47 protein-coding genes and 5 tRNA genes (1 of these 52 running past the window's edge) are annotated in these 57,671 nt (G+C 45.1%); 17 read left to right on the top strand and 35 right to left on the bottom strand.

From position 1 onward, the window contains the following. Positions 1-1,524 carry the 3' portion of an EAL domain-containing protein gene (locus FTW16_RS17300; protein ID WP_146491966.1) on the top strand. Its footprint begins 1,047 nt before the window's first position, so only the last 1,524 of its 2,571 coding nucleotides appear in the window; its start codon lies beyond the left edge, outside the window; its stop codon occupies positions 1,522-1,524. A gap of 83 nt (positions 1,525-1,607) precedes the next feature. Here FTW16_RS17300 and hemN read toward each other — a convergent pair whose 3' ends face one another. The 5 genes from hemN to FTW16_RS17275 form a co-directional block, all read right to left on the bottom strand. Next, the gene (gene hemN / locus FTW16_RS17295) at positions 1,608-2,999 is read right to left on the bottom strand and encodes an oxygen-independent coproporphyrinogen III oxidase (protein WP_060983239.1); all 1,392 of its coding nucleotides are present in this window, start codon (positions 2,997-2,999) and stop codon (positions 1,608-1,610) included. 347 nt (positions 3,000-3,346) lie between these two features. After that, complete coding sequence (locus FTW16_RS17290; RefSeq protein WP_060983240.1) at positions 3,347-3,835, bottom strand: DUF2489 domain-containing protein; 489 nt, start codon at positions 3,833-3,835, stop codon at positions 3,347-3,349. A gap of 6 nt (positions 3,836-3,841) precedes the next feature. After that, a complete protein-coding gene (gene yihI, locus FTW16_RS17285; protein ID WP_060983241.1) occupies positions 3,842-4,399 on the bottom strand; it encodes a Der GTPase-activating protein YihI in 558 nt (185 codons plus the stop codon). Beyond that, positions 4,399-5,037 (bottom strand): class I SAM-dependent methyltransferase, encoded by a 639-nt coding sequence (locus FTW16_RS17280; RefSeq protein WP_048612436.1) that lies wholly within the window; start codon positions 5,035-5,037, stop codon positions 4,399-4,401. The genes yihI and FTW16_RS17280 overlap by 1 nt, the downstream gene beginning before the upstream one ends. Positions 5,038-5,594: 557 nt before the next feature. After that, positions 5,595-6,212, bottom strand: coding sequence for a c-type cytochrome (locus FTW16_RS17275; protein ID WP_060983242.1), 618 nt, complete (start codon positions 6,210-6,212; stop codon positions 5,595-5,597). A gap of 148 nt (positions 6,213-6,360) precedes the next feature. Here FTW16_RS17275 and yihA point away from each other — a divergent pair, with 148 nt between their 5' ends. Both yihA and FTW16_RS17265 read left to right on the top strand, forming a co-directional pair. Then, positions 6,361-7,020 (top strand): ribosome biogenesis GTP-binding protein YihA/YsxC, encoded by a 660-nt coding sequence (yihA, locus tag FTW16_RS17270; RefSeq protein ID WP_017631972.1) that lies wholly within the window; start codon positions 6,361-6,363, stop codon positions 7,018-7,020. A 228-nt stretch (positions 7,021-7,248) separates the two neighbouring features. Next, positions 7,249-7,854, top strand: a complete 606-nt coding sequence (locus FTW16_RS17265) for a GTP-binding protein (protein WP_146491965.1) — start codon at positions 7,249-7,251, stop codon at positions 7,852-7,854. 506 nt (positions 7,855-8,360) lie between these two features. Here the strand turns inward: FTW16_RS17265 and polA are convergent. From polA to hemB, 3 genes are all read right to left on the bottom strand, one after another. Continuing rightward, positions 8,361-11,174 (bottom strand): DNA polymerase I, encoded by a 2,814-nt coding sequence (gene polA / locus FTW16_RS17260; RefSeq protein ID WP_146491964.1) that lies wholly within the window; start codon positions 11,172-11,174, stop codon positions 8,361-8,363. Between the two features lie 679 nt (positions 11,175-11,853). Then, complete coding sequence (locus FTW16_RS17255) at positions 11,854-12,288, bottom strand: GNAT family N-acetyltransferase (RefSeq protein ID WP_146491963.1); 435 nt, start codon at positions 12,286-12,288, stop codon at positions 11,854-11,856. Between the two features lie 76 nt (positions 12,289-12,364). Next, a complete protein-coding gene (gene hemB, locus FTW16_RS17250) occupies positions 12,365-13,408 on the bottom strand; it encodes a porphobilinogen synthase (RefSeq protein WP_146491962.1) in 1,044 nt (347 codons plus the stop codon). 208 nt (positions 13,409-13,616) lie between these two features. On the opposite strand from hemB, the gene FTW16_RS17245 reads away from it, so the two are divergent. After that, positions 13,617-14,378, top strand: coding sequence for a TatD family hydrolase (locus FTW16_RS17245; RefSeq protein ID WP_146491961.1), 762 nt, complete (start codon positions 13,617-13,619; stop codon positions 14,376-14,378). A 288-nt stretch (positions 14,379-14,666) separates the two neighbouring features. On the opposite strand, the gene tatC is transcribed toward FTW16_RS17245, so the two are convergent. From tatC to rmuC, 7 genes are all read right to left on the bottom strand, one after another. Continuing rightward, positions 14,667-15,422 (bottom strand): twin-arginine translocase subunit TatC, encoded by a 756-nt coding sequence (tatC, locus tag FTW16_RS17240; RefSeq protein ID WP_017060156.1) that lies wholly within the window; start codon positions 15,420-15,422, stop codon positions 14,667-14,669. Positions 15,423-15,586: 164 nt separating this feature from the next. Further along, complete coding sequence (tatB, locus tag FTW16_RS17235) at positions 15,587-15,994, bottom strand: Sec-independent protein translocase protein TatB (protein WP_146491960.1); 408 nt, start codon at positions 15,992-15,994, stop codon at positions 15,587-15,589. A gap of 3 nt (positions 15,995-15,997) precedes the next feature. Further along, entirely contained in the window at positions 15,998-16,252 is a 255-nt protein-coding gene (tatA, locus tag FTW16_RS17230; protein ID WP_017060154.1) for a Sec-independent protein translocase subunit TatA, read from the bottom strand. A 53-nt stretch (positions 16,253-16,305) separates the two neighbouring features. Beyond that, entirely contained in the window at positions 16,306-17,940 is a 1,635-nt protein-coding gene (gene ubiB / locus FTW16_RS17225) for a ubiquinone biosynthesis regulatory protein kinase UbiB (RefSeq protein ID WP_146491959.1), read from the bottom strand. Further along, positions 17,937-18,542 (bottom strand): SCP2 domain-containing protein, encoded by a 606-nt coding sequence (locus tag FTW16_RS17220; protein ID WP_146491958.1) that lies wholly within the window; start codon positions 18,540-18,542, stop codon positions 17,937-17,939. The genes ubiB and FTW16_RS17220 overlap by 4 nt, the downstream gene beginning before the upstream one ends. 98 nt (positions 18,543-18,640) lie before the next feature. After that, complete coding sequence (gene ubiE / locus FTW16_RS17215) at positions 18,641-19,420, bottom strand: bifunctional demethylmenaquinone methyltransferase/2-methoxy-6-polyprenyl-1,4-benzoquinol methylase UbiE (protein WP_026012235.1); 780 nt, start codon at positions 19,418-19,420, stop codon at positions 18,641-18,643. 65 nt (positions 19,421-19,485) lie between these two features. Then, the gene (gene rmuC / locus FTW16_RS17210) at positions 19,486-21,018 is read right to left on the bottom strand and encodes a DNA recombination protein RmuC (RefSeq protein WP_146491957.1); all 1,533 of its coding nucleotides are present in this window, start codon (positions 21,016-21,018) and stop codon (positions 19,486-19,488) included. A gap of 138 nt (positions 21,019-21,156) precedes the next feature. Between rmuC and FTW16_RS17205 the strand changes: the two genes are divergently transcribed. Next, entirely contained in the window at positions 21,157-22,050 is an 894-nt protein-coding gene (locus tag FTW16_RS17205) for a DMT family transporter (protein ID WP_048607574.1), read from the top strand. Between the two features lie 128 nt (positions 22,051-22,178). Here the strand turns inward: FTW16_RS17205 and FTW16_RS17200 are convergent, their stop codons facing one another. The 3 genes from FTW16_RS17200 to ftnA all read right to left on the bottom strand — a co-directional run bounded on the left by FTW16_RS17200 (position 22,179) and on the right by ftnA (position 24,542). Then, a complete protein-coding gene (locus FTW16_RS17200) occupies positions 22,179-23,372 on the bottom strand; it encodes an NAD(P)/FAD-dependent oxidoreductase (RefSeq protein ID WP_146491956.1) in 1,194 nt (397 codons plus the stop codon). A gap of 250 nt (positions 23,373-23,622) precedes the next feature. Next, positions 23,623-23,946: a universal stress protein UspB gene (uspB, locus tag FTW16_RS17195; RefSeq protein WP_146491955.1), complete on the bottom strand. Its 324-nt coding sequence runs from the start codon at positions 23,944-23,946 to the stop codon at positions 23,623-23,625. A gap of 68 nt (positions 23,947-24,014) precedes the next feature. Continuing rightward, a complete protein-coding gene (ftnA, locus tag FTW16_RS17190) occupies positions 24,015-24,542 on the bottom strand; it encodes a non-heme ferritin (protein WP_017066029.1) in 528 nt (175 codons plus the stop codon). A gap of 189 nt (positions 24,543-24,731) precedes the next feature. On the opposite strand from ftnA, the gene uspA reads away from it, so the two are divergent. Then, entirely contained in the window at positions 24,732-25,166 is a 435-nt protein-coding gene (gene uspA, locus FTW16_RS17185) for a universal stress protein UspA (protein ID WP_017060149.1), read from the top strand. A 52-nt stretch (positions 25,167-25,218) separates the two neighbouring features. Then, positions 25,219-26,097: a carboxylate/amino acid/amine transporter gene (locus FTW16_RS17180; protein ID WP_146491954.1), complete on the top strand. Its 879-nt coding sequence runs from the start codon at positions 25,219-25,221 to the stop codon at positions 26,095-26,097. Between the two features lie 112 nt (positions 26,098-26,209). Here FTW16_RS17180 and FTW16_RS17175 read toward each other — a convergent pair whose 3' ends face one another. The 3 genes from FTW16_RS17175 to FTW16_RS17165 all read right to left on the bottom strand — a co-directional run bounded on the left by FTW16_RS17175 (position 26,210) and on the right by FTW16_RS17165 (position 30,956). Beyond that, entirely contained in the window at positions 26,210-26,800 is a 591-nt protein-coding gene (locus FTW16_RS17175; RefSeq protein WP_146491953.1) for a hypothetical protein, read from the bottom strand. A gap of 141 nt (positions 26,801-26,941) precedes the next feature. Next, positions 26,942-27,721, bottom strand: a complete 780-nt coding sequence (locus FTW16_RS17170; RefSeq protein ID WP_146491952.1) for a class I SAM-dependent methyltransferase — start codon at positions 27,719-27,721, stop codon at positions 26,942-26,944. Between the two features lie 112 nt (positions 27,722-27,833). Beyond that, a complete protein-coding gene (locus FTW16_RS17165) occupies positions 27,834-30,956 on the bottom strand; it encodes an EAL domain-containing protein (protein WP_146492012.1) in 3,123 nt (1,040 codons plus the stop codon). A gap of 125 nt (positions 30,957-31,081) precedes the next feature. On the opposite strand from FTW16_RS17165, the gene asnC reads away from it, so the two are divergent. Next, on the top strand, positions 31,082-31,546 hold the full coding sequence (gene asnC, locus FTW16_RS17160; RefSeq protein ID WP_008218581.1) for a transcriptional regulator AsnC: 465 nt from the start codon (positions 31,082-31,084) through the stop codon (positions 31,544-31,546). Between the two features lie 68 nt (positions 31,547-31,614). Here the strand turns inward: asnC and prlC are convergent, their stop codons facing one another. Then, a complete protein-coding gene (gene prlC / locus FTW16_RS17155; RefSeq protein ID WP_146491951.1) occupies positions 31,615-33,657 on the bottom strand; it encodes an oligopeptidase A in 2,043 nt (680 codons plus the stop codon). Positions 33,658-33,936: 279 nt separating this feature from the next. Between prlC and FTW16_RS17150 the strand changes: the two genes are divergently transcribed. The 3 genes from FTW16_RS17150 (at position 33,937) to FTW16_RS17140 (ending at position 36,701) form a co-directional block, all read left to right on the top strand. Further along, positions 33,937-34,776: a 23S rRNA (adenine(2030)-N(6))-methyltransferase RlmJ gene (locus tag FTW16_RS17150; protein WP_102479127.1), complete on the top strand. Its 840-nt coding sequence runs from the start codon at positions 33,937-33,939 to the stop codon at positions 34,774-34,776. A gap of 187 nt (positions 34,777-34,963) precedes the next feature. Next, complete coding sequence (gorA, locus tag FTW16_RS17145; RefSeq protein ID WP_017071474.1) at positions 34,964-36,319, top strand: glutathione-disulfide reductase; 1,356 nt, start codon at positions 34,964-34,966, stop codon at positions 36,317-36,319. 130 nt (positions 36,320-36,449) lie between these two features. Further along, complete coding sequence (locus FTW16_RS17140; protein ID WP_065207383.1) at positions 36,450-36,701, top strand: DUF6482 family protein; 252 nt, start codon at positions 36,450-36,452, stop codon at positions 36,699-36,701. 76 nt (positions 36,702-36,777) lie between these two features. Here the strand turns inward: FTW16_RS17140 and FTW16_RS17135 are convergent, their stop codons facing one another. The 11 genes from FTW16_RS17135 to FTW16_RS17085 all read right to left on the bottom strand — a co-directional run bounded on the left by FTW16_RS17135 (position 36,778) and on the right by FTW16_RS17085 (position 46,531). Then, positions 36,778-38,019 (bottom strand): NADH:ubiquinone reductase (Na(+)-transporting) subunit B, encoded by a 1,242-nt coding sequence (locus tag FTW16_RS17135; protein ID WP_146491950.1) that lies wholly within the window; start codon positions 38,017-38,019, stop codon positions 36,778-36,780. Between the two features lie 198 nt (positions 38,020-38,217). Next, a complete protein-coding gene (locus tag FTW16_RS17130) occupies positions 38,218-39,180 on the bottom strand; it encodes an SPOR domain-containing protein (protein ID WP_146491949.1) in 963 nt (320 codons plus the stop codon). 187 nt (positions 39,181-39,367) lie between these two features. After that, positions 39,368-40,306 (bottom strand): ABC transporter permease, encoded by a 939-nt coding sequence (locus FTW16_RS17125; protein ID WP_017060135.1) that lies wholly within the window; start codon positions 40,304-40,306, stop codon positions 39,368-39,370. Positions 40,307-40,308: 2 nt separating this feature from the next. Beyond that, the gene (locus FTW16_RS17120; RefSeq protein ID WP_008218600.1) at positions 40,309-41,286 is read right to left on the bottom strand and encodes an ABC transporter permease; all 978 of its coding nucleotides are present in this window, start codon (positions 41,284-41,286) and stop codon (positions 40,309-40,311) included. A 178-nt stretch (positions 41,287-41,464) separates the two neighbouring features. Next, positions 41,465-43,018 (bottom strand): ABC transporter substrate-binding protein, encoded by a 1,554-nt coding sequence (locus FTW16_RS17115; protein ID WP_146491948.1) that lies wholly within the window; start codon positions 43,016-43,018, stop codon positions 41,465-41,467. 94 nt (positions 43,019-43,112) lie between these two features. Then, positions 43,113-44,840 carry a dipeptide ABC transporter ATP-binding protein gene (locus tag FTW16_RS17110; protein WP_017060132.1) on the bottom strand — a complete coding sequence of 576 codons (1,728 nt, stop codon included), beginning with the start codon at positions 44,838-44,840 and terminating at the stop codon, positions 43,113-43,115. A 1,083-nt stretch (positions 44,841-45,923) separates the two neighbouring features. After that, positions 45,924-46,000: transfer RNA gene (locus FTW16_RS17105), tRNA-Pro, on the bottom strand. 55 nt (positions 46,001-46,055) lie between these two features. Continuing rightward, positions 46,056-46,131 (bottom strand) — tRNA-His (locus tag FTW16_RS17100). A gap of 44 nt (positions 46,132-46,175) precedes the next feature. Next, positions 46,176-46,252 (bottom strand) — tRNA-Pro (locus FTW16_RS17095). Between the two features lie 77 nt (positions 46,253-46,329). Then, positions 46,330-46,405: transfer RNA gene (locus FTW16_RS17090), tRNA-His, on the bottom strand. Positions 46,406-46,454: 49 nt separating this feature from the next. Then, positions 46,455-46,531 (bottom strand) — tRNA-Arg (locus FTW16_RS17085). 298 nt (positions 46,532-46,829) lie between these two features. Here FTW16_RS17085 and FTW16_RS17080 point away from each other — a divergent pair. Then, positions 46,830-47,243 (top strand): c-type cytochrome, encoded by a 414-nt coding sequence (locus FTW16_RS17080; protein ID WP_146491947.1) that lies wholly within the window; start codon positions 46,830-46,832, stop codon positions 47,241-47,243. An 81-nt stretch (positions 47,244-47,324) separates the two neighbouring features. Here the strand turns inward: FTW16_RS17080 and rep are convergent, their stop codons facing one another. Further along, entirely contained in the window at positions 47,325-49,343 is a 2,019-nt protein-coding gene (gene rep, locus FTW16_RS17075; RefSeq protein ID WP_146491946.1) for a DNA helicase Rep, read from the bottom strand. Positions 49,344-49,523: 180 nt separating this feature from the next. On the opposite strand from rep, the gene FTW16_RS17070 reads away from it, so the two are divergent. The 4 genes from FTW16_RS17070 to ubiK all read left to right on the top strand — a co-directional run bounded on the left by FTW16_RS17070 (position 49,524) and on the right by ubiK (position 54,735). After that, a complete protein-coding gene (locus FTW16_RS17070) occupies positions 49,524-50,105 on the top strand; it encodes a TetR/AcrR family transcriptional regulator (RefSeq protein WP_010433399.1) in 582 nt (193 codons plus the stop codon). An 18-nt stretch (positions 50,106-50,123) separates the two neighbouring features. Then, positions 50,124-51,230: an efflux RND transporter periplasmic adaptor subunit gene (locus tag FTW16_RS17065; RefSeq protein ID WP_060983266.1), complete on the top strand. Its 1,107-nt coding sequence runs from the start codon at positions 50,124-50,126 to the stop codon at positions 51,228-51,230. An 11-nt stretch (positions 51,231-51,241) separates the two neighbouring features. Continuing rightward, complete coding sequence (locus tag FTW16_RS17060; protein WP_146491944.1) at positions 51,242-54,364, top strand: multidrug efflux RND transporter permease subunit; 3,123 nt, start codon at positions 51,242-51,244, stop codon at positions 54,362-54,364. Between the two features lie 119 nt (positions 54,365-54,483). After that, the gene (ubiK, locus tag FTW16_RS17055) at positions 54,484-54,735 is read left to right on the top strand and encodes a ubiquinone biosynthesis accessory factor UbiK (protein WP_146491943.1); all 252 of its coding nucleotides are present in this window, start codon (positions 54,484-54,486) and stop codon (positions 54,733-54,735) included. Between the two features lie 313 nt (positions 54,736-55,048). Here the strand turns inward: ubiK and ilvC are convergent, their stop codons facing one another. Next, entirely contained in the window at positions 55,049-56,533 is a 1,485-nt protein-coding gene (gene ilvC, locus FTW16_RS17050; protein ID WP_086711540.1) for a ketol-acid reductoisomerase, read from the bottom strand. 146 nt (positions 56,534-56,679) lie between these two features. Here ilvC and ilvY point away from each other — a divergent pair, with 146 nt between their 5' ends. Beyond that, the gene (gene ilvY / locus FTW16_RS17045; RefSeq protein WP_146491942.1) at positions 56,680-57,573 is read left to right on the top strand and encodes an HTH-type transcriptional activator IlvY; all 894 of its coding nucleotides are present in this window, start codon (positions 56,680-56,682) and stop codon (positions 57,571-57,573) included. Positions 57,574-57,671: the final 98 nt, after the last annotated feature.

Below are 57,671 nucleotides of genomic sequence, written 5' to 3'. Positions count from 1 at the left end.
CTCGGGCTAGCACTGAGTTGCATTGGGGTCATTGCAGGGTTAATTGCTTTTAATCGCGTAATCCAACCTATTACCTCGACAGCAGATGCGGCAAAGCATCTTGCTAAGGGCGATTGGGACACGAGCATGCCAAAGACGGGGCATATCTATGAAACCAGTATGCTGGTGGACTCATTCAATGAAATGGCTAGTAACTTAAAGGCCTCGTTTCACGCATTACAGTCTCAGCTTACCTATGACTCACTTACCAAACTTTACAGCCGTGAAGGCTTTATTGATGCAGCCAAGAAACACCCTGACAACGAAAAAGGCACGCTGTATTTGATTGGTATTGATCGCTTCCGAGACATCAATGACAGCCTAGGTCATTACAATGGTGACCAACTGCTTATCATTGCTGCCGCTCGTTTAAGGGGCACACTGCCATCCGAATACCTACTAGCTCGTACTGGTGGTGATGAGTTTGCCATCTACGCGCCAAACGTTACGCGAAGCGATGATGTTCAGCTACTGACTAATCGCTTACTTCAAACCTTCGCTTCCCCATTTTCAATGGAATCGGAAAGCGTGGTGATTAAGATATCGATGGGGATAGTGAGTGTCTCGAACCTCCACGATATTACACTACTGCTACGCAGTAGCAGCATTGCTCTGAGCAACGCGAAACAAGACAAAACCAGTGTTAGTATTTACAGCCCAGAGATGGGTAAAGCATCAAGGCATCGCACCAAGATGCTAGCGCGGATGAACCGAGCGATTGAGCTTCAACAATTCGAACCGTTTTATCAGCCTATTATTGATCTGGAGTCCGGCTCAACCATAGGGGCGGAAGCTTTAGCTCGCTGGATAACCGATGAAGGGGTGATCTCGCCACTCGAATTTATTCCTCTCGCGGAAGAGAGCGGGCTCATTTACGATATCGGAAAACAGATTCTGCATAAGTCCTGCCGAGATACAGCAATCGCGATTGAGTCAGGAAAGTGGAGCAAAGACTTCTCGATTCACGTCAATCTATCGGTCGATCAACTAAGCGAAAGTAGCTTTGTCGAACTAGTTAAAGGCACGCTACGTGACACCAAGCTTCTAGCAGGCAACCTGACACTAGAGATCACGGAGTCACGCATCGTCGACAATGACCCGACCATCATTGACAATATGCTAACGCTAAAAGCACTCGGTATCTCAATTGCGATTGATGACTTCGGCACTGGCTACTCATCCCTAGCCTATCTGCAGAAACTGCCATTTGACTGCTTAAAGATCGATCGCAGCTTTGTCAGCAAGCTAGAAAAAGAGAATCTAGACAGCTCCATCGTCGCGGCCATCGTTAACATCACTAAGGGTTTCAAAGTAAGCTTGGTGGCAGAAGGCGTTGAAACACAGCAACAGGCTGAACTCCTCAAGCAGCTGCAGTGCCCACTTGCTCAAGGATTCTTATACAGCCGTCCAGTTCCGTTTGACCAATGGCCTACCGACCTCAGCAACACCAAGGTCAAACAAAATACCAAACAGAGCCTCACCTAAGTCACGCAGAAATCGAATGAGTCAGATACAAAAATGCCAGCATGATGCTGGCATTTTTTATTGTTCTATTCTCTATCGCACTGTTAGATAACGCGAGAGAATTGCTGCTGGCGAGCCTTGGCACGTAGGTATTTATCAAAACACATACAGATGTTACGGATCAGCAAACGGCCACGCAGAGTAACGCGGATTTCTTTATCATCGACTTCAACCAAATCGTCGTTGATGAAGGTTTGTAGAAGCTCTAAATCTTCTTTGAAGTAGCGACTAAAGTTAACCGAGAACTCAGATTCAATCATGGTCTTATCAAGCTTAAAGTTACAGATAAGCTGCTTGATCACCTCACGACGTAGAAGGTCATCACTGTCTAGTGCCACGCCTTTCCAAAGTGCATGGCGCAGGTCATTCACCTGAGCGTAGTACTTCTTCAGCTCTTTTTGGTTTTGTGCGTAAGCATCGCCCACCATAGAGATAGCAGAAACACCGAAGCCAATTAGGTCAGCTTCACCTTGGGTAGTGTAGCCTTGGAAGTTACGATGCAGAATGCCTTCACGCTGAGCAACCGCTAGCTCATCTTCAGGTAGAGCAAAGTGGTCCATACCGATGAACTGGTAACCCGCTCCCGTTAGCGTCTCGATGGTATCTTGTAAGATAGCCATTTTCTCTTTCGCTTCCGGTAGGTCTTCGTCTTTAATCTTGCGCTGCGCAGCAAACAGCTGAGGCATGTGTGCGTAGTTAAATACCGATAAACGACCCGGTTTCATCTCCAGCACTTGCTTCAATGTTTCAGCGAACAAAGCTTGAGTCTGCTTTGGTAGGCCGTAAATCAAATCAAGGTTAGTTGAGCGGAAGCCTAGCTCTTTCGCTCGTTGAACCATCGCAATGATGAACTCTTCATCTTGCTCACGGTTAACCAGCTTCTGTACTTCTTTATTGAAGTCTTGCACACCAATACTCAGACGATTAAAGCCCTCGTTACGTAGGTGATCGAGAACATCCAGCTCAATCTCACGCGGGTCAACTTCAATACTGATCTCAGCGTCAGCGGTGAAGTTAAATTCCTCACGCAGAATCATCATCAAGCGAGTGATTTGTGTTTTGGTCAAAAACGTTGGCGTACCACCACCGAAGTGCAATTGAGTCACTTCACGACCATTCAATAAAGAGGCGCGTTGGCGGATTTCATGTTCAATAACATCAAGGTACTCATCCGCTTTATGCGAGTGACGAGTTATGACTTTATTACAACCACAGTAGTAACAAAGCTTGTGACAGAATGGAATATGCACGTAAAGAGAGAGTGGACGCTCAGGATATTGAGTACACGCCATGTCGTAATCAGCGACGGTAAACGCTTCATGAAACTCCAACGCAGTTGGGTATGAGGTGTAACGAGGTCCCGAATAGTTGTACTTGTTTAAGATCTCTTGATCCCAAACGATTTGCTGATTCGTTGTTACTGGCTTGCTCGACATAGCGGTATTTCCAATTTAGATCCGCGAGAACCTAAGGTCTCTCAAATCATTTTACATACATTAAAATATAGACGGGTTATTTTGCCACACGACCAGTAAGGCCGTTCTAAGACAAAATCAATTTTTCAGACAAAAACTCAGAACTGCTAGCTTGATCACTAACAAAGCGTCGGGATTAACGAGACGCAAAAGGTAAGAAGGCTCATTTAACACTATCTGTTAAAGACAAATCGCACTAAAGACAATGAGTCTTAAAAGCTGTATGTCTCAAAAGCAGCGCATCTTAAAAACTGCGCGTCTTGAAAACTAAATGTTAAACAAGCCTCTATATTAAATAGTCTTAGTGACTAGATCATCTGAATGTTGATTTGATTGTTGAGTGGTTTAACCTTCTCCTGCAATCTTTTCAAATCCTCGATGACCGCATCATTCAAGCGAGTCTCTGCCTTATGGCGTGTGAGATTCTGCTGCATGCGTTCTTTCTTGGTCAGCTCCTGCCTTTCATCTCCGCGAGCCATATCTTTTACGATGTGGTACAGCTCAGAAAGAGCAGGATACTCAGAATCAAAATCGACACGCTCATCACCCTGCACATTATCCATAATGATACACACTCGGATACTGATCTCAGGTAAGTCACATTGCCCTTGAATACCCGCTAAGCACAAAGTATTTACGTTTTCGTAAATCGTCGCGTTACGTTTTTCAATGGCTAGTGCTTGATGCTGCTTTTGCAACTCCGTCTGCTTCTTCACTTGAAGTAGAAGGTAACCTGCGTAAGAGCCCAAGCCGAGAATGATAATTCCACCAGCAATTGCTAATAAGGTTACGTTCATTGGCTATTAACCTTTAAAGCTGTCTAAATCGAAATCTTCGAATTGAGATAGCAAGTCTTCGTCAGAGCTCGCTTTCTTCTTAGATGCAACCGGTGCTTCTTCGAAGATCTCTTCTTCATCGTCTTCTGGCTCTAGTAGACCTAAGCGGCCCATTAGGTGTTCGATACGATCAAGTTTCTCATCAACAAACTTCTGTAGACCAGCACCTAGGTTTTCACCATTTTCGATACGATCGAGCAATGTGTTTAGTTGAGCATCATTCTCAAGCATCTCTAACTCTTGTTCGTTAGATAGCTTGCGCTCTTGTTTAGTCGGCTTCTTCACTGGTTCAACGATCAGCGGGATTTTTTTCTTGCTGCCTAAACGAGGGTCACGAGCTTGTGCAGCTTTACGCTGTTTTGCTTCGCTACCATCTGAGTGACGACTGCCAGACTTAAGGCCTTTACGTTTTTTAACACGCTTACGTTCACGACCTTCAACATCAGATTCACTACGGTTACGAGTAACCATAGGTTCCGGGGCGCCAAGTGCTCCCGGTTTTCTTGATTTCTTACTACGACCCATTACTGCACTTTCCTCAGTAAAATTACATCATTTCCAAAAAATTCTAGTTCGAGCTTATCCCGCTCTGCCAAAAACTGGAATGTTTGACGACTAAAGAAGACGACATGTGTCGGGTCATTCTTGTAGTGCCAACCAGCAAACGCATCTACGTCTATTACTAGTTTAGTCATAAGACCAATCCAGCCCTTGGGTTTAACTAAATTCAACCATTGCTGCCACACTTTGTCTGGGTGATAAAGATGCTCTATCACCTCCGTGGCAGTCATAAAGTCATACGTTTTTTCCAACACAGAGGTATCTGGGTGGTAATAGATATCGTACAACTCCATGGTGTGTCCGGCTTCTTCTAACATAATAGATAGCGTAGGGCCTGGGCCACAACCAAAATCTAACCCTTGTGAGTTAGATGAAATTTTGTCTGTTAGTGGATCCGCAATGCGAGATAAAAAGCGGCGATAGCCTGCATCACTAGGATCGTTCTCATGGAGATCATAGTGTGCTTTTTCTTCTTTTGCTTCTAACCTTTGTTCAGGTTTAACAAATACCAGTTCACATTGCTGACACTGCAGATAGGCTCTGCGTTTGTCTTCAAAATAGTGATTCACGCCTTGGTGATGGCATAAGGGACAAGTATACATAGCACATCCTTAAACAGGGATGCGAAACATACCAGAAACTGAGTTTATAGTGGAGTGGTATTGGGTGTTTTTTCATCAAATCAATAAAAAAAGCGATAGGAAAACCTATCGCTCTCTAAATCTGCCTATATCGGCCAAAATTTGCATACTCAACTTGGTACACAAATCTCCATTTGTTATTGGTGCTTTCCATGCCAAATTTGTTTGTTGTTCATCGTCCTGATGAGTTTTGGCTATCCTTTTCTAACACCTTGTTGCTGGGCTGTCCTAGCCTGATCCATTTCTGTCTATACCGTTAGACTAGATGATCATCCATATCTAAGTCAGCTCCTAGCTGATGGCCGTTACTTTACCCGGTTACAAAAAGACTACAAGAGTGCGACTTCACACTTTTGTACACAAATCGATCACACATTGATAAATCAGACATAAGTGTATAATTCATTAATAAAACCAATGCAAAAGAAAACGCCCCGATCATTACTGACCGGGGCGTCTCTTCAATCTCGCTCGAGCGTACATTCCTTGACTCTGGCTAAGAGCAAGAAACCGACAAATTAGTGTAAACCACCAACGTACTTCGATAAGGTATCAATTTCTGCGTCTGTTAACTTTTTAGCTACATCACGCATCATCGCATTCATGTCGTTATTACGGCTACCATCGCGAAATTTCTCAAGTTGAGCCTTGATGTAATCTGCGTGTTGGCCTGAAATCTTAGGGAAACCAGAAAGTTCGGTACCATTACCACGAGGGCCGTGACAAGCAATACATGCCGTTACGCCGCGTTCTGCGTTACCCGCTGTGTAAAGAACCTTACCTTCATCTACTACATTTTCAGGAGTAGAGTTACTAGAGATAGGTAGCGATGCGTAGTATGCCGCTAGGTCAGCCATATCTTCTTCAGATAAAGGCATCGCCATTGCACCCATTACAGGTTCATAACGACCTTGCTTACCACCACTCGTCATACCTAGCTTAAGCTCTTTTAACTGCTTATCTAGGTACTTCTCGTGTTGACCAGCCAGCTTAGGGTACTGAGTGATCAGACTGTTGCCGTCAGCACCGTGGCAGGCAACACATGTTTGTGATTTGGCTTTACCAGCTTCAATACTACCTTGAGCCCATACTGAGCAGCTGGCTAAAAGACTCAAAATTAGCGCTAATTTCTTCATGACATTCCATTATAATTATCAAGCTTCCAGTACCACTCTATGTTGCCACTCATGGTACAATAGGCGACCTTATGCCGAGCACGGTTATTTTACACAAATTCACAAAAAAGTAATCAATCGACTACACAAAGTCGAGATGGAGTTAACAGTGAGCGTAAAAATTCATTATCAAAACACGCATTTCATTACCAGTGCACCTGATATTCGTCATTTACCAGAAGACGAAGGGATCGAAATTGCGTTTGCAGGACGCTCCAATGCTGGTAAATCTAGCGCGCTAAATCGCGTTACAAACCAAAAAAGCTTGGCGAAAACCAGTAAAACACCCGGTCGAACTCAGCTAATTAACCTATTTAAGGTAACGGACGGTTGTCATATCGTCGATTTACCTGGATATGGCTTTGCTCAAGTACCACTTGAGATGAAGAAAAAATGGCAGAAGTCGCTAGGTGAATACCTACAACGACGTGAAAGCTTGAAAGGTTTAGTGGTATTGATGGATATCCGTCACCCAATGAAAGACCTTGACCAACAAATGATCTACTGGGCTATCGATAGCCGTATCCCAGTACAAGTTTTGTTAACAAAAGCAGACAAACTGAAAAGTGGCGCGCGTAAAGCACAGCTACTGAAAATTCGTAACGATGCGAAATCTTTCGGTGGTGATGTGGCGGTTGATGTCTTCTCTTCAATGAAGGGCATCGGCGTAGACCAGCTGCGTGCCAAGATGGATGAGTGGTTCGCACCAGCGCTTGCAGACCAACTGATCGATGAGTTAGCAGACGAAGAACACAACGATTCAGAGTAGTCTCTATATAGAGCTTTATCTATAATTAGAGGCTAAAGCACTGACAACCAGTGATTTAGCCTTATCAATACCCTGCCTTTTATAGGTGGGGTATTTTTTTACCCGAAAATGAGTCAGTTAAACCTAGATCTTGAGAGTTAAAGACAAGATTAATCAGTTAGAAGCGAGAGAAGTGAACCATACTAAAAGACAACCTTTAACAAACTGAACAGTGAGAAAGGAATACTCATGTGGAAAAAACCCTTGGCGACCATCGCACTTATATTGATCTCATTTTCTGGTGCAACGTCTGAATCGGAACAGCCCAAAACCGAGGCCGCTCTAGTCAATGTTGATATGACCTTAGATCTCGATGGCATGGAGAAGTACGCTCAAGAGGCAAGTGAATCTCTCGAGGTGATATCACAATCGTTGCAAGCCATCGTCAACAACCCCAACCTCAGCGATGACCAGCAGCAAGCATTGAATCAAACTGTTGAGAGCATTAATAAGCTTGCCAGTTCAACCAAAACATCCCTCAACCAACTACCGCAAGCCTTAGACAATTCTCGAATCGCCTTTAAGAAAACCAGTCAATTACTGCTAGATGACATCCAAACTAAAATCATTATTGCGCTGGCGGCGGTGATCGCGGTCATTGTTATCGCGTTAACGGCTATCTATCTACTGATCCTTAAACCCATGCAGCAAACATTAGTGAAAGCGGCCCATAACATCTCTTCCATGGCGCACTCAATACAGATCACAGCCGAAGCACTGAAATTCAGTACCGAAAAACAACAAGAAATCATGGATTACATTGAGCATTCACCCACTCAATGCACTGATAAATAAGACGTAAATGGTCAATGAATTATGAGCAATTTGTAAAATAAAAGTTATTTCCAAGAATAAAACAATCCACCTAGAGACGGATTTAAATTACCAATTGCTGATCAAATTCCAGATTTAAGACAAATCAAGTGATAGAGAGAAAGTTTCGACAAGAAGAGAGAAGGTACTAAAAAGAAGCCGATTAACGCGGGAATTATAGGTTGGAAATATTTTTCTTTCGCACAAGAAAAAACGCCCCAGTCAAATACTGACTGGGGCGGCTGAATCAGCCTAATCCAATAACGTGAAACAAAAGGTCTGAAAGATAGAACATCTTACCTCTGTACCCTACGAGATTTAATGTACAACAATTGCTCAGAAATGAAAACAATTTTTGTAGTTTTTTTTCATGAATGTTTTATTAAAACATCCAAATGCTTCTTACGACTCAACTTTATTTGAGACAAAAAAAAGCCAGTGTTTGTGCACTGGCTCATACTAATTTGCTCAATAAGGTCAAAAACTGATTAGTGGGCTTGATCCCAGTTGTCACCGTGGCCAGCTTCCGCAACTAGCGGAACTTCTAGCTCTGCAGCTGATTCCATCAATTGTTGTACTTTACTTTCAATTTCGGCTAAAGATGACTCTTCTACTTCAAATACCAATTCATCGTGTACTTGCATCAATAACTTAACTCGACCATCGCCTTCCGCTTGGATCCACTCATCAACCAATAGCATCGCTTTCTTGATGATGTCTGCCGCTGTACCTTGCATTGGCGCGTTGATCGCCGCACGCTCAGCAGCTTTACGACGCATGCCATTACGAGAGTGAATTTCAGGAAGGTGCAAACGACGACCGTAGATAGTTTCAACGAAGCCCTGCTCTGAAGCAGCACTGCGTGTGTCTTCCATGTACTGCATTACACCAGGGTAGCGCTCGAAGTAAGTATCCATGTAGTGCTGTGCTTCGCCACGAGGAATCCCTAGCTGCTTAGCCAAACCAAAGGCACTCATACCGTAGATAAGACCGAAGTTAACGGCCTTAGCACGACGACGTTGTTCCGTCGTTACATCCTCAATATTAACGCCGATGATCTCAGCCGCAGTTGCTGCGTGAATATCTTTGCCTTGTTGGAACGCTTCCAGAAGCGCTTTATCACCCGATAAGTGGGCCATGATACGCAATTCAATTTGAGAGTAATCGACCGCTAGAATCTTCCAACCATGTTGTGCAACGAATGCTTGGCGGATACGACGACCTTCTTCATTACGAATTGGGATGTTCTGTAAGTTTGGATCCGTCGAAGACAAACGACCCGTTGCTGTCACCGCTTGGTGATAAGACGTATGAACACGGCCCGTTTCAGCATTGATCATCTTCGGCAGCTTATCTGTGTAGGTAGACTTCAGTTTCGCAAGGCCACGATACTCAATGATCAGCTTAGGTAGCGGGTAATCAAGTGCGAGTTCTTGTAGCACTTCTTCATTGGTTGAAGGTGCACCTGATGGCGTTTTCTTAATAACAGGTAGACCCATTTTTTCAAAAAGAATCGCTTGCAGCTGTTTTGGTGAGTTCATGTTGAACTCTTGCTCTGCAATCTCGTAAGCTTTCTGTTCTAGCTCATCAAGACGAACCGCAATCTCTTGCGATTGAGCGCCTAGCAACATGTCATCGATGAATACACCTGTGCGTTCAATACGAGACATCACTGGAATCAGCGGTACTTCGATCTCTTCATAAATCGCTTTTAGTTTTTCATCTTGCTCGATGTTTTCCATTAAGCGGTTATGAAGATGCAGTGTTACGTCCGCATCTTCTGCTGCGTATGGAGACGCCTCACCCAGCTCAATCTGGTTGAAAGTAAGCTGCTTCTTACCTTTACCTGCGATCTGCTCAAACGAGATGCAGCTGTGTTGTAGGAAACGTAGCGCTAGGCTATCCATATCATGCTTGCCGCCAACACTATTGAAAACGTAAGACGCCAACATAGTGTCGTGTTTTATGCCTTTCATCTCGATACCGTAGCGCGCTAGCACACTCATATCGTATTTCAGGTTCTGACCTACTTTCGCTTGTGCGTCATCTTCGAGAATAGGCTTAAGCTGTTCAAGTACCCAGTCACGATCCAGCTGCTGAGGTGCATCTAGGTAATCATGGGCAACCGGTACGTAAGCGGCAACGCCTTCTTCGGTTGCGAATGATAGACCAACAAGGTTAGCGACCATGTAATCTAGGCTGTCTGTTTCAGTATCAAAGGCAAACACCTCTGACGCTTTCAGTTTCTCTAGCCACGCATTAAAAGAGGCTTCATCTAAGATGGTTTCGTAGTTGCTGCGATCAATCGTCACGGCAGACGTATTCATCTCTACAGTAGACGTTGTTGCAGAAGCGCTGCTGCGTACTGATCCAGCTCCCGCTGCGGCAGATTTCTCATCCGCTTCAACCACACCACTGCCGCCTTCAAGTAGCTCGTTTAGCCAAGATTTGAAGACCAGTTGACCGTATAGCTTAATCAGCTCATCCGTGTTTGGTTGTGCTTTTACAAGCGACTCAGGCGTCTCTTCTAGCTCGACGTCGAGTTTGATTGTTGCAAGCTCGTAAGACATCTCAGCGTTGTCTTTATTATCAATCAGCTTCTTAGCCATCGTTTTTGAACCACGGAAGCCAAGAGCGGCAATATCATCAAGGTTTTGATACAGCTTTTCGATGCTACCAATACCTTGTAGAAGGGCTGTTGCTGTTTTATCACCGACACCCGGAACACCAGGAATGTTATCGACTTTATCGCCCATCAGCGCCAGGTAATCGATAATAAGCTCTGGCGGGATACCAAACTTCTCAATCACGCCTTCACGATCCATTACCACGTTGGTCATGGTGTTGATCAGAGTAACGTTGTCATCGACAAGCTGCGCCATATCTTTATCGCCAGTACTAATGAGCACAGGCATACCCATCGCAGAAGCTTGAGAAGCAAGCGTACCGATCACATCATCCGCTTCAACGCCGGGAATAGAGATAAGTGGCAAACCCATTGCACGAATCACATTGTGCAAAGGCTCAATCTGGCAACGAAGATCATCAGGCATAGGTGGACGATTTGCCTTGTACTCTGGGTACATGTCATCACGGAACGTCTTTCCTTTCGCATCAAAAATTACCGCAATACGATCAGAAGCAAATTGACGCATCATGCTGCGCAGCATGTTAACTACACCATAAACAGCGTTAGTTGGGATATCACCATTGCTCATTGTGCCAGGGTAAGCATGGAACGCGCGATATAGGTAAGAAGAGCCATCGATCAGAATCAATGGATTATCAGGAATACGAGCCATAATGTTTGTGTATCCAGTAAGTACAGAAATTATCTGTTAAGAATGCCACGTCTGTTGGTTGGATTCCACGTTGTCGATCTGTATCCGTTCACTCGGTTGTGTTCGTTATAATCGATTTGTTGTTATTTTTTGTTCTTAGACGCAAGCGTTCTGTGGATAACTCTGTTTATATTATTTATCCACCCTGTTGAGAACTAAGGTAAACAACTCAAAAAATACCAATAAACAATTGAAAATAAAGAATAATTTTACAGATCGAACATATGATCAACGATCTTTTCTCGATCTTGCGTTGTGGAAAAGAATGCTGGTGGCGTTTTATTCATAAAAATACGTGCCACTAAATATGCATATTGTTGAATTGGTAGGTATAAAAAAAGCGACACCCGAAGATGTCGCCTAGCAAAAACCGGTAAAGCTATTCAAATTGAATATCACAGCTTTACCTAAAAGCTATAAATTACACTGGAAGCAATGTGAGCAATGTCGTGTCAAAAAGAACTTAGTACAAGTTCGCGAGAATTCTGTTGGGTAACCAAGTAGATACTTGAGTACTTAACATCCTTGTGAACATTTCCTCATTCCCTAAGACGAAGTTAATAATAATGATTCTCATTTAATAGTCAACACTTAAGTGAGAATAAATCTCATTTAATTTATAGACTGTTAACGCCAGTGCTCAAATTTGCTTAAAAAAATGGATTCTATGGTCATTAATGTCTTCTTTTTCTTCAAATTTTTCGATTAAGTAACCGTTTCTTAATAACAGGCGCAACATTGCAGGGAACTGGTTACGGGACTTAACCTTTAACTGCCTATAGCCCTGCTCTTGCGCCCACTGTTCCTGAGCATCTAATTGCGCCTGTGCTACGCCTTTGTTCCTCGCGAGCGGTGACACGCCACCAAACCAGCTGTAAAAAGTATGCTGATCCAATTCATAGCCGATCTTAAAACCGAGCAACACGCCAGATTCTTCAGCCACTAAGATAAGGTTCTTTTTCCCTGTCAGTCGCTCTGAAAGGGAAGCGATACTTTCTTTTTTAGCGAACTCAGAGATCTGTTCGACAACAGACACCACCTCTTCTAACGAGCCTTCACGTACAACAACTGACATCTTATCCATCCTTATAAACGAAAGGGCTGGCACACTGGCCAACCCTTAACTGATCACTTAAGTGAACTCTACACGATTACTTTTCTTTTAAGTGCTCTGCAGCTTGTGCATTGTCTTCTGCAAGCCACTCAGCAACATCTTTAGCAAAGTAAGTAAGAATGCCGTCGGCACCAGCACGCTTAAAGCACAGCAGTGATTCCATAACGGTGTCGCGCTCTTTTAGCCAACCGTTTTGAATTGCTGCTTTGTGCATCGCGTATTCACCAGACACTTGGTAAGCAAATGTCGGCGCTTGCAGTTCATGCTTAACACGGCGCACGATGTCTAGATAAGGCATACCAGGCTTAACCATCACCATGTCGGCACCTTCATTAAGATCCATCGCGACTTCGTGAATCGCTTCATCGCTGTTTGCAGGATCCATCTGGTAGTTCTTCTTGTTACCACCTTTCAGATTCGAAGCACTGCCGACTGCGTCGCGGAATGGGCCGTAATAGCACGATGCGTATTTCGCAGAGTACGCCATAATCTGAGTATGAATATAGCCCGCTTCTTCTAACGCTTCACGGATCTTACCAATACGACCATCCATCATGTCCGATGGTGCAACCACGTCAGCACCCGCTTCAGCGTGTGATAGTGCTTGCTTGATCAAGACTTCAGTCGTCTCATCATTCATCACGTAACCATCTTCGTCGATGATGCCGTCTTGGCCGTGTGTGGTGAATGGGTCTAACGCGACATCAGTAATAACGCCAATATTTGGCACGTGCTCTTTAAGTGAACGTACAGCACGTTGAACCAAACCTTCAGAGTTATGGGCTTCAGCCGCGCATAAGCTTTTAGCATCTTGGTTCACGACTGGGAATAGAGCAATCGCAGGAACACCCAATTTAGAAAGGTAATCCGCTTCCTCAAGCATAAGATCGATCGACAGACGTTCAACACCCGGCATGGACTCGACAGGCTCGCGGCGGTCTTTACCCATCAGGATAAACATTGGGTAGATTAGATCATCCACAGACAATTGATTTTCTGCCATTAGGCGACGGCTAAAGTCGTGCTTACGCATGCGGCGCATACGGCGACCTGGGAATTGACCTTGAATTGAAACAGACACTAGATTCTCCTTGCCTAGTCTAAGCACCGAAATACTTAGATATGAAAAGTGCTAAATACAGGCAAAAGCATATCACTGATGGCTCAGGACGCTAGCAGTAAAATATAAAACCCACTCAAAAACAGGGATAAATGGCAAAAAATGACCTTCTCCTCACACTGCCGTATACTCATGACAACTCAGTAAAGACCGCTTTCAGGACAAAACAATGATCGACACTCATGCTCATATTTACGCGAGCGAATTTGATGAAGACCGCGAGCAAGTTGTAGAGCGCGCACTGGCTCAAGGGATTGATACCATTCTATTGCCGAACATCGATTTAGAATCTATCGAACCAATGCTAGCGACGGAAGCTCAGTTTCCTGATGTGTGCCGTTCAATGATGGGCTTACACCCTTGTTATGTGGATGCGAATATCGAGCAAACCCTCAAAACCATTCGAGCTTGGTTTGATAAGCATGATTTTATCGCTGTGGGTGAGATTGGCATCGACTTGTACTGGGATAAAACTTTCAAGGTTGAACAAGAGATGGCGTTTGTGACTCAACTGCAATGGGCCAAAGAGCTCGATCTACCTGTGGTGATCCACACTCGTGATTCTATTGAAGAGACACTTGCCCTACTTCGTAAAGAACAAGATGGCAGCTTACGTGGCGTATTCCACTGTTTTGGCAGCAGCTTAAAAGAGGCTCAAGCGATCAACGCGCTCGGCTTTCACCTCGGATTAGGTGGTGTTTCGACCTTTAAGAATTCAGGAATGGATAAGGTGATCCCACATCTGGATATGAATTACGTCATCCTAGAAACAGATTGCCCCTACTTGGCACCTACACCAAATCGCGGCAAACGCAATGAACCGGCCTACACAGAATTGGTGGCAAAACGCATCGCCGAATTACGCGGAATTACTCTTAAAGAAGTCGAAAACATAACCACTATCAATGCTAAATCATTGTTTAATTTATAACAAATCTATTAATAAGTAATTATTACGGATTTTTCCTGAATTTATTTGAGAAAGCTAAGTGACATGTATAGTATCAACCACCTGCATATGGAGGTAGTTGATTATGTGTGACCATTCACAGCACTTACAACGTCAACATCGAACTCTATGGCATAAAATTTGGGGCATCAAAGAGCTCTATATATGTCAGAACTGTGGCTATCAGTTAAAGATTCGATAAACAGACATAATAAAAAAGCGGCCCTAGGCCGCTTTTTTATTATGTAATTTTTACTGAAGCATTCCAAATCAAGATTCAGCTTCTTCCTCTTCATCCGCATCTGGCTTACGCGTATAAAAACGTGCGAAGAACAGACCAATCTCAAACAAAATACACATTGGAATCGCCAACAGTGTTTGCGAGATCATATCTGGTGGTGTCAGCATCATACCGATGATGAAAGCACCCACAACAATGTAAGGACGCTTTTCAGACAAAGATTGAGGCGTTGTTGCACCCGTCCAACACAACAAGATAATCGCAACTGGCACTTCAAAGGCAATACCAAAAGCAAAGAACAGCGCGAGTACAAAATCAAGATAGCTTGAGATGTCGGTTGCGAACTCTACTCCCCCTAATGATATGGCCGTAAAAAAGCCAAATACCAACGGGAATACAATAAAGTAAGCGAACGCCACACCACAGTAAAACAGCAATGAACTTGAAGCCAATAGCGGCATGATCAAGCGTTTTTCATGCTTGTATAAACCCGGAGCAACAAAAGCCCACACCTGATACAAAATAAATGGAACCGCGAGAAATATAGACGCGATCAAGGTTAATTTCAGTGGTGTGAAAAATGGCGATGCAACATCGGTTGCGATCATCGTCGCCCCTTCCGGTAGACGATCTACCAAAGGTGCTGATACGAATTCATAAATATCATTAGCAAAATAAATTAGCCCGACAAATATCACTAGCACCGCGACAATCGCACGTAGTAGGCGATTACGTAGTTCTAGAAGGTGGCTAATTAAAGGCTGTGTCTGCTCAGTCGAAGACATGTCAAACCTCTTAAACAGGAAGATCGAAAAGGAGCCGCACACCTATCTATCCAGTTGAATTGGTATCCACTTGAATAGGTATCCACTTGAATAGGTATCGACTTGAATAGCTATCGACTTAAACATCTAGCGACTCAAGTATCCGGCGACTCCTCCTTGCGAGACTATTCGGCTTTCTTATCTGACGGTGCTGAAGCTTCGCTGTTGACCTGAATGGTTTCAGATTCCACAGTTTCCGTGACACTAGGTTTAGTCTCACTTGGCTCATCAGACTCAGGCTTAGCATACGGACGTTGAACCTCAGCAGCGGCCTGCTTGAGTTCATCGACTGACGCTTTAAGGTCTGGAGATAAATCTTCCATTCCCATTTTTTCCGCCTTGCGTAGGTTTTCTTGCAGCTCTTGCACCTTAAGCTCATGAGAAAGTTCATCTTTCACACTGTTTGCCATGCTTTTCGCTTGTCCAACAAACTTGGAAATACTGCGAATCGCCACGGGCAAACGCTCAGGCCCTAAAACCACTAACCCAACGACAGATATTAATACCAGTTCCCAAAAACCGATATCAAACACGATTTAGGCCTGCTCTTTGTCTTTCTTTGTTTCAGCAGTTGTTTCAGCGTGAGCTTCTGTCTTCTGCTGTTCAATATTCTTTGGTTCGAAGTCTGCATCTTTCTTATCTGCAGGCTTGTCTTCATCGCTCATCGCTTTTTTGAAGCCTTTAACCGCTGAACCTAAGTCACCACCCATACCGCGCAGTTTCTTTGTTCCGAATAGCAAAATTACAATTACAGCAATGATTAGAAGTTGCCAAATACTGATACCACCCATTGTCATTGTCCTCGGGTCTGTCTACACATAAAAATATTAAGAGAGTCTACTGTCTAACGACGGTAAGCTCGCCAACTAAGCAACCAAAATGTGACACCTGCGATGCCACAGCCCATAGATAGCTGCTCATAAGGGCTTGAAACTAATATTGCGGAGCATACGACTAAAGTGGCTCCAACGCCAAACAAAAACTTTCCAGTTGCTTGCTGACGCTTACTATCTCGGTAGCCTTGATAAAGCTGATCCATTCTGTGGTTCATCGCTTTACCTTGGCGCAAGCTGTCATAAAGTAGCTCTGGCAGCTCTGGCAGTTTTTCTGCCCAGAATGGCGCGCGCTCTTTTACTGCGTTGATCACAGCTTGCGGCCCCACCTGATTCATCATCCAGGTTTCAAGGAAAGGCTTGGCAGTTGCCCACAAATCAAGTTGCGGATATAACTGGCGACCTAGGCCTTCCACATACAACAAGGTCTTCTGTAGAAGTACCAACTGAGGCTGAACCTCCATGTTGAAACGTCTTGCTGTATTAAATAAGTTTAGCAACACATGGCCAAATGAGATCTCGCCAAGTGGTTTTGCAAAAATTGGCTCACACACCATACGAATCGCGAACTCAAAATCATTGACGTTGGTGTCGTGTGGAACCCACCCCGAATCAACGTGTAGCTCTGCAACCTTACGGTAATCTCGATTAAAGAAAGCCAACAGATTCTCTGCTAAATAGCGCTTATCTTCGCTGTTGAGCGTGCCGACAATGCCACAATCCAAACCAATCCACTGAGGGTTATCTGGATTCTCTGGGTTAACGAATACGTTGCCCGGGTGCATGTCTGCATGGAAAAAGCTGTCTCGGAATACTTGGGTGAAGAATACCGTCACACCACGTTCCGCCAGCAATTTCATGTTGGTGCCGTTGGCTTCTAGCGTCTCAATATCGGATACTTGAATCCCATAGATTCGCTCTGACACCATCAGGGTTTCACTGCTTAAATCAGGGATAACCTCAGGGACATACAACTCTTCACTGCCTTCAAAATTACGTCGCAGTTGAATCGCATTAGCCGCCTCTCGGCGCAGGTCTAGTTCATCAAGTAATGTTTTCTCGTACTCATGAACGACTTCAACTGGTTTCAAACGACGTGCTTCAGGAAGCGACTTAGCGACTATACGCGCCATTCGGTGCATCAGTTTTAGATCTGCATCAATCACCGGGCGAATATCAGGTCGAATGACCTTCAGAACAATCTCTCGACCGCTCTCTTTAAGCTTGGCAGTATGCACCTGAGCGATAGAAGCAGAAGCAAGCGGCTCGATCTCAAAGTCGGTAAACCAGTTATCTAAACTGCCACCCAGCGCCTTTTCCATATCTTGCTTAGCCAGTTGACCATCAAACGGCGCAACTTGGTCCTGCAACAACGCCAACTGATCGGCTATATGAGGGGGGAACAAATCACGACGGGTCGACATCATCTGTCCAAACTTGATCCACACAGGGCCAAGTTCTTGCAACGCAAGACGCAAGCGATGACCCAACTCTTTATCTTGATGCTTGTTCTTAAACCAAAACAGTGACTTTCGCGCCAGCAAAGGAGCTTTAGTCAGTTGGTGTTCCGGCATCAACTCATCAAGGCCGTATTCCAACTGTACCTTGATAATATGATAAAGACGTTTCAGTTCTGTTGGGGTCATGCTTTCTCCAACAGAGCGTTCAACTTAGCTTCAAGACGAGCAGCAGAGCTTTTTACGTCATCAACCTGATCGCAAAAATGTGCCACCTCTAATGGCGCAGGAGCAATCTTCCACTCTTCAGTTAATACCTGAGCGAGGTGGTTTTGATGCTTAGTGGCTTGCTTCGCCACAAAACCACCGACGTTTTTAACGCCTTGGACCAAGGTATGCGCTACGACATCACCCGTCACACGAGATAACCACTCTTCCAAGTCAGGCTTGCAGTCTGTCATCAGCTGAGCAAATTTCTGTGCCAGTTGAATATCACCCTCTAAGATCAGCTTATCTTGCTTGATAAGCTTAGTGATGTTCGATTGCTCACGCAGTTCAGGTAACACCGATAGGTTCAAAGATAGGTAGCAATCAGGCTGCCCTTCGTATTCCGACAACACATCGATTTGCTGGCTGAAAACGAAAGTGAGTGTTTTATTCAACTCTTTCAAATTAACTTGAATGATCTGCCCCTTTAAACGAGACAAACGACGAACCAAGACTGGGTCATCGTTCACGAAAGTATTTAAAGAGGTTTCAATAACCGCGGTTACCAATGGATCAAATGGCATGACTGTCCTTACCTTTGAAAACGGATAAGCCTTAACCTATCCGTTCTGTCTTTATTCTTATTGTTTAGCACGCCCTACGAGCCTGCTACCAAGTTCGACTAGAACTTGTAACCGCGGTGCAGCGCAACAATGCCGCCCGTTAGGTTGAAGTATTTAGTATTCTCGAAACCCGCTTCCTGCATCATACCTTCCAAGGTTTCTTGGTTAGGGTGCATGCGGATAGATTCTGCAAGGTAACGATAGCTGTCTGCATCGTTAGCAATCAGCTCACCCATTTTTGGCAACAGGTGGAAAGAGTATGCATCGTAAACCTTTGATAGCGGCTCAAGTACTGGCTTAGAAAACTCAAGAACCAACAGACGACCACCTGGCTTAAGCACGCGGTACATTGAACGTAGCGCTTGGTCTTTATCGGTTACGTTACGCAGACAGAAGCTGATAGTAATGCAATCGAAGTAGTTGTCTGGGAAAGGCAGCTCTTCAGCGTTTGCTTGAACGTAATGTACGTTGCCAACAATACCGCTATCACGCAGCTTATCACGACCAACATTCAGCATTGAGTTGTTGATATCAGCAAGAACCACGTGGCCTTTTTCACCAACGATACGCGAGAACTTCGCAGTCAGGTCGCCAGTACCACCACCAAGGTCAAGGATACGTTGACCCGGGCGAACGCCACTGCAATCAATCGTGAATCGCTTCCACAAGCGGTGAACACCACCCGACATTAAGTCATTCATGATGTCGTATTTAGCGGCTACAGAGTGAAATACCTCTGCTACTTTCGCGACTTTTTCGTCTTTTGCGACTGTTTCGAAACCAAAGTGTGTGGTTTCTGACTCTACTGCTGAATTTGTCTGCACGCTTGTGTCCATAATGCTGTTATCTACCATGGTAAGTTCTCATCGACAGCGCTCTTTGTATTTAGAGGCGCTGCGGCCGATTAGTTTACTTTATCCTCAGCAGGTTGTCTTTCTACTAAGGAGGCATTTTCTGAAAAAGCCTCATTTTGCGCCATTTCAGCCAAACCAATCGAAATCGGTTTCTTCACTTCAACCCCCAATTGCTTGAAGCTTTCAGCCTGACGAATCACATTGCCCCGCCCTGTGACTAACTTATTCATCGCCCCTTGATAACTTTGGTTGGCTCTATCAAGTGAGCTGCCAAGGCCTTCCATATCATCAACAAACAGGCGCAGCTTGTCGTAAAGCTTGCTCGCACGTTCCGCGATAACTTGTGCGTTCTGGTTTTGTCTGTCGTTGCGCCATAAGTTATCAATGGTCCGCAGTGCCACCAGCAGAGTAGTTGGGCTAACCAAGATAATGTTTTGCTCCATCGCATCTTTAACCAAGCTAGGATCCGCCTGAATCGCCACTTGGAATGCTGGCTCAACCGGGATAAACATCAACACATAATCCAGACTCTGTATGCCTTTGAGCTGATGATAATCTTTCTGGCTCAAGCCTTTAATGTGCGCTCGCAGTGACACCAAGTGATCACGCAGTGCGGCATCGCGTTGTTGGTCGGTTTCGGCATTGAAATAGCGCTCAAACGCCACCAACGCCATTTTCGAATCGACCACCACTTGCTTATCTTGTGGCAGATGAACGATCACATCCGGCTGGTAACGCTTGCCTGCATCGTTTTGCAGATTCACTTGCGTTTGGTATTCGTGGCCTTCGCGTAGCCCTGATTCAGCAAGCACGCGAGCCAGTACCACTTCGCCCCAGTTACCCTGCTGTTTGTTATCGCCCTTTAGCGCTTGAGTCAGGTTAACCGCTTCACGCGTCATACTCTCATTCAAACGTTGTAGGTTCTTAAGCTCGTGCACTAAGGTATGACGCTCTTTGGCTTCTTGGCTGAAGCTATCGTTCACTTGTTTCTTAAAGCCTTCCAACTGCTCTCTCAATGGAGACAACAAACCTTCTAAGCTCTGCTTATTCTGCTGATCGACCTTGGCAGTTTTACTCTCAAACAGTTGGTTCGCTAACAACTCAAACTGCTGCTTAAGTCGAGATTCAGCTTGTTCTAGCAACTGCAGCTTTTCGCTATTGGCGAGGTTTTCTTGATCGTGCCTTGCCTCTTGCTCACGAAGTTCAGCTTCCAATTCAGACTTGTGATCCTTAAGCACATTGATCTCATCAGCGTACTGCTGGCGCTCTTGCTTTACCGCCTCAAAGTAGCGCAGCTTTTCCATCGCAGCCATCACCTTACCGTGCGCCTGTTTGAGCTCGAATGCCGCTTTGTCTCGGTCATCATCTAACTCATTGAGTTCTTGTTGCGCCTCTGCAAGTGATGATTTGAGCTGAGATTGCTGAGATTCATGCAACAAACGATCGGACTCTAGCTGCTGTTCGAGCAATCGCTGCTGAAAAGAGAGCTTCTGTTTAATCCACCAACCCACGACGCCACCGCTGACGAGCGCGCCAGAAATTGCAGCAATAAGCGTTGCCTGATGTTCGATAATCCATTGCATGATAATGATTTAGCCTAATTGGAAATAACTCATTAAATGGTATTTTGATACTGGATAAATGTCCAGTTTGCCGTATTAAAATTCGGCAGATAGACTAGGCGCTCCGTATTCTGTCCCATCAAATTAGAATGAGTTACCATGAACGAACGTCGTGCCTTAGGCTTTGGCCTTTCCGCAGTATTGCTGTGGTCAACGGTCGCTACTGCTTTTAAGCTGACCCTTGCTGAGTTTTCACCTATTCAAATGCTGACTATCGCTAGCATTGTGTCGTCGATTGCGCTGATCGCAGTCTGCGCTTTTCAAGGCAAACTTTCTCAGCTGAGTACAACGTTCCTTTCAAACCCTTGGTATTACCTGCTGCTTGGCTTGGTTAACCCATTGGCCTATTACCTGATCCTATTCAAAGCCTACGACCTGCTGCCCGCTTCTCAAGCTCAAGCTATCAACTACAGCTGGGCTATCACGCTAACCTTAATGGCGGCGGTTTTTCTGGGGCAAAAGATTCGTAAGCAAGATTGGATCGCCTGTACTTTCAGCTATGCGGGTGTGGTAGTTATTGCGACCAAAGGCGATGTGTTAGGCATGCAGTTCGACAGCCCACTCGGTGTGGCACTGGCGCTGCTTTCTACTCTACTTTGGGCGGGATATTGGATTCTCAACACCAAAAACAAGGCTGACCCAGTGGTTGGCGTGCTGCTTGGTTTCTTAGTTGCATTACCCTTCGCGATCGGTTTAACCCTTTACGAAGGCGAAAGCTTTAGCCAAATTACGGCGAAGGGTTGGATGGCGGTGACTTACGTTGGTCTGTTCGAGATGGGGATTACCTTTGTATTGTGGTTATCAGCACTCAAGCTAACCAACAATACAGCACGTATCAGCAACCTGATTTTTGCCTCGCCATTTATCTCACTGATGCTACTTTCAACCATCATTGGTGAAGAGATTCACCCAGCGACACTGTTTGGTTTGGTACTGATCATTGCTGGCTTGGTGATTCAACAGATCAAGTTTTCTAAAAACAAAGCTGCGTAAATAAGAGCCAAAAGACTCGATTGATCGCGAAAACCATCAATTTAGTTACCTTTAACGCTAAACTAGATACAAAAATGGCGAGCCGTATGACTCGCCATTTTTATGTAATTTAAAATCTATGGGAAAACTTAAACCCACTGTCCCGCAGCAAAACCTGAGCTCCAACACCATTGGAAGTTATAGCCTCCAAGCCAACCTGTTACGTCCATTACTTCACCGATGAAGTAGAGGCCGGAGACGCTCTTACACTCCATGGTTTTTGAAGATAAGTGATTGGTGTCCACACCGCCTAGAGTCACTTCGGCCGTTCGATAACCTTCAGTGCCGTTTGGCGCAATTTTCCAGTTCTCTAGGTGCTCAACAATACCACTAAGCTGCTTTTCATTGAACTGCTTAAGCGGTTTGTCTTCCAGCTCTTTACGGTCAATCAACACTTCCACAAAACGCTTCGGCAGTGCTTTCGCCAAAGTATTTTTCAAACTCTGATTTGGGTGCTTCTCGCGAGAATTGGCCAGCAACTCAGCCACATCCACTTCAGGTACTAGATTAATCGAAACCGATTGACCCGCTTTCCAGAACGAAGAAATTTGCAGTACTGAAGGACCAGATAAGCCGCGGTGAGTAAACAGCAACGCTTCTTTGAACAAGGTGCCGTCTTGCGCCGTGATCTCAGCAGGAATTGCGATACCAGAAAGCTCTGCGAAATCTTCTTTGTCTTCTTTATGCAGCGTGAATGGTACTAGCCCCGCCGTAGTCGGCATTACAGACAAACCAAATTGCTCGGCAATCTTATAGCCAAATGGCGTTGCGCCCAGCTTAGGCATCGACAAACCACCAGTCGCTACCACCAATGAGTCACATTCAACTTGGTCGGTATTGAGGTGCATCTTGAAGCCAGCGTCTGTTTTTTCGATGGAGTGAACATCACAACGGTAGCGTTGTTCGACTTTCGCTTGCTTACACTCGTCAAGCAACATGCTCACAATGTCTTTTGCGGTGTGGTCATTCACACAGAACAATTGGCCGTGATCGCGCTCTTCGAACTCAATACCGTACTTGCTCACCATCGAGATGAAATCCCAGTTGGTGTATTGAGATAAGGCTGATTTCACGAAGTGAGAGTTGTTACACAGGAAGTTGTTTGCTGAAACATCGTAGTTAGTGAAGTTACAACGGCCGCCACCTGAGATTAAAATTTTTCTGCCTGGCTTTTTCGCATGATCAACCACCAGCACTCGTCGGCCACGTTTACCAGCTTCCGCAGCACACATTAAGCCTGCGGCGCCCGCACCAATTACGATTACATCAAATTTTTCACTCATGTGGTTCTGCTTTTCTTCACTTTTGCAGCCCGAGTACGCCCTGTTCTCGAAATGCCATCAATAAAAAAGGATGTGCATAAACAGCACATCCTTACTAATTGCTCGCTATTTTAGCGGCAATTTTAAACTTTGCAATTGGTGTTCAATTGTACAATTTGTAGACAGCAGCAAAACCACTATTTGGCTTAGCGAACCAACAACCGTAGTTTTACACCAAAAACTAAGTTCTACTTCACACGTGCTAAATGACTTAGACGATGAAAGAAGCCAGCAACGTTACACCCAGCAGGGCGGAAGAGAGTATGAATAACTTTCTCACACGATCGCACTTCGCAGTAAACACTTCATCGTGATGATGGTGATACTCTTTGCTTTTGATGTAGCTAAACAAGCGAACCTGTTTGGTCATATTGCCATGGGTTGTGAAAAAACCGCCTCCGTCTACTTGTTGATAAAGCAGAGGATGCGCTTCTCGCATAATATAAATGAGCGTTCTTAGCGCAGTAAAATAACGCGCCCAGTTCACGCAAGTCACAACCATTAGTGCAAATAGAATAGTGTCGCCGCTGATCATCCTTTCCTCCCTACATCTTCATAAGAAAACTCAAAAGAAAAAGATAATCAGTGTCTTTCTCGTACTACCTAAACGGCAGGAGCTTCCATAATTGAAGATGAACCATCTTTTGCCAATTGCGCTAGGTCTTTATCAATAAAGAACAGTGCTTTACCGTCTTCACCAACAAGTTCTAGCTTATCCAATACACCTTTAAACAACTTCTCTTCTTCGTGTTGCTCTGCAACGTACCATTGCAGGAAGTTAAAGGTTGAGTAGTCTTGTGTGCTGAAAGCAACGTGAGCCAGTTTGTTGATCTTTTCAGTAATCATCTGCTCATGTTCATAAGTTTCACGGAACACTGCGCCAAGGCTTTCGAATTCGTGTTTTGGTGCTTCAATCGCACCCAGAATTGGCATTGCACCTGTTTCGCTTACGTAAGTGAAAAGACGCTGCATATGTTCCATTTCTTCTACTGCATGAACACGCAGAAACTCTGCTGCACCTTCAAATCCTTTGTCTTCACACCAAGCACTCATTTGTAAGTATAGATTGGATGAGAAAAATTCTAGGTTAATTTGATCATTCAGTTGCTCAACCATAGTTTTTGACAGCATTTAAGACTCCTAATTACATCCTCAATTTTCTCTACTATATCACTATTTAATGAATATCTCGCAGGCCATTAGTTAACCAATATTTTGAGCTGTCATTACGCAAGACAGTGGATATGAGATCACTTCAGCAAAAAAAGCCATCGCATAGTGCTAATCTTTAAACAGACAATGAATAAAGGAGGTAGCGATATGAGTTACAAACATATTTTGGTCGCAGTCGATTTATCAGAAGACAGCAAATTAATTGTGGATAAAGCGGTAGCATTGGCAAAGCCATTGGAAGCCAAAGTCTCTTTTATCCATATCGATATTAACTACGCAGAGCTCTACACTGGCCTGATTGATATCAACATGGCCGAAACCCAGCACAACGCGATGGAAGCGTCTCGTATTCAGCTGCAAAATTTTGCGGAGCACGCTCAATACCCGATCACCCATACCCTCGTTGGCAGTGGTGATTTAAGTCATGAACTGTGTGACACCATCAACGAGTTCAATGTTGACCTCGTGGTTTGTGGTCACCATCAAGACTTTTGGAGTAAGCTGCTTTCTTCAACACGACAACTGATCAACGCGTCTCCGGTTGATATGCTGGTCGTGCCTCTAAGAGATTCAGAAGACTAATGATTTAAGGTTAGGTAACATACAGCTCATATCTTATTAACGAAGTTTTACTATGAGCTATTTAGCTGGTGTTACCCTCCTATGGGCCTTCTCCTTTAGCCTGATCGGCGTTTACCTTGCGGGTCAGGTTGACTCTTGGTTCTCTGTTTTAATGCGTGTTGCCCTTGCTGGCGTCGTATTTCTTCCTTTTCTAAAGTTTCGCGGCATATCGCGTAAGCTGATCGCTAAATTGATGGCGATTGGTGGTATCCAGCTTGGCCTAATGTACTGCTTCTACTATCAGTCTTTCTTACTGCTGTCCGTTCCTGAAGTCCTTTTATTTACGGTTTTCACACCAATTTACGTCACGCTGATTTATGACTTTCTTAAAGGGCAATTCTCTCCGTGGTACTTAGTGACAGCTGCAATTGCGGTATTGGGCGCGGTATTCATTAAATTCGCAGGCATCAACGAAAACTTTTTAGTTGGCTTCCTTGTCGTACAAGGCGCGAACCTCTGTTTTGCTATCGGTCAGGTGGGCTACAAAGTGGTGATGGAGAAAGAATCGACCGAGTTACCTCAGCGAACAGTATTTGGTTACTTCTACCTAGGGGCGTTATGCGTCGCATCGGTTGCTTTCATGCTGCTGGGCAACCCTGAAAAACTACCAACCACAACACTTCAATGGGGAATCCTGATCTACCTTGGCTTGATTGCCTCTGGATTGGGTTACTTTATGTGGAATAAAGGCGCGTGCATGGTGAATGCTGGTGCGCTAGCGGTGATGAACAATGCATTAGTGCCTGCGGGCCTTGTGGTGAATATCCTGATTTGGAACAGAGATGTCGATTTAGTTCGATTGTCTATTGGTGGCGCTGTTATCTTATTCTCTCTATTCGTCAATGAGACGTGGGTGAAGAAACGCGTTGCAAGATCCGCAAGCAACGCCTAACTGCTTTCAATGAGCTGCATGAGTTAGCTCGGATAACCCCAAAAAGCAAAAGAGCGACCTTAGGTCGCTCTTTTTAAATCATCGCGGTAGCAACAAACCATTCAAATCAACTTCAGTGGATGTGATTGTGGCTCACTACCTGAGTCTTGGTTTCAGTGAAGGCAACGTCATCAAGTTGTAGGTTGATGCGTTCAAGATCACTTTCCAGTTTCTGACTTTTCTTAAACAGCTTTTGCTGCTTCTTAATCATCTTCACTAACTTTTTGTTGTATTTCTCTTGTTTCTTTGCCGCTTTCTTCGCACGCTTGAGTTCTGCTTTCTCATCACCACTCGCCTTCGCCATCAGTTTTTTCAGCTTGGCTTTTTTCTGTACTGCTTCTTTTTTTGCAAGATGAGGGGCAATATCAGCAGCGGCTGGATCGAATATTTGCACGCTACGCTCAATTGACTCGTTGATTTCCGCGAGCGATAGCTCAGGTACAGGTAATGTTTCCGCTAACAGGCCGCATGCTGCCTTCTCTTCTACAGGCTTGTTCTGACAACCAAGAGGTGGAATTGCTGTTGGTTTGCATAGATTAGCTTGATCCGCCGAAGAACGAGCACAAGAACGACACACAAACTTAGGTTCAGTAACCAAGCTGTGGATCTCGCCCAAGTGTTCAGTGATATCTCGACGGTTTAACTTACAAAAGCGTTTAGCCATGCTACAACTCCAGCTAAGAATAATAATGATTCTTAGTTAGATATACATCCGTAACGCGACTATCGCAAGTGTTAAATGGCATTTTATCGTATTTATGACGGGAAATTTTCTTAGCGTGTCTCTAAGTTATTGATGCTTTATCTAAGTCATTGATGCTTTCACATACACATCAAAACGATTCTTTTTGGTTTCGATCGCCATGCTCGGCTTTTGCTCGTGTAACCAAGCCGCATAATCGGGTCTTTTAACCACAACTCGCTTCGATGCCAACTTCATCGCCGGTTCAAATAGACCATCAGCATCCAGATCCGCACCCACTAAAGATTGGAATACGCGCATCTCTTTTTTGACCAAAGCTGATTTCTTTTTGTTCTCAGGGTGTGGGTACATTGGATCGAGGTACACCACATCAGGCTGTTCAAAATTAGGATCGTTACTAAGCTTATCCAACGCATCATGGCTCGAAGCGTGAATCAACGTCATACGTTCGCTTACCCAACAACCAATATCAGGATCTTGCTGTGCACGCTGTAATCCATCATCAAGCAGCGCTGCCACAACAGGATGACGCTCGACCATTTGCACCTTACAACCTAGAGAAGCCAATACAAATGCATCACGCCCTAAGCCAGCCGTACCATCAAGAATGGTTGGCGTAGCCCCTTTATTCAAACCTGCCGCCTTAGCGATTGCCTGACCTTTACCGCCACCAAATTTACGTCGATGACCAACCGCACCGCCAACTAAATCAACGAAGATAGCACCTAACTTGGGTTCGTCTACTTTGCGTAGCTCAAGTCGTTCGCTAGTCAGCACCAAAGCAAATTCGCTGCTTTCATCGTGAGATAAATTCCAACGGGTCGCTAAGTCATTCAGATGATCGATTTGTGTAGCATCTTCGCAAATCAGTTGTAGTTGCAAGGTCGTCTCCAACAGACAGTAGTATTCAAAACAAAGGAGGCAACCAGTTTACCTGATCGCCTCAACAATACATATTAGCGGTGCAAAGTAATCCCAGCTAAAGTCGGCTTACCTAAACCAATGGCTCTCTCTCGCGTTCTTGTCTTAACTCTTCAACGAGCTCCGCCAGTGGCTTAGGTCGTCCTATGATGTAGCCCTGCGCGTAGTTCACACCAAGCTCGATCAGCTTGTCGATGATCTGGGTATTTTCAACGAACTCAGCCACGGTGTGCTTGCCCATCTGCTTAGCAAGATCATTAATCGAACGAACCATCACATGATCCATCTCGTTGACATCAATATCACGTACAAATAGGCCATCGATCTTTACAATATCGACCGGTAATTTCTTCAAGTAACCAAACGACGATAGCCCTGAGCCAAAGTCATCCAGTGCAATCATGCAGCCGAGCTCTTTGATTCGAGTGAAGAATTTGATCGCCTGCTTCATGTTACTCATAGCCGCTGTTTCGGTGATCTCCAAACAAATCTTATGACACGGTATAGATGAATCTCTTAAGCTCTCTATCAAGAACTCTACAAATTCACGATTACCCATCGAGTGGCCGGAAAGGTTGATTGAACACATCCCCAGTTCTTCAATTATCTCTGGACGTTGCTCCAACCAACTCAAGGTTTGACTAACGACTTGTCGGTCAATCAAATGCGCGATGTTATAACGCTCTGAGGCTGGCATGAAGATCCCCGGGGAGATGTATTCCCCTTTGATGTTCTTGATGCGTACCAAAACCTCGAAGTGCATTTTATCGCTGTTTTTATTTAGGCCAAGAATACGCTGAGCAAACAACTCTAAGCGATCGTTAGCCAAAGCCTCATGCACTAGGTTGACGCTCTCCATCTCAAGATGACGACGACGCAGGTCTTCATCATCTTGATGGTAAAGGTTGTAACGGTTACGGCCTTCTTCTTTAGCGGCATGACAAGCCGCATCCGCCTGAGCATGCACCATCTGCGGTGAAGCGGCAGTATGGTCAATCAATCGAATGCCAATAGAGCAGGTCAGGTTGAGACGAATATCATCCCACAGGAATGGATTGTCGCTCATCATCGAGATAATACTGCGACATACATTAACCGCATCGCGCTCAGTGCAGTCTTTGATTAATACCGCAAACTCATCACCACCCATTCGTGCCAATACAGCATTATATGGCAGTACCTCTTCCAATAACTGCGCACTAAACAAGATCGCGGCATCGCCCGCTTCATGCCCTGCGGTATCGTTCAAGACCTTCAACTGATCCAAATCTAAGAACAACATCGCGTGAGTTCGCATGTGACTCTCAACCTCTTTAAGCGCTTTTTGCAGCTCTTGCTCAAAGTGGTTACGGTTGAAGGTGTCAGTCAGCAGGTCATAGCGAGCTTGATACTCTAGCTTTTCAGAAAGCTCGTGCGTCTCGGTGATGTCTTCACCCACAATCAACAGCTGATCAGACTCGACCAACGGGCGGATATTTTCACGAATCCAGATCTTGCTACCGTCGGCATGGCGATATTCGATATCACGACGCCACACACCACGAATTTTATGCTGTGGTTGCAACAAGATATGGCGAGGAATCATCGCATTCTCATCAACATAGAACTCTCTAGGACGATGCCCTAATAGCTGATCTAGTGGATAACCCAAAAGCTCCTCGGCAAATTGGTTCACTTGTTGAATGCGATTATTGCCATCGAGCGTAATCATCATCACAGGCTGTTTGTCGTAATACAGCTTCAAGTTCGCTTCACGTTGGAACAGTTTATTCTCAGCAAGTTTACGCGAAGTCACGTCGCGCGCCTCAAATAGGAACTGAATGTCTTCCTCTTCACTGCACGGCATCGGTTTCAATGAAATATCCAACACCATCGCCCCACGATCCCGACACCACACCTCGGCTTCAAATCGTAAGGCTGGGTGCTCATTTTTTGCGATGAAATATTCGGTTAGCACTTCTCGTGCGGAATCTTCCCAGTGTTGATGTTGTTGAAGCGGCGTTCCCAATTTATAGCCTTGATTATAAAGCAGCTCATGTAGCTTGCTGTTACTCGACAACAACACACCGCCCTTATCAATAATGCCCATGAACTGCAGGCTTTGGTCGAATATCGATTCCAGTAGCAGCTGGCTTTGTCGGCTGGCACGTTCACTTTTTTTAAGGCGATTAAGGTAATACACCAAGGTCGCGATGACACACGACATAACCAAAAACAGCAAACCTATGGTGCGAATTTCATCGCGGTAGCGTACTAAAAATGACTTAGGCTTGTTGAGGAAGGTCACCGAGGCTTCATTCTCTGCACCCAGATCCCAACGTGAGATTTGTTGGTAATCGAGTTTGATTTCTGGCGCGCCAGCAACCACTTGGGGCAGCGGTTTATCCGGATTGGCGAGCACATTCAGTAGCACTCGCCCAGTGTCTCGACCTTGCGTTTCACCACTTTGAATCACACCACCAATCGCACCAAAACCTAGCCCTAGATCGTGCACCATATACAGTGGCATTTGGGTCTTGATATTCAGTTGTCGCCAATCTTCATCGCTACTCACTCTACCTTGTGCATCGCGGTAATAGGCCCAAAATAGCAAGCTCTTACCTAGATCAGCACGTTGAGAAAATTCCATTAACTCTTGGTAGGAATCCGGCACATAGTGCTCAACGAGATCAGAAAAATCCGGATGGGTTTTGATGAAAAGATCGATTTGAGAACGAATCGCCTCCCCCGTGACCGAGTGATCGGTAACAATGTAGATCTTCTTTACGGTCGATTGAAGACGTTTAACCAGCTCGATATTGCCCACTAAGTCGATATCTTCAGTGATGCCCGTTGCGTTCAAACCTTCGATCATTTCAGGCGAGAAATTATTGATGCCACCAAAGATGACAGGTGTGCCCTTGAGATCGGGCGCAAGGCGCTTCATTAGGTTGAGCGCATTATTGTCACTAACGACAATTGCTGCAAATTCTTCATGCTGTAGCTTGGTGTGATAAAGCTGATACACACGCTCTAGGTATTCTTGGTTTTGGGTACGTTTACTATCGAGATAAACGACACGGTAAGACAACCCGTCGCGATCGAGTTCTTCGGACAAGCCTTTATGGAAATCATCCGTCCAGAAAAAACCTTGATGGTAGGAGTGGATCACCAATACATCTTTTGTCTGCGCCGAAGCAAATACGCTCCAACACATCGCAATAAATAACACCCAAAATCGCACTGAATTCACCCTAACATCATTGTTGCTGCTAATATTATCACCCTTGGCTATGATATGTACTCTAGCCGATATATTTTCATTAAATCTGAGGGTTACGCATGTCCACAACTACCGCTCGTCTCGATGACCTAGACCGTGCCATTCTGAAAACCTTAATGGAAGATGCTCGTACACCTTACGCAGAGATGGCAAAGCAGTTTGACGTAAGCCCAGCGACTATTCACGTCCGTATCGAGAAAATGAGATCGGCCGACATTATTGAGCGTACCGAGGTTGTGGTAAACACGAAAAAGCTAGGTTACGACGTATGTTGCTTTATCGGCATCAACCTTAATGCAGCCAAAGATTACCACTCGGCAATCGCCAAGCTGAATGCCCTAGATGAAGTGGTTGAAGCCTACTACACCACTGGTGCCTACAATATTTTCGTTAAGCTGATGTGTAAATCGATAGAAGAATTGCAGTTCGTGTTGATTGATAAATTGCAGGCGATCGACGAGGTTCAATCGACTGAGACATTGATTTCATTGCAAAACCCAATCAATCGCAATGTGAATCCATAATCGATTGATAAATAAATACAAAAAGAGCCTCACTAAGAGGCTCTTTTTACATACTAACCAGCACAATATTACGCGCTGATACCCGCATGACGCAGCATTGCATCGATTTGTGGCTCACGACCACGGAAGCGTTTGAACAGCTCCATCGGCTCTTCACTGCCACCCATCTCAAGGATGTTGTTCAGGAAGCGGTTACCGGTTTCAGTGTTGAAGATACCCTCTTCTTCAAATGCTGAGAACGCATCTGCTGACAACACTTCTGCCCATAAGTAGCTGTAGTAACCCGCGCTGTAACCACCAGCGAAGATGTGACTAAAGCTGTGCGAGAAACGGTTCCAATCTAGGCTTGGCAGTACCGCTACTTTAGACTTCACGTCGGCCAGTGTTTCAAGTACGCGCGCACCCACTTCTGGATCGTATTCTGTATGCAGCGTGAAATCGAACAGGCCAAGCTCTAGCTGACGTAGGATAAACATCGCTGATTGGAAGTTCTTCGCCGCTAGCATCTTCTCCAGCATCTCTTTTGGCAATGCTTCACCCGTTTCGAAGTGACCAGAGATAAACGACAGCGCTTCTTCTTCCCAGCACCAGTTTTCTAGGAATTGACTTGGTAGCTCAACGGCATCCCAAGGCACACCATTGATACCCGCAACTGCACCCGCTTCAACTTGCGTTAGCATGTGGTGGATACCGTGGCCAAACTCGTGGAACAAAGTCACTACTTCATCGTGAGTAAATAGTGCTGGCTTATCACCAACAGGTTTATTGAAGTTACACGTTAGGTAAGCGACAGGTGTTTGTAGCTCGCCAGACTCGGTAATACGACGACCACGACAGTCATCCATCCACGCTCCGCCACGTTTGTGTTCACGTGCGTACAAATCTAGGTAGAAGCTACCGCGCAGTGCTCCTGTCGCATCAAAGATATCAAAGAAGCGCACTGACTCATGCCATGTGTCGACGCCTTCACGCTCTGTTACCGACATACCAAACACACGGTTTAATACCTCAAACAGGCCTGAAACTACGTTTGATTCAGGGAAGTATGGGCGAAGCTCTTCATCAGAGATCTCGAATAGGTTCTGCTTCTGTTTTTCGCTGTAGTAAGCGATGTCCCACAGGTTTAGCTCAGAAACACCAAACTCTTTCTCAGCAAACTGACGCAGCTCTTCAACTTCGCGTTCACCTTGTGGTTTTGCTTTTACTGCTAGGTCGTTCAGGAAGCCAAGAACCTGATCTGGCGTTTCAGCCATTTTAGTCGACAGTGATTTTTCGCTGTAAGTGCTGAAACCTAGCATGCGAGCGATCTCGTGACGCAGTTTAAGCTGCTCTGTGATGATCTCTGTGTTGTCCCACTTACCTGCGTTCGGACCGCGATCTGAAGCGCGTGTTACATAAGCTTCATACAACTCTTTACGTAATTCTTGGTTATCACAGTAAGTCATCACAGGTAGGTATGATGGGATATCCAGAGTCAGTAGGTAGCCTTCTTGCTCTTTAGACTCGGCTGCCGCTTGAGCTGCCGCCAGTGCTGATTCAGGCATGCCCGCTAATTCAGCGATGTCTGTGATCTGCTTGCTCCAACCCATGGTTGCATCAAGTACGTTGTTCGAGAATTGAGAGCCTAGCTCAGACTGGCGCTTGCTGATCTCGCCGTAGCGGTGCTGTTCGTCTGCTGGCAAGCCAATGCCCGACAGTTCAAAGTCACGCAGTGCGTCTGTAATGGTTTTTTGTTGAGCTCGGTTTAATGCCGAGAATGCTTCACTCGCCTTGATCGCTTTGTATGCCTCAAACAATCCTTTGTGTTGACCAACCCAAGTACCGTACTCAGACAATACTGGTAGGCAGCTCTCATACGCTTCACGCAGTTCGTCACTGTTCACAACCGAGTTCATGTGGCTTACTGGTGACCAAATACGGCCTAAACGATCATCCACTTCTTCAATCGGAGCAACTAGGTTGTCCCAGCTTGGTGAAGTATTACCTTCAAGTACTTGTTCTATCTTGTTGCGACACGCTTCAATCACTTGCTCAACCGCTGGCTTAACGTGCTCAGGTTTGATTTGTGAAAACGGAGGTAAGTCCGTGAAGGTTAATAGCGGATTAGACATATAAACATTCCTTTGGCGTTAGAGACTTTCGTCTTTTTTGTAATGAGGTCGTCTTACAGTCACCAGGCTAAAGTTCGCCCTAAAAAATCACCTGCGAATAGTTATTAAATAGTGCCCAACAAGGCAAATTTCAATAGTAGAACCAATAACTAACTGCATATTGCTAGCGACTGTTCCTGAATTGTTCGAGAATTTATGGCCCATTGGGGGTTATAATAGTCAGATTAACCCCACCTACACTAACCACACTCTAAATCGAGAGTGTTACGAGAGTTTAATTTGTTAAGTTATCGCCACAGCTTCCACGCGGGCAACCATGCCGACGTAGTAAAGCATATCGTACAGAGCCTTATTCTTAATTCTTTGAAACAGAAGGATAAGCCTTTTGTTTACCATGACACTCACTCTGGTGTAGGTCGTTACGACTTAACGCATGAATGGTCTGAAAAAACTGGCGAATACAAACAAGGTATCGCTCGCGTCTGGGAGCAGCAAAATCTTCCTGAAGACATTCAAAGCTACCTTGAGTCTATCTCTACGCTAAACAACGGCGACAAGCTGCGCTACTACCCAGGTTCACCGCGTGTTGCTCGCGCCCACCTACGTGACCAGGACCGTATGGTACTGACCGAGCTTCACCCAGCGGACCACCCACTGCTTGAGCAAGAGTTCCACCGCGATCGTCAAGTGTCTATCTACAAAGAAGATGGCTTCCAACGCTTAAAAGGCAGCCTACCACCAAAAGAGCGTCGTGGTTTGGTACTTATCGATCCGCCTTATGAGCTGGCAAGAGAGTACCGCGATGTGGTGACGGCGATTGCTCAAAGCCATAAGCGCTGGGCAACTGGTATCTACGCAATTTGGTACCCGGTAGTAAACCGTTGTGACATCGAAGATATGATCGAAGGTCTTGAAGGCTTAGGCATCAACAAGATTCTACAAATCGAACTTGGCGTATCACCAGACACCAACGAGCGCGGCATGACAGCATCAGGCATGATTGTTATCAACCCGCCTTGGAAGCTAGAAAGCCAAATGAACGAGATTCTTCCATTCTTGAAGGAAGCAATTGCACCGGCAACCGGTCACTTCAAAGTAGAGTGGATCGTACCCGAGTAATCTCGAATCCACATCATAGACTGAAGAATCTTCAACAGACGGTGATGTGGACGAATAAATTTTAAACAGGGAGATTGAGTTCAACCGATCTGCCCTCAATATAATAATTAGACAATTTAAGAATCTATAGGACGTAGGTGTTCAGTGCGCTCACTGTACCCACAGCCTTCAATAAATGGAGAAAGTAATGGCGACTCATTTTGATTACATCTGTATCGGCGGCGGTTCAGGCGGCATCGCATCAGCTAACCGCGCAGCAATGCACGGTGCAAAGGTTGCACTTATCGAAGCTCAAGACCTTGGTGGTACTTGTGTAAACGTTGGTTGTGTTCCTAAAAAGGTAATGTGGCACGGCGCTCAAGTTGCTGAAGCTATCAACCTATATTCTGAAGATTACGGCTTCGATGTTGACGTAAAAGGCTTCAACTGGAGCAAATTGGTAGAAAACCGCCAAGCGTACATTGGCCGTATCCACCAATCTTACGATCGCGTTCTTGGTAACAACAAAGTAAACGTAATCAAAGGCTTCGCTAAGTTCGTTGACGAGAAAACTGTTGAAGTTAACGGCGAACACTACACAGCAGATCACATCCTGATCGCGGTAGGTGGTCGTCCAACCATTCCAAACATCCCAGGCGCAGAGTACGGCATCGACTCAAACGGCTTCTTCGACCTAATGGAGCAACCTAAACGTGTTGCTGTTATCGGCGCGGGCTACATCGCAGTTGAAATCGCAGGCGTACTAAGCGCACTTGGCACAGAAACACACCTGTTCTGTCGTAAAGAGTCACCACTTCGCAGCTTCGACCCAATGATCATCGAAACATTGGTTGAAGTAATGGAAGCGGAAGGCCCAACACTGCATACACACTCTGTTCCTAAAGAAGTAGTGAAAGAAGCAGATGGCACGCTGACTCTGCACCTTGAGAACGGCAACACTCAAAACGTTGACCACCTAATCTGGGCTATCGGCCGCCACCCAGCGACTGACGCTATCAACCTAGCATCAACTGGCGTTGCAACCAACGACCGTGGCTACATTAAAGTAGACGAGTTCCAAGCGACTAACGTTCCTGGCATCTACTGTGTTGGCGACATCATGGAAGGCGGTATCGAGCTAACACCTGTAGCAGTTAAAGCAGGTCGCCAGCTTTCTGAGCGTCTATTCAACGGTCAAACTAACGCGAAAATGGACTACAACCTAGTACCTACTGTTGTATTCAGCCACCCACCTATCGGCACTATTGGTCTAACGACTCAAGAAGCCGAAGAGAAGTACGGCAAAGACAACATTAAGGTTTACACATCTGGCTTCACTGCGATGTACACAGCAGTAACCAAGCACCGTCAACCTTGTAAGATGAAGCTAGTATGTGCTGGCGAAGAAGAGACAGTAGTCGGCCTACACGGCATCGGCTTCACTGTTGATGAGATGATTCAAGGCTTCGGCGTTGCAATGAAGATGGGCGCAACCAAAGCAGACTTCGACTCTGTTGTGGCGATTCACCCAACGGGCAGCGAAGAGTTTGTTACCATGAGATAATCAACGTCTTAGTTGAGCACTCTTTAGAAGCAGGCCTTGAGCCTGCTTTTTTTATATCCGCTCTGAACCTTAGTTACCGATTCGACGTAACACAAATATCCACCTACCTAAAACAGCAATGGAGTTTGTGATGAATCTACTAATTGAATCATTTGAAGGCGGGATCTACTTAGCTTACCAAATCATTGGCGAGCAAAAACAGTTAATCAAAGACGACCACCAGCACCCAATGAAGTTTTTGAGTGTTAACCAAGCGCGCGACCACTTTAGTGACCAAGGCGTAGCGTCGGCCACGCTTATTCATAACAGTGCCTACGACGAGATGTGTGGTGAGCATTGTGGTAACACCCAACCATTCGAGATTGATTTGAAGTGGAGTTAAATCAACTTCAAAGCAATCGCGATAAAAATTGAAAGGCTTGCACATCTGCAAGCCTTTTTCGTTGGGGTTTTATTTCTTATCGTGCTGTACGTTTTTGTCTGCGTTTGATGTTTTGCTCTTTCACAATAAAGTCGAACAATGGAGCAAACAAGTTAGCAAACAAGATAGCGAGCATGATGCCTTCTGGATAAGCAGGGTTGAGCACTCGGATGCCGACCGTCATTACACCAATCAAGATCCCGTAAGCCCACTTACTCTGGTTGGTAAAAGCGGCAGAAACTGGGTCGGTCGCCATGAAGAAGGTACCAAAGGCAACGCCGCCCAACACAAAGTGCCAGTAGAACGGCATCGAGAACATCGAGTTGGTATCAGAGCCAATCCAGTTCATCAAACTTGAAGTCACGACGAGGCCAATAATCACACCGGCGACAATGCGCCAAGAGGCAATTTTCATGACAATCAGAATCAGCCCCGTCAACATGATAAGCAATGAAGAAACCTCACCCATCGAGCCGGGTATATTGCCGATAAACGCGTCCATCCACGTTATTGTCTCGCCAGTCATATTGTTAATCAGAGAGGTACTGCCCCCCTCATACCATTGACTCAGTGGAGTCGCTCCTGAATAACCGTCAGCGGCAACCCATACTAAGCCACCCGACATGTTGGCTGGATAGGCGAAGTAGAGAAAGGCTCGACCAGCAAGGGCTGGGTTAAGGAAGTTTCGTCCTGTACCACCGAACAGCTCTTTGGCGACAACGATACCAAAGGTGATACCTAGCGCTGCTTGCCATAACGGAATGGTTGGTGGAAGAATCAGTGCAAACAGCACCGAGCTAACAAAGAAGCCTTCATTAACTTCGTGCTTGCGAACGACAGCAAACAGTACCTCCCAGAAGCCACCTACCACAAACACCGTGGCATAAACGGGTAGGAAATAGAGTGCACCAAGCAACACCTGACTTACCCAACCACTTGCCATCAGTGACTGTGCATCACCAAATGCCCACGACAAGCGCCAACTGCTGTCGATGATGGAGGCAAGCTCAGCGCCAGAATAGGTAGCTGTCAACCCCATCACGGCTTGATGACCTACGTTGTACATACCCCAGAACATTGCAGGAAAAGTTGCCAGCCACACCAGAATCATGATTCGTTTGAGATCGATGCTATCTCGAACATGGGTCAAGCCTTGGTTTACGTTACCAGGCGTATAAAATATCGTCGCGAAAGCCTCGTATACAGGATAAAGCTTTTCGTACTTCCCTCCGGCTTCAAAGCGTGGAGCCACGTCTTCTAATCGTTTTTTTAAACTCATAATCTCAATCACCTTATTGCTTGAGTTATGGTTTTCTACGCATCAACCGTGCTATTTGAACAATTTTTAGCTATTTTTAATCAAATTCGTCTTGAAGAACGAGTATCTGAAAGTCGAACCGATGTTGAAAAAGAAGAATGTATAAACAACAAAGCCCCAGCAATGGCTGAGGCTTATTTGGTATAACAACGGTCGTCGTTACTTAACGCACATCACATTGAGCAATGAAGAGCCTTTCAATTGGTTAACGTTACCGTTGGTAAACAGGCCTTTCTTATCTGCGCCCCAATAAGGAAGGTGCATTGGCCAGTTCTGTTTTTCCATAACCTTTGAGCTCAAGATGCTTTGCCATTGCTTTTCACTCATCAGCTTCATGTTGACCTGATTACACACTAATTCAGCGCTATCGTAATCTAGGCGGCTCCAAGGCTTACCTTGTTCCATGTAGAACTGTTGTTGATGGTCTAGAAGGTAAGGAATCGCATATTGGTTACCCGCAACGTCTGCTGTCACGCGAATCTCGATTTCTAGATCACCATCTGAGCGCGCATTACCGCTTGGTAGCGTCTGAATAGCAGCAGCACTCGTTACCGCGGCCGCTTGCTTAACGGCCACAGGTTTTGCTGTTGGTTTTGGTTTTGGTTTTCCAGGAGCCTTAGGCTTAACCATTTTTGGCTCTGCCGGTTTTGCAACAATAGGCTGTGACGAGGTCTGAGACTTATCAACCATACGAATGAAGGCTTCACTGTATCCAGACACTTTACGGACCTGAGCTAGGTCTTTTCTTGCATCGGAGAAGGTAGAATAAGGGCCAATTAAACAACGATAGTCTCCGCCTTCCGGCTTCATCCATACATTGGTCGAGATCTTCTCATATAGGGGCTTTGCTCGGTTCAGTGACAAAGGCTTATTCAGCAAGCCACATTGAACCCAAAACAGCTCGTTATCTGAATGACGTTTAGGCGCCTTGCTCCCCCAAACACCCTTACCGATCGGACATGATTGCTCTAGCTGTGGTAATTGGTTGGTGCTTGCCTGAGTTGCATCACATAGAACCGACTCTGCATTCACTTGGCTCGATACCAAAAGGGATGCAGCGATAAGCCCCATACGATAATTTCTCATCACAGCACGACATACAGCATTCATTGTCAATTTCATAACCACCACTTAAACCCTTACGGGTTAATTATTACCGAATCAATGTCGATAAAACATGAATTCCATTTTAAGTATTATTGACAGTATCAATGATACTAAGTTCCAGATCCATTAAGCAAAAAAAGAGCCGTAATTGCTTACGGCTCTTAGTTTAGTGACTTTTTTTTCTAAAAATCAAACCGCGCTATCACCCTTTATAAATTTTAGGGTTAAACACGTCACGTAACCAGTCGCCTAGTAGGTTAATAACTAGAACTAATGTTACCAAAAGCACACCTGGGAATGCTGTGATCCACCATGCTCCTGAGAAAATGTAGTTAAAACCAGTACTGATCAGGGCACCTAGTGACGGTTGGTCTACCGGAAGGCCTAAGCCCAGGAAAGAAAGTGCCGCCTCTGACATGATGGCATTTGCCACCTGTACTGTAGAGATAACCAAAATCGGTGATAAACAGTTAGGCAGAATATGACGGAACATGATGCGAGGTGCTCTGAAGCCCATCACACGAGCCGCTTCTACGTACTCTTTCTTCTTCTCTGCCAATACCGATGCACGAATCGTACGAGCATACTGCGGCCATTCGGCAATACCGATGATCACCACCAGCATAACAACGGCATATTGCGCGTAGAAGTCACTGCCGAAACTGGCCTTAAAGATAGCTGAGACGATGATCGCTACCATCATGGTTGAGAACGAAAGCTGAACATCGGCAAAACGCATCAGGAAGCTATCGATACGGCCACCGAAGTAACCCGCAGACAGACCAATGATGATACCTAGAGTCAGCTGAAGGCCAACCGCCAAGAAGCCAATCGTCAATGAAAGACGAGAGCCGTAAAGCATGGTCGATAGGATGTCACGACCTTGCTCATCAGTACCCAGTAAGAAACGCTCTTCGCCATCTTCCATCCAAGATGGTGGCAGCTCTGAATCCATGATGTCGATAGACGTCACGTCATACGGGTCTGTTGGCGCTAAAATCGGTGCCGCGAGTGCCATCACTAGGAAGGCCGCAAAGATGGCAAAGCTGACCATTGCCACTTTGTCGCGTAAGAAGTAGTACAGAATGTCTGACTGCTTGAATCGCTCCCAACGAGATGGAGCTGTTGTTGTTTGTTCCATGATTATGCTCCTTTCCCTGTGATGTTCACTGTTGGGTTAATGATGCCGTAAAGCAGGTCAACAATGGTGTTCGTTACTACGAAGATCAGACCAACGAAGATAACGTATGCGGTAATCAGTGGTGTATCCACTCGGTTAATCGCTTCAAGGAATAGGAAGCCGGTGCCCGGCCACTGGAATACAGTTTCAGTAAGAATGGTGTAAGCCACCATAGTACCGATTTGAACACCACCTACCGTTAGTACTGGCAGCATTGTGTTTTTCAAAGCGTGTTGGTAGTAGATCTTGTTCAGCGCTAGGCCTTTTGCTTTACCAAACTTGATGTACTCAGAGCTAAGAACCTCTAGCATTTCAGAGCGCACTAAACGAATGAACAGAGGCAGCATGATAGATGCTAGAGCAATACTCGGCAGCACTAAGTGCGCAAGGCCATCTATCGTTAAGAAACCAGACTCCCAACCAAACCAGTTTGCGGTCTCACCACGTCCAAACGACGGCAACCAACCTAACTCAATAGAGAATACATACATCAACATGATTGCGGTTAAGAAAACAGGCACAGAAATGCCGATACTACTGCCCGCCATCACCAGTTTAGTGAAGAAGCTTTTTGGGTGTATTGCAGAATAAACGCCAAGTGGAATCGACAGACAAACAATGATCAGAGAAGCGCCAAACACAAGTTCAAGCGTTGCTACGAGTTTATCTAAGATTACGTCCACAGCTGGGCGTTTAAAGAAATATGAAGTACCAAGATCACCTTGTAGAGCTGCGCCCACAAAGCGAGTGTATTTTGTAATGAAGGGATCATTTAAGCCGAGTTCATCACGTAGCGCTTGACGCTCCGATTCTGAAACAGATTGACCGACTAACTCACGCAACGGGTCGCCCAGGTTATCCTGAATGGCAAACGCCACCAAACTGATCACAAACATCACTATCAGTGCCTGAAACAGGCGCTTGACCAGAAACGTAACCATTCCTTGCCCCTTATCTATCCATGACTATCTAGTCGAAATCCGCGACTAGATAACAAAATTCAGTCTTAAAAAAGGTATTTAGCCAGACTGAAGGAAGACCAAATACCGAAACTTAAATCTATTTCTTAATAATTTGAGAGCCTGAAAAGCTTCAGGCTCTCGATTCTAGCAAGCTAGATTATTTTACAACTAGGTCGCCGAAGTAAGGCATAACCATTGGGTTTACTATGTCTGCTGCACCTACGTTAGACTTCGCGCCCCACGCTTCACTTTGCCAGTGTAGCGGTACGAATGCTGCGTCGTTGTATAGAGTTGCTTCAACGCCTTTCAGCATTTCAGAACGCTTAACTGGGTCAGTTTCAGTGTTAGAAGCTTCTACGATCGCATCCATTTCTGGGTTTGAGTAACCAGAACAGTTGTATTGACCACGACCAGTCTCTTCGTTACGAGTCATAGTTAGGAACTCGTTGAAGTTAGCTGAATCTTCAGTATCTGAGTGCCAGCCGATCATCATCATGTCTGCTGAACATAGGTCAAACTCAGGCCAGTACTGTGCTTTAGGCATAGTCTTAAGATCAACTTTGATACCAATCTTAGATAGCATTGCCGCAGACGCTTGCGCTACTTTCGCATCGTTCACGTAACGGTTGTTTGGAGCCATCATAGTTAGCGTAAAGCCATCTTCGTAGCCCGCTTCTTTCATCAGCTCTTTCGCTTTTTTCAGATCGTAACGAGGAACTAGGTCTTCGTTGTGACCCGCGTAGCCTGTTGGGCTTTGCTGACCAGCTGCTGTTGCGAAGCCTTTCATGATCTTCTTAACGATACCTTCGTTGTTGATTGCGTGAACAATCGCCTGACGAACGCGAACATCTTTAAGAGCTTCGTTGCTGTTTTGGTTCATTTGGAACGTGATGATACGAGTACCAGGTAGCGTTACTAGATCGATGTTCTTAGCGTTTTTAACACGCTTGTGATCGTTTGGTGCTACTGGGTGAATCATATCAACGTCGCCAGAAAGAAGTGCTGCAACACGTGTCGCGTCTTCTTTGATTGGCACAAGTGTTAGCTTGTCTACGTTGCCTTCAGTTTCTGTATCCCAGTAATCGTTGAAACGTTCGAACGTTACTTTAACGCCTTGCTCACGCTGCGTTACGATGAAAGGACCAGTACCTGAAACGTTAGTCGAAGCAAACGAGTTACCGTGCTTAACTAGCTCAGACTTGTCTTTACCTTCAGCTGTTTGGCCAGAGTAGAACTTGCTGTCCATTGGGAAGATGTAAGTTGCTGTTTGTAGTACTAGTGGGTAAGCCGCTTTTGATACTAGCTCAACTGTGTAGTCATCCACTTTTACCATTTTTTCGTATGGCGTGAAGATAGACTTAAAGTCTGGAGAAGCTTGTAGACGTTCAAAAGTCCACACAACATCATCAGCAGTCAGTTCGTTACCAGAGTGGAATTTCACACCTTTACGTAGGTTGAAGCGGAAAGTCGTTTCATCAACACGCTCCCAGCTAGATGCTAGACGGCCTTCAAAATCCATCTCTTGAGTGAAACGTACTAGAGGGTCAAACACCATGTGAGACATTTGCAGTGTGCCACCAGACAGCTGCTCGTGCGGGTCAAGTGATACTGGGTCAGCTGCGTAGCCAACGGTAATATCTGCTGCTGCTGCACTAAAGCTTAGGCCAGCTGCCATTAAAGCTACTGCTAATTTGCTTTTCATGGTTTTCATTGCATAACTCCTTCATGCGGGAATCCAGATCCCTAGTTGTTGTATTTGCGTCTGTTTATTGTTGTTAGCAAGCTAAACTCCAGCCTGCTGATTTTTATACCGCGGCTTGTGCCACTGCTTTTTCTTCTCTTAAACCTGTAAATTCAGGCATTAAAGAAATCAGTTGTTTGCTGTATTCATGCTGAGGTGATTGGAACAGCTGCTCCGTTGGCGCAACCTCCAATAATGTCCCCATCTGCATCACACCAACACGGTCACACATTTGGCGAATAACCGGTAAATCGTGACTGATGAACAGCATGGTTAGGTTTAGCTCGTCTTGTAAGTCTTTTAGTAGGTTAAGGATCTGAGCCTGTACCGACACATCCAGTGCCGAAGTTGGTTCATCACAAATCAAAAGACGCGGACGAGTTGCCAAAGCGCGAGCGATAGAAATACGCTGACGTTGACCACCTGAGAATTCGTGCGGGTACTTCACCCCTGCCATCTTGCCTAAACCAACGTGCTCTAGCAGGTCGTTCACGATCTGACGAGTTTCATTTTCGTTGCGAGTAAGCTTATGGAATCGGATAGGTTCAGCAATGATGTCGAATATCTTCATTCGAGGGTTCATTGATGTGTAAGGGTTTTGGAAAACCATCTGCATTTGACGACGCATAGGGCGACGTTCTTTTTCAGATTTCAGACCTGTAAGATCAACGCCTTCAAACGTTACCTTGCCTGAGTTCGGTGCGTACAAGCCAGCAATCACACGTGCGATCGTTGACTTACCTGAACCTGATTCACCTACTAGACCAAACGTTTCGCCTTCATGTACTTCAAAGCTCACGTTGTTTGACGCCTGAACGTACTCACGACGGCTCTCAAAGAAAGAATCTTTGGTGGTAAAGCGCAAGTTTACGTTCTCAACATTCAACAGTGGACCAGTGTAGTCACGGTGATCTTGGCTTTGACCTAACCAGTGGTTTTTCACATCGAGTGGTTCCATCTCTTGTGCTTCTTCGATGTAGCTAACAAGAGGGAAACGATCGAGTTTGCGGTCTGAACGAGGAACCGCAGAGATAAGGCTATGTGTGTATGGGTGTTCAGGAGTGCCCAGCACTTTCGCTGTTGGGCCAAACTCAACTAAGTCACCACGATACATAACGGCTACGCGGTCGGTAACGTTAGATACCACGCCCATGTCGTGCGTTACCAACATGCAACCTACGTTTTTCTTAATACATAGATCGCGAATCAAGCCTAAGATTTGGTCTTGAATAGACACATCCAGTGCCGTTGTTGGTTCATCTGCGATGATAAGGTCAGGTTCACCTGCCAATGCGATCGCGATAACTACACGCTGACGCATACCGCCAGAGAATTGGTGTGGGTACTGCTTTAAACGGTTTTCCGGTTGTGGGATACCCACTTGGTTCATCAAGTCTAATGAACGCTGGTAGGCTTCTTGATCCGAAACTTTCATGTTGGCATGAATCGTCTCTTTTAACTGCTGTTCTACTGTGAATAGAGGGTTAAGAGACGTCATTGGATCTTGGAAGATAAAACCAATCTTTGAGCCGCGAACAGAACGCATCTGTTCAGGAGATAAGCCAGAGACTTTTTCGCCATCCAGAAATACCTCGCCGCTAGCAATACGGCCGGGAGGGCTCAGCAAATCGATCACAGCATTACCTACTGTTGATTTACCTGCACCAGACTCGCCTACAACACCAACGATCTCACCACGTTCAATGTTGAACGAAAGCGATTTAACGGCGGCGTGAACTCCATGACGAGATGGGTATTCGATACGAAGATTTTTTACTTCTAAAAGTGACATTACCAGACCTCTACTGCTTTGGCAGCTTTCTGCCCTGTCTGCAAAATTGAATCCATTCTTACCAGAATATTGTTCTGATATTTTATACGGTTGACAATTTGGCAAATAATTCACAGAAAAGCAACAAAAATAGGATAAAAAGTCGACATTAAACGCTTAGCAAGCAAAAGTGACACATAACTATTCACTCAAAGAGCATATAGTAAGAAAAATCAACATTATATTAGCGGTAATAAATGCTCACAAACCCCTTACCACTACTTACTTGTAGACCTAAACCCGTGGTTCAAAGCAGATCTCACTACCATTCAATAAAAACAAATAATTATTCCAAAAAACAATTAACACTATAGAAACAAACGCTAACTTTGTTAATTAAAACAAACAAAACAACTAGATAGGATCATATTGACCATATATTTAACCATTTAAATTATTTTGATAAATACAAACCAGAGAAATGAAAGGCTTAACAAATCAGAGGCGTTTTTGAACGAGCAAATGCGCAGAAAGCTGTCAAATTCAGGCCTTAGTGAGCAGGTTTAGGGTCAGGTTTCACTTTTCATAAAAGTCTTTAGACCAAGTCCATTAGTATGTCGAATTATTGAACTAACTATTTATATAAAATTAGATATAGAACTGCATGTTTGATAAAGAAAGTAGCTCTGTATCAGCACCATAATCAAGAAAAATGGTAGGAATCTGTCTTACATATAAAGGGGGAGGTTTACGGAAGCAACAGCAGGTAAGATCCCAATATTCAAAGTAGAGAGTTACTGAAACAACAGATGTAAAAAACCAGTTTTTCGACTAAGGCTTCTTAAGAGTCGATGAAGAGGGGTTTGGCGCGGCAGGGCTCCCTGTGGACTGGCGATCCACCGGGCTGGCGCACCAGCCCGCGACCCTCTTGGCACCAAATTATCTAAATTCCAGACGTAAAAAAGCCCCGTCATTTCTGACGGAGCTTCTTAAGTGATCAGTGAAGAGACATTCTTTGAACATCAGGCGAACCCCACTTGGGTTCCAATCTAGCGATCTACAGATGAAAAAAAAGCTCATCATTTCTGATGAGCTTTCTTAAGGTGGTCGGTGAAGAGGGATTCGAACCCCCGACCCTCTGGTCCCAAACCAGATGCGCTACCAAGCTGCGCTATTCACCGAGACGTTTCGCTTGATTTCTCAAACTGGAAACTTCAAAGAAGCTACCAAAATTAATGGGGTGGCTAACGAGATTCGAACTCGCGACCACCGGAATCACAATCCAGGGCTCTACCAACTGAGCTATAGCCACCACTAATTTTTTATATAACCGCTTAAAAGCGATTATTGAAATAGTGGTCGGTGAAGAGGGATTCGAACCCCCGACCCTCTGGTCCCAAACCAGATGCGCTACCAAGCTGCGCTATTCACCGACTAGTTTTGTATCGACTCTTGGGAAGAATGAATCAACACTGGAAGCCGAAGCTACCGATATTTTGTAAAGAAAGAATGGGGTGGCTAACGAGATTCGAACTCGCGACCACCGGAATCACAATCCAGGGCTCTACCAACTGAGCTATAGCCACCATAATTTCTTTTCTGCCAATTTCTCGCTTACCGAAGTAAGTGACCGGATGGCGCGCCTGAAAGGATTCGAACCTTCGGCCTTTGGCTCCGGAGGCCAACGCTCTATCCAGCTGAGCTACAGGCGCATGCCCTGTCGGCGGAGTGGAATAATACGTATATCACCCAATGCCGTCTAGTACTTTTTTAACTTTTTTTTCTGTTTGGTCTCTTTTTCGACAGTTAATATGTGATAAACCCCTTATTTGAGTACTACAACCTGCCACAGCTTATAAGTTGTTGTTTATTGCAACAACTTATCGGGATATAATCACCCATTATTTACATTGGTTTAACAGTTGCTCTTTGCTGGTTAAAGCCAAAACACCCTTCCAACACTATAAATTGGTAAGCATGTACTTACCTTGGGAATGTAAAGTGAGTTTAATGGATATGTCTCGTCGAATTTTAAGCATTGTCATCGCAGTTTTAACCTTTTCAACTGGCGCAATGGCTGCAGGCCTTAGCGAAGCGGAGCAAGATGCAATTGCTGAACGCATCAAACCAGTTGGCCAAGTTTACCTAGTCGGCAGCGAGCCAGTAGCCGCAGAACCAACAGGCCCTCGTGATGGCGCAGCAGTTTACGGTACCTTTTGTATCGCTTGTCACGCATCTGGCGTAAGTGGCGCACCTAAAACAGGTGATGCTGGTGACTGGGGTCCTCGTATTGCTCAAGGTCGCGACATCCTAGCTGACCACGCAATCAACGGTTTCAATGCGATGCCTGCGAAAGGTTCATGTATGGACTGTTCAGACGACGAAATCAAAGATGCTATCGAGCACATGATTGCCGGTCTGTAATTAAAAATGCCAAATTCAAAAAAGGTGACCTCATGGTCACCTTTTTTATTGTCTTCTATATGGTGTTAATTAAGTAGAGAATTATTTCTTATTGAACATCGCACGAATGTTAGCAATGTGCGCCTGCCCTTTCTCCATTCGCTCTTCAGCGGACTGTGGCTTCTTCACGCTTTCCCACTCCACATCATCATGTGGCAGTTCATCTAAGAAGCGGCTTTGTGTTGGCTTAATCAACTCGCCATACTGACGACGTTCACGACACTTAGTAAAGGTCAGCTCTTTCTGAGCTCGAGTAATCCCTACATACATCAGACGACGCTCTTCTTCTACGTTACCTTCATCGACACTGGTTTGGTGCGGCAAGATACCCTCTTCAGCACCCATCAGAAATACATACGGAAACTCTAGGCCTTTCGATGCGTGCAATGTCATTAATTGAACTTGATCTGCATCGTCATCATCTTCACCTCGTTCCATCATGTCGCGCAGCGTTAAACGTTGAACCACCTCGCGTAGGGTTTTCTCTTCTTTGTCGTAGTTGTCACCCTCAAGATCGGCCACAATCCAACTATAAAGATCAGAAACGTTCTTCATTCGCATTTCAGCAGCTTTCGGGCTCGCAGAGGTTTCGTATAACCAATCTTCATAGTTAATGTCACGAACCAAAGAACGAACAGCCTCAACCGTATTACCACGTTCAGCATTATCCGAGATACGAACAATCCAATCACCGAATCGGCGCAGGTTTTCTAAACCACGCCCCGTCAGCGTTTGCTCCAAGCCCATTTCAAAGCTTGCTTCAAACAAGCTTTTACCACGCATGTTGGCGTAGCTGCCTAATTTCTCAAGCGTCACCGGACCAATCTCACGACGCGGTGTGTTTACAATACGTAGGAAGGCGTTGTCATCATCTGGGTTCACCAACACACGCAGGTAAGCCATGATGTCTTTAATTTCTGCTCTGGCGAAGAAAGAGGTGCCGCCGGAGATCTTGTAAGGCACGCGGTTCTGCATCAGCGCTTTTTCAATCAAGCGCGATTGATGGTTACCACGGTAAAGCACTGCGTAATCTTTATATTCAGTACGGTTCAAAAACTTATGAGCGATGATCTCACCGGTAATACGCTCGGCCTCATGCTCTTCATTCTTAGCATTCAGTACCTTGAGCTTTTCACCGTCTGGGATCTCTGAGAACAGTGACTTTTCATAAACGTGTGGGTTGTTGGCGATCAAGATGTTCGCCGCACGTAAGATTCGACTGGTTGAACGATAGTTTTGCTCTAGTTTGATCAAGCGTAGGTTCGGGTAGTCCTCACCAAGCAGCACCAAGTTTTGCGGTTTTGCACCACGCCATGAATAGATAGATTGGTCGTCATCACCTACCACCGTCAAGCGGCCGCGCTCTCCAACAAGCAAGCGAACCAGTTCATATTGGCTGGTGTTGGTATCTTGGTATTCATCCACCAATAAGTAGCGAATACGCGACTGCCAACGCTCGCGTACTTCTTGATTGGTTTTGAGCAGTAATACCGGCATCGCAATCAAATCATCAAAGTCGAGTGCGTTATAGGCCTTCATCTGTTTTTGGTACATCTCAAAACAGAATGCAAAAAGCTGTTCTTGTTCGCCTTGAGCTCGAGCTTTCGCCTGATCTGGCGTCAGCATGTCATTCTTCCAATTCGAAATCGCACTCATCAATGCACGCAATAAATCCTTATCGCCATCAATTTGTCTTTCAGTTAACTCTTTTAACAGAGCTAACTGGTCTTGATCATCAAATAGAGAAAAACCCGCTTTCAAACCCAGTGCTTTATATTCACGACGAATGATAGTTAAACCCATGGTGTGAAACGTTGAAACGATCAGACCTTTCGACTCACCTTTACCAAGAGTTTGTCCAACACGCTCTTTCATCTCACGTGCCGCTTTATTGGTAAAGGTTACCGCAGCAATATGACGCGCCTTATAGCCACACTCTTGAACCAAGTAAGCGATCTTATTGGTGATAACACGTGTTTTACCGGATCCAGCGCCCGCTAATACTAAGCAGGGGCCCGAAACATATTTCACGGCTTCATCTTGTCTTGGGTTCAGTTTCATTTGGTTCTCAATTTGGTCTAGAGGAGCGAATTAAATTGCGCGCCTATAATAATGCTGCAACACCTCGAATGCTACGTTCTCTTATACAAGATTTTTACGCTGCATGTGTAAAACTTTGTTGCACATGTGTGTGGTTCTTAGGCTATAATGAATGAACGTTCATTCACTGGTGATAGAATAATGACAACTCATGCACCTCAGGATAAACGCCAACAAATACTTTCTGCCGCTGAAAAGCTCATTGCCGAGGTCGGCTTTCAAGGCCTTTCAATGCAAAAATTAGCCAAAGAGGCGGGGGTTGCTGCAGGCACTATCTACCGCTACTTCGATGATAAAGACCACTTGATAGATGATGTTCGAGTGCTCGTGACTCAAAGAGTAGCTGATGCTGTTCAAGAAGGGGTTAATGATTCGGATCCAATAAAGCAACGCTATAGAACCATGTGGCTCAACATATGGAACTTAGCAGGAACGAACTTAGCCGCGATCAAAAATCGGGTTCAGTATGACTCACTACCCATAACAAATAGCCTAAACTTCAGGGAACTAGAACGTAAAATGTTTGCCCAAGTTGAGCTGCTATTTAATGAGGGTAAAGAGCAAGGATTGTTTAAACCACTTGATAATGAAGTACTAAGTGGCTTGAGCTTAGCAGCTAGTGTATCTCTAGCGCGAAAGCATTCTTTAGGATTTTACCAACTCGACGAGGCTGCACTAGAAGCTGCAATTGAAGCCAGTTGGGACGCAATAATTAAACACTAGATCGGAGTTTTGACCATAATGAAAAAGTGGACTTTCTTCATGTTACTCATCGCTGTACTACTTTTCGGCAGCGTTATTGGGTTCAACATGTTCAAACAACAAAAAATTGCTGAGTATATGGCCAACCGCCCTGAACCAGAGTTTCCAGTAACAGTGACTGAAGTTCAGCCGATCGACTGGGTTCCAGTGATTGAAGCTATCGGCTTCATCGAACCTAACCAAGGTGTGACACTAGCTAATGAAACTAGCGGTGTTATTGACCAAATCTCTTTTGGTTCAGGAACTGACGTTAAAAATGACCAACTTCTTGTTCGTCTTGATTCTGGCGTAGAAAAAGCCAACTTAAAGAGTTCTGAAGCTCGCCTGCCTGCGGCAAAAGCAAAATACAAACGCTACCAAGGCCTGTTTAAGAAAGGCTCTATTTCAAAAGAAGCATACGATGAAGCAGAGGCAAACTACTACTCTCTATCTGCTGACATTGAAAGCTTAAAAGCATCGATCGAGCGCCGTGAAATTCGTGCACCATTCGACGGTACTGTTGGTATTCGTAACGTATACCTAGGTCAATACCTGCAATCGGGTACAGATATCGTTCGTTTAGAAGATACCAGTGTAATGCGCCTGCGCTTCACGGTTTCTCAAACCGACATCTCTCGTATCAATGTAGGCCAAGCTGTCGACATCTTTGTTGATGCTTACCCAGAAACACCGTTTGAAGGCTCCATTAGTGCAATTGAACCCGCTGTTAGCATCCAAAGTGGTCTTATCCAAGTTCAAGCAGATATTCCAAACAATGATGGCAAACTTCGTAGCGGCATGTTCGCGCGCGCTAACATCATTCTGCCTAAACTAGAGAATCAAGTAACTCTGCCTCAAACAGCGATTACTTTCACTCTATACGGTGACAATGTTTACATCCTGACTGAAGAAGACGGCGTTCAGCGTGTTGCTCAACACGTCGTGAAAGTTGGTGAACGCACAGCAGATATCGCGCACATCCTTGAAGGCGTTAAAGCTGGCGATACGGTTGTAACTTCTGGCCAAGTACGTCTAAGTAACGGCGCCAAAGTTAAGGTTGTTGAAAGTGATGCAATCACTCCACCATCTGAAACACCTAAGCTGTAACTGGAGGCACAATGCGCTTTACTGATGTTTTTATTAAACGTCCAGTTCTAGCGGTATCCATCAGCTTTTTGATTGCGCTGCTTGGCTTACAAGCAATCTTCAAAATGCAGGTGCGTGAATACCCTGAAATGACGAATACCGTTGTAACCGTAACCACGAGTTACTACGGTGCAAGTGCCGATCTTATCCAAGGCTTTATCACCCAACCCCTCGAACAGGCTGTGGCGCAAGCGGATAACATCGACTATATGACTTCCTCTTCTGTACTCGGTAGCTCGACGATTACGGTGAACATGAAGTTGAACACCGACCCGAATGCAGCGCTGTCTGACATACTGGCCAAGACAAACTCGGTGCGTTCTCAGCTTCCAAAAGAAGCGGAAGATCCAACCGTAACCATGTCGACTGGTTCAACAACAGCTGTACTCTACATTGGTTTTACTAGTGATGAGTTGGTGTCGAGCCAAATTACCGATTATCTAGAGCGTGTAATTAACCCGCAGCTATTTACGGTAAATGGTGTATCGAAAGTTGACCTATACGGTGGCATGAAATACGCACTACGCGTATGGCTAGACCCGTCAAAAATGGCTGCAGTTAACCTAACTGCTAGTGATGTAATGACGGTATTGAATGCCAACAACTACCAATCGGCTACAGGTCAAGCAACCGGCGAGTTTGTTCTTTATAACGGCAGTGCCGACACGCAAGTATCGAACACTGAAGAATTAGAGAACTTAGTCGTTAGAAGTGGTGAAGGTGAGATTATTCGTCTGTCTGACATCGCTAAGGTTTCTCTAGAGAAAAGCCACGACGTTTACCGTGCAAGTGCAAACGGTCAGGAAGCGGTTGTTGCTGCGATCAATGCGGCACCAAGTGCCAACCCAATCAACATCGCTGCAGATGTACTTGAGCTTCTTCCTCAACTAGAGAAGAACCTACCAAGCAACATCTCTATGAACGTAATGTACGATTCAACTATTGCTATTAACGAGTCAATTCAAGAGGTTATCAAGACAATCCTTGAAGCTGCATTAATCGTATTGATCGTAATCACCTTGTTCTTAGGTTCATTCCGAGCGGTACTGATTCCTATCGTTACTATCCCACTGTCTTTGATTGGTGTGGCAATGGTAATGCAGGCAATGGGTTTCTCTTGGAACCTGATGACACTCCTGGCAATGGTACTCGCCATCGGCTTAGTGGTAGATGATGCGATCGTAGTACTTGAGAACGTCGACCGGCACATCAAGCTCGGGGAGTCCCCTTTCCGTGCGGCAATTATCGGTACCCGTGAAATTGCGGTCCCTGTTATCGCAATGACACTAACGCTAGGTGCGGTATATGCTCCAATCGCAATGATGGGTGGTATCACAGGCTCGCTATTTAAAGAGTTTGCGTTAACCCTAGCAGGTTCGGTTTTCGTGTCAGGTATTGTGGCACTTACGCTATCGCCAATGATGTGTTCAAAAATGCTGAAAGCTCACGCTGAGCCAAGCAAGTTTGAACAGAAAGTTCATGGTGTACTGGATGGTATGACTAACCGTTACGAGCGTATGCTTGGCGCGGTAATGCAGCATCGTCCAGTATTCATTGGCTTTGCTATCATCGTATTTGCAAGTTTGCCGATGTTATTCAAGTTCATCCCTAGTGAATTAGCACCTTCAGAAGATAAGGGTGTAATCATGCTAATGGGTACGGCACCTTCGAATGCGAACTTAGACTTCATGCAAAATACCATGAACGACGTAAACACAATTCTGTCTGACCAGCCAGAAGTAGCGTACGCGCAGGTGTTTACTGGTGTTCCTAATGCAAACCAAGCGTTTGGTATTGCATCTATGGTTCCATGGAGTGAGCGTGAAGCAAGCCAATCAGAAGTAGCAAACCGCGTTGGTGGTTTGGTGAAAGATGTTCCTGGAATGGCGGTAACAGCGTTCCAAATGCCAGAACTACCAGGTGCAGGTTCAGGCCTTCCAATTCAGTTTGTCATTACAACGCCAAACAGTTTTGAAAGCTTGTTCCAAATCACCACTGACATTCTGGCTGATGTATCTTCAAACCCACTGTTTGTATATTCAGATCTCGACCTGAACTACGACTCAGCAACCATGAAGATCAACATCGACAAGGATAAAGCAGGCGCATACGGTGTGACCATGCAAGATATCGGTATCACGCTAGGTACCATGATGTCAGATGGCTACGTCAACCGTATTGACTTGAATGGACGTTCTTACGAGGTAATTCCTCAGGTTGAACGTAAATTCCGTTTGAACCCAGAGTCGATGAACAACTACTACGTTCGAGCAGCTGATGGTAACGCTGTTCCACTAGGCAGTTTAATTACGATTGATGTTGTGGCAGAACCTCGTTCTCTTCCTCACTTCAACCAATTGAACTCAGCGACGATTGGTGCGGTACCTGCACCAGGTGCGGCAATGGGTGATGCAATTGCTTGGTTTGAAGATACAGCAGCAAATAAACTACCAAGTGGCTACAACCACGATTACATGGGTGAAGCGCGCCAATATGTAACTGAAGGTAGCGCACTTTACGCGACCTTTGGTCTAGCACTGGCTATCATCTTCTTGGTACTTGCGATTCAATTCGAATCTCTTAAGGATCCATTGGTTATCATGGTATCTGTACCACTGGCGATCTGTGGTGCTCTAATAGCTCTAGCTTGGGGTGCGGCAACGATGAACATCTACTCGCAGGTAGGTTTGATCACCTTGGTTGGTCTGATTACCAAACACGGTATCTTGATCTGTGAAGTTGCAAAAGAAGAGCAGCTACATCATCACAAGACTCGTATCGAAGCGGTAATGGAAGCTGCGAAGGTTCGTCTTCGTCCAATCCTGATGACAACGGCGGCGATGATCGCAGGTCTAATCCCACTGATGTACGCAAGTGGTGCGGGTGCGGCTCAGCGCTTTAGTATTGGTATCGTAATCGTTGCTGGTTTAGCGATTGGTACTCTCTTCACGCTATTTGTACTGCCCGTGATTTACAGCTACCTGGCTGAAAAACACAAACCTCTACCTGTATTTGTTGAAGACAAAGACCTAGAAAAGCTAGCTCGTGTCGATGAAGCAAAAGCGGCACATAGAGAATTAGCTGATAATAAGTAATCGCTAAGTCGTATTAACAATAAAAAGGCTACTTCGGTGGCCTTTTTTTATACGCCATAGGCGACATCTCAAGTGTGATTAAATAGAATAGTAGTAAATATTCAGGAGTTTTAATTGATATGTTTGATCCAAAAAAATTAGAGCAGATTGCTAAGCAGATCCACGATTCTATGCCTCAACCAGTAAAAGAGCTTGGTTCAGACGTAGACCAAAAAGTTCGCCAGGTTATCCAAGGCCAGCTAAACAAGCTAGACGTTGTGAGCCGTGAAGAGTTTGATGTTCAAACACAAGTACTGCTTCGCACTCGCCAAAAGCTAACTGAAATGGAACAGAAGCTAGCAGATCTAGAAGCTAAGTTTGCTGACAAGTAAGTTATCAGCGAAAAACATAGAAGGGTTGACGTGAAAACGTCAGCCCTTTTTTATGCGAGCGAGAATAATAAGGAGAGATTCCCGGCCACGTTTCTTCGCCACTTTCAGGAATGACTTAGTTTAAAAGCTATCGTCCTCTGGTACGCAAAACATTCTCGACTTCCACCTCTGAAAAACAAAAAAGGCTTGGTCAACGGCGACCAAGCCTTTTCATTAGATGTTGTGTTGCTTATTCATAACTCCAACCTGTAAGAAGTTATTGATACTGCTTTGCTTTTTCTACAAATTCGCAATATCTAATCTAAGCGACGAATTAACCGCCTACAGCGATACGTTTCATGTCGCTCATGTAGCTACGTAGCTCTTCACCAATGTACTCTACAGGGTGGTTACGGATAGCTTCGTTAACTTCGATTAGTTTAGCGTTATCTACTTGGTTAGATGTTTCACCTAGACCACGACCGATTACGTCAGTTGCAACTGAAGGCATGAACTTCTCACGTAATAGCGGTGTTGCTACGTTAGCGAATAGGTAGTTACCGTACTCAGCTGTATCAGAGATTACTACGTTCATTTCGTACAGACGCTTACGAGCAACTGTGTTTGCGATTAGTGGAAGCTCATGTAGAGATTCGTAGTAAGCAGACTCATCGATGATACCTGATGCAGTCATAGCTTCGAATGCTAGCTCAACACCGGCACGAACCATAGCAACCATAAGAATACCGTTATCGAAGTACTCTTGCTCTGAGATTTCTACGTCAGAAGCTGGGTAGTTTTCGAATGCAGTTTCGCCTGTTTCTTCACGCCAGCCTAGTAGGTTCACATCATCGTTCGCCCAGTCAGCCATCATAGTGCTAGAGAAATGACCAGAAATGATGTCATCCATATGCTTGTTGTAAAGCGGACGCATTAGGTCTTTAAGCTCTTCCGAAAGCTCAAACGCTTTAACTTTAGCTGGGTTAGATAGACGATCCATCATGTGAGTTACGCCACCGAACTTAAGTGCTTCAGTGATTGTTTCCCAACCGTATTGTAGAAGCTTGCCTGCGTAACCTGGTTCAATGCCGTCAGCAATCATCTTCTCGTAAGATACGATAGAACCTGCTTGTAGCATGCCACAAAGGATAGTTTGCTCGCCCATAAGGTCAGATTTAACTTCCGCTACGAAAGAAGACTCTAGGCAACCTGCACGGTGACCACCGGTACCAGCAGCCCAAGCTTTAGCGATATCCCAGCCTTCGCCTTTAGGGTCATTTTCTGGGTGAACAGCGATCAGTGTTGGTACACCGAAACCACGCTTGTACTCTTCGCGAACTTCAGAACCAGGACACTTAGGTGCAACCATTACTACCGTAAGGTCAGAACGTAACTGCATGCCTTCTTCAACAACGTTAAAGCCGTGAGAGTAACCAAGTGCAGCGCCTTCTTTCATTAGAGGCATTACAGTTTCAACAACGTTTGTGTGTTGCTTGTCTGGAGTCAGGTTGATTACTAGGTCTGCTTGAGGGATTAGCGTTTCGTAGCTACCAACAACAAAGCCGTTCTCATCAGCGTTCTTGAATGATTGACGCTTCTCGTCAATTGCTGCTTGGCGAAGAGCGTAAGATACGTCTAGACCAGAATCACGCATATTTAGACCTTGGTTTAGGCCTTGAGCACCACAACCAACAATTACGATTTTCTTACCTTCAAGATATTCAGCTTCTGTCGCAAATTCTTCACGATCCATGAAGCGGCAACGACCTAATTGGTCTAGTTGTTCACGAAGGTTTAATGTATTGAAATAGTTAGCCATTCTAGGGCACTCCTTTAAAAATAAGTCCATAAGGTCGATATCTCTCTATCGAATGACTTCATACTAAAACAGACACTCCGTTGCTGAAAGTGATATATTCACAATTAGTTATTGCAATAAATGCAACATGGAAACGATCGCAGAACATGAACATAAAATCTCTACAACTATTTATACATCTATGTGATAGCAAGAGTTTCAGTAAAACCGCTGCTGCTATGCATGTCAGCCCTTCAGCGCTGAGCCGTCAGATACAAAAGCTTGAAGAGGAAACAGGACAAGAGCTGCTTATCAGAGACAACCGCAGTGTTGATCTGACCCCAGCAGGTAAACATCTATTACCTGTGGCATTGAACATCGTTGGCGAATGGCAACAATATAACCTGCATCTGAAGGGCGGAGAACAAGAGCTTAAAGGTGAAATACGTATATTTTGTTCTGTGACAGCTAGCTACAGTCACCTACCTGAACTCATAACCGAATTTAGGGCTATTCATCCGTATATTGAATTTAAGCTCTCTACTGGCGATCCGGCTCAATCCATCGACAAGATCTTAAATGATGAGGCGGATATCGCGATCTCTGCAAAGCCAGACATCCTTCCTTCAAGGCTAGAATTCGAGACCATCAGCGATATACCACTTTCCGTTATCATCCCATCAGGAGTGAGTAGCTTTAGCCAACAACTACAATCTGATAAACCAAACTGGAATGAAGTACCTTTTATCATCCCAGAAGCAGGAACGGCCCGAGAGCGTGCAAACGCATGGTTCAAAAAGATGAAGATAAAACCCAATATTTACGCTCAGGTTTCAGGGCATGAGGCAATCGTGAGCATGGTTGCCCTTGGTTGTGGGGTTGGTATCGCGCCAGATGTGGTCATTAACAACAGTCCAGTAAGAGATAAAGTAGACCGTTTAAAGATAGAACCCATCAAACCGTTTGAATTGGGTGTATGTTGTAAGCGAGCACAATTAGATAACCCTCTAATTCGAGCGTTCTGGCAAGTTGCAGAAGGGAAATATTTAACAGACTATTAGTCGTTATTTTCAATACAAAAGAGGGAAGAGCACGTCAGTGCTCTTCCCTCTTTTCATTTATGTATATCTCAGATAAGAAAAAAGCCCGCTGATTTCTC

Source organism: Vibrio sp. T20 (assembly GCF_007858795.1).
GTDB lineage: Bacteria > Pseudomonadota > Gammaproteobacteria > Enterobacterales > Vibrionaceae > Vibrio > Vibrio satsumensis.
Note: the sequence above shows the minus strand (reverse complement) of the source record. Positions and strands in the feature narration are given on the sequence as shown.

Coding starts and splice junctions, on each gene's coding strand:
- FTW16_RS17255 (WP_146491963.1), bottom strand. CDS start 12,288: ATGTCAGTTGTTGTACGTGAAGGCTCGTTAGAAGAGGTGGTGTCTGTT.
- FTW16_RS17180 (WP_146491954.1), top strand. CDS start 25,219: ATGAGCTATTTAGCTGGTGTTACCCTCCTATGGGCCTTCTCCTTTAGC.
- gorA (WP_017071474.1), top strand. CDS start 34,964: ATGGCGACTCATTTTGATTACATCTGTATCGGCGGCGGTTCAGGCGGC.
- FTW16_RS17120 (WP_008218600.1), bottom strand. CDS start 41,286: ATGGTTACGTTTCTGGTCAAGCGCCTGTTTCAGGCACTGATAGTGATG.
- ilvY (WP_146491942.1), top strand. CDS start 56,680: ATGAACATAAAATCTCTACAACTATTTATACATCTATGTGATAGCAAG.
- asnC (WP_008218581.1), top strand. CDS start 31,082: ATGTCCACAACTACCGCTCGTCTCGATGACCTAGACCGTGCCATTCTG.
- FTW16_RS17275 (WP_060983242.1), bottom strand. CDS start 6,212: ATGAAGAAATTAGCGCTAATTTTGAGTCTTTTAGCCAGCTGCTCAGTA.
- polA (WP_146491964.1), bottom strand. CDS start 11,174: ATGGCTCGTATTCCTGATAATCCATTGATTCTGATCGATGGCTCTTCT.
- FTW16_RS17065 (WP_060983266.1), top strand. CDS start 50,124: ATGAAAAAGTGGACTTTCTTCATGTTACTCATCGCTGTACTACTTTTC.
- FTW16_RS17220 (WP_146491958.1), bottom strand. CDS start 18,542: ATGCCATTTGATCCATTGGTAACCGCGGTTATTGAAACCTCTTTAAAT.
- FTW16_RS17175 (WP_146491953.1), bottom strand. CDS start 26,800: ATGGCTAAACGCTTTTGTAAGTTAAACCGTCGAGATATCACTGAACAC.
- uspA (WP_017060149.1), top strand. CDS start 24,732: ATGAGTTACAAACATATTTTGGTCGCAGTCGATTTATCAGAAGACAGC.
- FTW16_RS17245 (WP_146491961.1), top strand. CDS start 13,617: ATGATCGACACTCATGCTCATATTTACGCGAGCGAATTTGATGAAGAC.
- FTW16_RS17265 (WP_146491965.1), top strand. CDS start 7,249: ATGTGGAAAAAACCCTTGGCGACCATCGCACTTATATTGATCTCATTT.
- FTW16_RS17165 (WP_146492012.1), bottom strand. CDS start 30,956: ATGTGTTGGAGCGTATTTGCTTCGGCGCAGACAAAAGATGTATTGGTG.
- FTW16_RS17140 (WP_065207383.1), top strand. CDS start 36,450: ATGAATCTACTAATTGAATCATTTGAAGGCGGGATCTACTTAGCTTAC.
- FTW16_RS17125 (WP_017060135.1), bottom strand. CDS start 40,306: ATGGAACAAACAACAACAGCTCCATCTCGTTGGGAGCGATTCAAGCAG.
- ilvC (WP_086711540.1), bottom strand. CDS start 56,533: ATGGCTAACTATTTCAATACATTAAACCTTCGTGAACAACTAGACCAA.
- FTW16_RS17200 (WP_146491956.1), bottom strand. CDS start 23,372: ATGAGTGAAAAATTTGATGTAATCGTAATTGGTGCGGGCGCCGCAGGC.
- hemN (WP_060983239.1), bottom strand. CDS start 2,999: ATGTCGAGCAAGCCAGTAACAACGAATCAGCAAATCGTTTGGGATCAA.
- tatC (WP_017060156.1), bottom strand. CDS start 15,422: ATGTCTTCGACTGAGCAGACACAGCCTTTAATTAGCCACCTTCTAGAA.
- ubiB (WP_146491959.1), bottom strand. CDS start 17,940: ATGACCCCAACAGAACTGAAACGTCTTTATCATATTATCAAGGTACAG.
- FTW16_RS17135 (WP_146491950.1), bottom strand. CDS start 38,019: ATGAGTTTAAAAAAACGATTAGAAGACGTGGCTCCACGCTTTGAAGCC.
- FTW16_RS17205 (WP_048607574.1), top strand. CDS start 21,157: ATGAACGAACGTCGTGCCTTAGGCTTTGGCCTTTCCGCAGTATTGCTG.
- FTW16_RS17280 (WP_048612436.1), bottom strand. CDS start 5,037: ATGTATACTTGTCCCTTATGCCATCACCAAGGCGTGAATCACTATTTT.
- prlC (WP_146491951.1), bottom strand. CDS start 33,657: ATGTCTAATCCGCTATTAACCTTCACGGACTTACCTCCGTTTTCACAA.
- FTW16_RS17110 (WP_017060132.1), bottom strand. CDS start 44,840: ATGTCACTTTTAGAAGTAAAAAATCTTCGTATCGAATACCCATCTCGT.
- FTW16_RS17290 (WP_060983240.1), bottom strand. CDS start 3,835: ATGAACGTAACCTTATTAGCAATTGCTGGTGGAATTATCATTCTCGGC.
- ubiK (WP_146491943.1), top strand. CDS start 54,484: ATGTTTGATCCAAAAAAATTAGAGCAGATTGCTAAGCAGATCCACGAT.
- FTW16_RS17115 (WP_146491948.1), bottom strand. CDS start 43,018: ATGAAAACCATGAAAAGCAAATTAGCAGTAGCTTTAATGGCAGCTGGC.
- FTW16_RS17130 (WP_146491949.1), bottom strand. CDS start 39,180: ATGAAATTGACAATGAATGCTGTATGTCGTGCTGTGATGAGAAATTAT.
- FTW16_RS17060 (WP_146491944.1), top strand. CDS start 51,242: ATGCGCTTTACTGATGTTTTTATTAAACGTCCAGTTCTAGCGGTATCC.
- FTW16_RS17070 (WP_010433399.1), top strand. CDS start 49,524: ATGACAACTCATGCACCTCAGGATAAACGCCAACAAATACTTTCTGCC.
- ftnA (WP_017066029.1), bottom strand. CDS start 24,542: ATGCTGTCAAAAACTATGGTTGAGCAACTGAATGATCAAATTAACCTA.
- rmuC (WP_146491957.1), bottom strand. CDS start 21,018: ATGCAATGGATTATCGAACATCAGGCAACGCTTATTGCTGCAATTTCT.
- rep (WP_146491946.1), bottom strand. CDS start 49,343: ATGAAACTGAACCCAAGACAAGATGAAGCCGTGAAATATGTTTCGGGC.
- yihI (WP_060983241.1), bottom strand. CDS start 4,399: ATGGGTCGTAGTAAGAAATCAAGAAAACCGGGAGCACTTGGCGCCCCG.
- uspB (WP_146491955.1), bottom strand. CDS start 23,946: ATGATCAGCGGCGACACTATTCTATTTGCACTAATGGTTGTGACTTGC.
- tatA (WP_017060154.1), bottom strand. CDS start 16,252: ATGGGTGGTATCAGTATTTGGCAACTTCTAATCATTGCTGTAATTGTA.
- FTW16_RS17080 (WP_146491947.1), top strand. CDS start 46,830: ATGGATATGTCTCGTCGAATTTTAAGCATTGTCATCGCAGTTTTAACC.